Source organism: Streptomyces sp. NPDC001843 (assembly GCF_042891955.1).
In the GTDB taxonomy this organism is placed as follows: domain Bacteria; phylum Actinomycetota; class Actinomycetes; order Streptomycetales; family Streptomycetaceae; genus Streptomyces.
Genome location: NZ_JBIATQ010000003.1, coordinates 1 through 55177 on the forward strand (window position 1 = coordinate 1; position 55177 = coordinate 55177).

At 71.8% G+C, this 55177-nt stretch carries 54 protein-coding genes and 1 pseudogene (1 of these 55 cut by a window edge); 23 read left to right on the plus strand and 32 right to left on the minus strand.

The features are described from left to right. Nucleotides 1–91 precede the first annotated feature (91 nt). The 5 genes and pseudogenes from ACFYZQ_RS08435 to ACFYZQ_RS08455 all read right to left on the minus strand — a co-directional run. A pseudogene (locus tag ACFYZQ_RS08435) lies at nt 92–259 on the minus strand (ABC transporter permease); the annotation flags it as partial. Then, nucleotides 256–1044 (minus strand): ABC transporter ATP-binding protein, encoded by a 789-nt coding sequence (locus ACFYZQ_RS08440; protein ID WP_389143268.1) that lies wholly within the window; start codon nt 1042–1044, stop codon nt 256–258. The gene ACFYZQ_RS08440 and the pseudogene ACFYZQ_RS08435, both read right to left, overlap by 4 nt. Before the next feature lie 32 nt (nt 1045–1076). After that, complete coding sequence (locus ACFYZQ_RS08445; RefSeq protein ID WP_389143271.1) at nt 1077–1853, minus strand: class I SAM-dependent methyltransferase; 777 nt, start codon at nt 1851–1853, stop codon at nt 1077–1079. 126 nt (nt 1854–1979) lie between these two features. Further along, entirely contained in the window at nt 1980–2504 is a 525-nt protein-coding gene (locus tag ACFYZQ_RS08450; RefSeq protein ID WP_389143274.1) for an EamA/RhaT family transporter, read from the minus strand. Between the two features lie 42 nt (nt 2505–2546). Beyond that, nucleotides 2547–2879 carry an SH3 domain-containing protein gene (locus tag ACFYZQ_RS08455; RefSeq protein WP_389143277.1) on the minus strand — a complete coding sequence of 111 codons (333 nt, stop codon included), beginning with the start codon at nt 2877–2879 and terminating at the stop codon, nt 2547–2549. Nucleotides 2880–3060: 181 nt separating this feature from the next. Here ACFYZQ_RS08455 and ACFYZQ_RS08460 point away from each other — a divergent pair, with 181 nt between their 5' ends. Further along, entirely contained in the window at nt 3061–5307 is a 2247-nt protein-coding gene (locus tag ACFYZQ_RS08460; RefSeq protein ID WP_389143280.1) for a PQQ-binding-like beta-propeller repeat protein, read from the plus strand. Nucleotides 5308–5366: 59 nt separating this feature from the next. On the opposite strand, the gene ilvD is transcribed toward ACFYZQ_RS08460, so the two are convergent. The 4 genes from ilvD to ACFYZQ_RS08480 form a co-directional block, all read right to left on the minus strand. Beyond that, nucleotides 5367–7220, minus strand: coding sequence for a dihydroxy-acid dehydratase (ilvD, locus tag ACFYZQ_RS08465; protein WP_389143283.1), 1854 nt, complete (start codon nt 7218–7220; stop codon nt 5367–5369). A gap of 160 nt (nt 7221–7380) precedes the next feature. Continuing rightward, entirely contained in the window at nt 7381–7989 is a 609-nt protein-coding gene (locus ACFYZQ_RS08470; RefSeq protein ID WP_389143286.1) for a TetR family transcriptional regulator, read from the minus strand. Then, complete coding sequence (locus ACFYZQ_RS08475; RefSeq protein WP_389143289.1) at nt 7986–8807, minus strand: sugar phosphate isomerase/epimerase family protein; 822 nt, start codon at nt 8805–8807, stop codon at nt 7986–7988. The genes ACFYZQ_RS08470 and ACFYZQ_RS08475 overlap by 4 nt, the downstream gene beginning before the upstream one ends. A gap of 142 nt (nt 8808–8949) precedes the next feature. Next, complete coding sequence (locus tag ACFYZQ_RS08480; RefSeq protein ID WP_389143292.1) at nt 8950–9897, minus strand: Ppx/GppA family phosphatase; 948 nt, start codon at nt 9895–9897, stop codon at nt 8950–8952. 71 nt (nt 9898–9968) lie between these two features. Between ACFYZQ_RS08480 and ACFYZQ_RS08485 the strand changes: the two genes are divergently transcribed. Beyond that, entirely contained in the window at nt 9969–10835 is an 867-nt protein-coding gene (locus tag ACFYZQ_RS08485; protein WP_389143295.1) for a hypothetical protein, read from the plus strand. A gap of 49 nt (nt 10836–10884) precedes the next feature. On the opposite strand, the gene ACFYZQ_RS08490 is transcribed toward ACFYZQ_RS08485, so the two are convergent. Continuing rightward, nucleotides 10885–12594, minus strand: coding sequence for a hypothetical protein (locus tag ACFYZQ_RS08490; protein ID WP_389143298.1), 1710 nt, complete (start codon nt 12592–12594; stop codon nt 10885–10887). A 251-nt stretch (nt 12595–12845) separates the two neighbouring features. Here ACFYZQ_RS08490 and radA point away from each other — a divergent pair, with 251 nt between their 5' ends. Both radA and disA read left to right on the plus strand, forming a co-directional pair. Beyond that, entirely contained in the window at nt 12846–14255 is a 1410-nt protein-coding gene (gene radA, locus ACFYZQ_RS08495; RefSeq protein WP_389143301.1) for a DNA repair protein RadA, read from the plus strand. A gap of 81 nt (nt 14256–14336) precedes the next feature. Beyond that, the gene (gene disA / locus ACFYZQ_RS08500; protein WP_389143304.1) at nt 14337–15461 is read left to right on the plus strand and encodes a DNA integrity scanning diadenylate cyclase DisA; all 1125 of its coding nucleotides are present in this window, start codon (nt 14337–14339) and stop codon (nt 15459–15461) included. Between the two features lie 141 nt (nt 15462–15602). Here the strand turns inward: disA and ACFYZQ_RS08505 are convergent, their stop codons facing one another. Continuing rightward, entirely contained in the window at nt 15603–16442 is an 840-nt protein-coding gene (locus ACFYZQ_RS08505) for a hypothetical protein (protein WP_389143307.1), read from the minus strand. Nucleotides 16443–16663: 221 nt separating this feature from the next. Between ACFYZQ_RS08505 and ACFYZQ_RS08510 the strand changes: the two genes are divergently transcribed. The 5 genes from ACFYZQ_RS08510 to cseC all read left to right on the plus strand — a co-directional run bounded on the left by ACFYZQ_RS08510 (nt 16664) and on the right by cseC (nt 21147). After that, nucleotides 16664–17539, plus strand: a complete 876-nt coding sequence (locus ACFYZQ_RS08510) for an A/G-specific adenine glycosylase (protein WP_389143310.1) — start codon at nt 16664–16666, stop codon at nt 17537–17539. Nucleotides 17540–17838: 299 nt separating this feature from the next. After that, nucleotides 17839–18378: a SigE family RNA polymerase sigma factor gene (locus ACFYZQ_RS08515; RefSeq protein ID WP_361620673.1), complete on the plus strand. Its 540-nt coding sequence runs from the start codon at nt 17839–17841 to the stop codon at nt 18376–18378. After that, nucleotides 18366–19019 carry a hypothetical protein gene (locus ACFYZQ_RS08520; protein WP_389143313.1) on the plus strand — a complete coding sequence of 218 codons (654 nt, stop codon included), beginning with the start codon at nt 18366–18368 and terminating at the stop codon, nt 19017–19019. The genes ACFYZQ_RS08515 and ACFYZQ_RS08520 overlap by 13 nt, the downstream gene beginning before the upstream one ends. Nucleotides 19020–19088: 69 nt before the next feature. Beyond that, nucleotides 19089–19793, plus strand: a complete 705-nt coding sequence (gene cseB / locus ACFYZQ_RS08525; RefSeq protein ID WP_389143316.1) for a two-component system response regulator CseB — start codon at nt 19089–19091, stop codon at nt 19791–19793. A 10-nt stretch (nt 19794–19803) separates the two neighbouring features. Beyond that, the gene (cseC, locus tag ACFYZQ_RS08530; protein ID WP_389143319.1) at nt 19804–21147 is read left to right on the plus strand and encodes a two-component system sensor histidine kinase CseC; all 1344 of its coding nucleotides are present in this window, start codon (nt 19804–19806) and stop codon (nt 21145–21147) included. Between the two features lie 478 nt (nt 21148–21625). Here the strand turns inward: cseC and ACFYZQ_RS08535 are convergent, their stop codons facing one another. After that, nucleotides 21626–22213, minus strand: a complete 588-nt coding sequence (locus ACFYZQ_RS08535; protein WP_389143322.1) for a TetR/AcrR family transcriptional regulator — start codon at nt 22211–22213, stop codon at nt 21626–21628. Nucleotides 22214–22340: 127 nt separating this feature from the next. Between ACFYZQ_RS08535 and ACFYZQ_RS08540 the strand changes: the two genes are divergently transcribed. Next, entirely contained in the window at nt 22341–23096 is a 756-nt protein-coding gene (locus ACFYZQ_RS08540; RefSeq protein WP_389143325.1) for an SDR family oxidoreductase, read from the plus strand. Nucleotides 23097–23118: 22 nt separating this feature from the next. Here ACFYZQ_RS08540 and ACFYZQ_RS08545 read toward each other — a convergent pair whose 3' ends face one another. The 3 genes from ACFYZQ_RS08545 to ACFYZQ_RS08555 all read right to left on the minus strand — a co-directional run bounded on the left by ACFYZQ_RS08545 (nt 23119) and on the right by ACFYZQ_RS08555 (nt 25736). After that, nucleotides 23119–23565 carry a VOC family protein gene (locus ACFYZQ_RS08545; protein ID WP_389143328.1) on the minus strand — a complete coding sequence of 149 codons (447 nt, stop codon included), beginning with the start codon at nt 23563–23565 and terminating at the stop codon, nt 23119–23121. A 58-nt stretch (nt 23566–23623) separates the two neighbouring features. Beyond that, entirely contained in the window at nt 23624–24055 is a 432-nt protein-coding gene (locus tag ACFYZQ_RS08550; protein ID WP_389143331.1) for a helix-turn-helix transcriptional regulator, read from the minus strand. A 106-nt stretch (nt 24056–24161) separates the two neighbouring features. Next, on the minus strand, nt 24162–25736 hold the full coding sequence (locus ACFYZQ_RS08555; protein WP_389143334.1) for an MDR family MFS transporter: 1575 nt from the start codon (nt 25734–25736) through the stop codon (nt 24162–24164). A gap of 121 nt (nt 25737–25857) precedes the next feature. Between ACFYZQ_RS08555 and ACFYZQ_RS08560 the strand changes: the two genes are divergently transcribed. From ACFYZQ_RS08560 to ACFYZQ_RS08570, 3 genes are all read left to right on the plus strand, one after another. Next, the gene (locus ACFYZQ_RS08560) at nt 25858–26460 is read left to right on the plus strand and encodes a TetR/AcrR family transcriptional regulator (RefSeq protein ID WP_389143337.1); all 603 of its coding nucleotides are present in this window, start codon (nt 25858–25860) and stop codon (nt 26458–26460) included. 112 nt (nt 26461–26572) lie between these two features. Next, nucleotides 26573–27259: an HdeD family acid-resistance protein gene (locus tag ACFYZQ_RS08565; RefSeq protein ID WP_389143340.1), complete on the plus strand. Its 687-nt coding sequence runs from the start codon at nt 26573–26575 to the stop codon at nt 27257–27259. Nucleotides 27260–27277: 18 nt separating this feature from the next. Beyond that, on the plus strand, nt 27278–28267 hold the full coding sequence (locus tag ACFYZQ_RS08570) for a diacylglycerol/lipid kinase family protein (RefSeq protein ID WP_389143343.1): 990 nt from the start codon (nt 27278–27280) through the stop codon (nt 28265–28267). On the opposite strand, the gene ACFYZQ_RS08575 is transcribed toward ACFYZQ_RS08570, so the two are convergent. Beyond that, a complete protein-coding gene (locus ACFYZQ_RS08575; RefSeq protein WP_389143346.1) occupies nt 28210–28836 on the minus strand; it encodes a M23 family metallopeptidase in 627 nt (208 codons plus the stop codon). The two genes, ACFYZQ_RS08570 and ACFYZQ_RS08575, sit on opposite strands and share 58 nt — an antisense overlap. Nucleotides 28837–29180: 344 nt before the next feature. Here ACFYZQ_RS08575 and ACFYZQ_RS08580 point away from each other — a divergent pair, with 344 nt between their 5' ends. Further along, nucleotides 29181–29690, plus strand: a complete 510-nt coding sequence (locus tag ACFYZQ_RS08580) for a DinB family protein (protein ID WP_389143349.1) — start codon at nt 29181–29183, stop codon at nt 29688–29690. A 214-nt stretch (nt 29691–29904) separates the two neighbouring features. Here ACFYZQ_RS08580 and ACFYZQ_RS08585 read toward each other — a convergent pair whose 3' ends face one another. After that, nucleotides 29905–30486: a TetR family transcriptional regulator gene (locus ACFYZQ_RS08585; RefSeq protein WP_389143352.1), complete on the minus strand. Its 582-nt coding sequence runs from the start codon at nt 30484–30486 to the stop codon at nt 29905–29907. Nucleotides 30487–30647: 161 nt separating this feature from the next. Between ACFYZQ_RS08585 and ACFYZQ_RS08590 the strand changes: the two genes are divergently transcribed. The 4 genes from ACFYZQ_RS08590 (at nt 30648) to ACFYZQ_RS08605 (ending at nt 35727) form a co-directional block, all read left to right on the plus strand. Next, entirely contained in the window at nt 30648–30998 is a 351-nt protein-coding gene (locus ACFYZQ_RS08590) for an antibiotic biosynthesis monooxygenase family protein (protein ID WP_389143355.1), read from the plus strand. Nucleotides 30999–31178: 180 nt separating this feature from the next. Beyond that, entirely contained in the window at nt 31179–31607 is a 429-nt protein-coding gene (locus ACFYZQ_RS08595) for a DUF4267 domain-containing protein (RefSeq protein ID WP_389143358.1), read from the plus strand. A gap of 356 nt (nt 31608–31963) precedes the next feature. After that, a complete protein-coding gene (locus ACFYZQ_RS08600) occupies nt 31964–32572 on the plus strand; it encodes an HAD family acid phosphatase (protein ID WP_389143361.1) in 609 nt (202 codons plus the stop codon). 68 nt (nt 32573–32640) lie between these two features. Further along, nucleotides 32641–35727 (plus strand): NACHT domain-containing protein, encoded by a 3087-nt coding sequence (locus ACFYZQ_RS08605; RefSeq protein WP_389143364.1) that lies wholly within the window; start codon nt 32641–32643, stop codon nt 35725–35727. A gap of 94 nt (nt 35728–35821) precedes the next feature. On the opposite strand, the gene ACFYZQ_RS08610 is transcribed toward ACFYZQ_RS08605, so the two are convergent. Then, nucleotides 35822–38344, minus strand: coding sequence for an ATP-dependent Clp protease ATP-binding subunit (locus ACFYZQ_RS08610; RefSeq protein ID WP_388805277.1), 2523 nt, complete (start codon nt 38342–38344; stop codon nt 35822–35824). Between the two features lie 458 nt (nt 38345–38802). Here ACFYZQ_RS08610 and ACFYZQ_RS08615 point away from each other — a divergent pair, with 458 nt between their 5' ends. Continuing rightward, the gene (locus tag ACFYZQ_RS08615; RefSeq protein ID WP_389143367.1) at nt 38803–39420 is read left to right on the plus strand and encodes an SCO3374 family protein; all 618 of its coding nucleotides are present in this window, start codon (nt 38803–38805) and stop codon (nt 39418–39420) included. Here ACFYZQ_RS08615 and ACFYZQ_RS08620 read toward each other — a convergent pair. The 10 genes from ACFYZQ_RS08620 to ACFYZQ_RS08665 all read right to left on the minus strand — a co-directional run bounded on the left by ACFYZQ_RS08620 (nt 39399) and on the right by ACFYZQ_RS08665 (nt 48222). After that, on the minus strand, nt 39399–39734 hold the full coding sequence (locus ACFYZQ_RS08620; RefSeq protein ID WP_389143369.1) for an Lsr2 family protein: 336 nt from the start codon (nt 39732–39734) through the stop codon (nt 39399–39401). The two genes, ACFYZQ_RS08615 and ACFYZQ_RS08620, sit on opposite strands and share 22 nt — an antisense overlap. 206 nt (nt 39735–39940) lie before the next feature. Further along, nucleotides 39941–40474, minus strand: a complete 534-nt coding sequence (locus ACFYZQ_RS08625) for an amino-acid N-acetyltransferase (RefSeq protein ID WP_388805269.1) — start codon at nt 40472–40474, stop codon at nt 39941–39943. A 9-nt stretch (nt 40475–40483) separates the two neighbouring features. After that, nucleotides 40484–40927: a BlaI/MecI/CopY family transcriptional regulator gene (locus tag ACFYZQ_RS08630; RefSeq protein ID WP_389144698.1), complete on the minus strand. Its 444-nt coding sequence runs from the start codon at nt 40925–40927 to the stop codon at nt 40484–40486. Nucleotides 40928–41084: 157 nt separating this feature from the next. Beyond that, nucleotides 41085–41264, minus strand: coding sequence for a hypothetical protein (locus ACFYZQ_RS08635; protein WP_389143371.1), 180 nt, complete (start codon nt 41262–41264; stop codon nt 41085–41087). Nucleotides 41265–41311: 47 nt separating this feature from the next. Continuing rightward, entirely contained in the window at nt 41312–41938 is a 627-nt protein-coding gene (locus tag ACFYZQ_RS08640; protein WP_389143373.1) for a hypothetical protein, read from the minus strand. Nucleotides 41939–42672: 734 nt separating this feature from the next. Next, nucleotides 42673–43470: a type III pantothenate kinase gene (locus tag ACFYZQ_RS08645; protein WP_388805261.1), complete on the minus strand. Its 798-nt coding sequence runs from the start codon at nt 43468–43470 to the stop codon at nt 42673–42675. Between the two features lie 4 nt (nt 43471–43474). Beyond that, entirely contained in the window at nt 43475–44461 is a 987-nt protein-coding gene (gene nadC, locus ACFYZQ_RS08650; protein ID WP_389143376.1) for a carboxylating nicotinate-nucleotide diphosphorylase, read from the minus strand. Between the two features lie 5 nt (nt 44462–44466). Beyond that, entirely contained in the window at nt 44467–46197 is a 1731-nt protein-coding gene (locus tag ACFYZQ_RS08655) for an L-aspartate oxidase (RefSeq protein WP_389143379.1), read from the minus strand. Beyond that, a complete protein-coding gene (gene panC, locus ACFYZQ_RS08660) occupies nt 46194–47195 on the minus strand; it encodes a pantoate--beta-alanine ligase (RefSeq protein ID WP_389143381.1) in 1002 nt (333 codons plus the stop codon). Before panC ends, ACFYZQ_RS08655 begins: the two co-directional genes overlap by 4 nt. 70 nt (nt 47196–47265) lie before the next feature. Then, complete coding sequence (locus ACFYZQ_RS08665) at nt 47266–48222, minus strand: Rossmann-like and DUF2520 domain-containing protein (RefSeq protein ID WP_389143384.1); 957 nt, start codon at nt 48220–48222, stop codon at nt 47266–47268. 173 nt (nt 48223–48395) lie between these two features. On the opposite strand from ACFYZQ_RS08665, the gene ACFYZQ_RS08670 reads away from it, so the two are divergent. After that, entirely contained in the window at nt 48396–49598 is a 1203-nt protein-coding gene (locus tag ACFYZQ_RS08670) for a threonine aldolase family protein (protein ID WP_389143386.1), read from the plus strand. 38 nt (nt 49599–49636) lie between these two features. Here ACFYZQ_RS08670 and ACFYZQ_RS08675 read toward each other — a convergent pair whose 3' ends face one another. From ACFYZQ_RS08675 to ACFYZQ_RS08685, 3 genes are all read right to left on the minus strand, one after another. Beyond that, nucleotides 49637–50269: an AAA family ATPase gene (locus ACFYZQ_RS08675; RefSeq protein ID WP_389143389.1), complete on the minus strand. Its 633-nt coding sequence runs from the start codon at nt 50267–50269 to the stop codon at nt 49637–49639. A gap of 40 nt (nt 50270–50309) precedes the next feature. Next, nucleotides 50310–50981 carry a response regulator gene (locus ACFYZQ_RS08680; protein WP_389143392.1) on the minus strand — a complete coding sequence of 224 codons (672 nt, stop codon included), beginning with the start codon at nt 50979–50981 and terminating at the stop codon, nt 50310–50312. A gap of 72 nt (nt 50982–51053) precedes the next feature. Beyond that, nucleotides 51054–52259, minus strand: a complete 1206-nt coding sequence (locus ACFYZQ_RS08685) for a sensor histidine kinase (protein ID WP_389143395.1) — start codon at nt 52257–52259, stop codon at nt 51054–51056. Between the two features lie 118 nt (nt 52260–52377). On the opposite strand from ACFYZQ_RS08685, the gene ACFYZQ_RS08690 reads away from it, so the two are divergent. Then, entirely contained in the window at nt 52378–53421 is a 1044-nt protein-coding gene (locus tag ACFYZQ_RS08690; protein WP_389143397.1) for an SAM-dependent methyltransferase, read from the plus strand. On the opposite strand, the gene ACFYZQ_RS08695 is transcribed toward ACFYZQ_RS08690, so the two are convergent. Further along, nucleotides 53386–54546, minus strand: a complete 1161-nt coding sequence (locus ACFYZQ_RS08695; protein WP_389143400.1) for an NADH-quinone oxidoreductase subunit D — start codon at nt 54544–54546, stop codon at nt 53386–53388. The genes ACFYZQ_RS08690 and ACFYZQ_RS08695 overlap by 36 nt on opposite strands. 31 nt (nt 54547–54577) lie before the next feature. On the opposite strand from ACFYZQ_RS08695, the gene ACFYZQ_RS08700 reads away from it, so the two are divergent. Together ACFYZQ_RS08700 and ACFYZQ_RS08705 are read left to right on the plus strand one after the other, a co-directional pair. Next, nucleotides 54578–55078: a PH domain-containing protein gene (locus ACFYZQ_RS08700; RefSeq protein WP_389143403.1), complete on the plus strand. Its 501-nt coding sequence runs from the start codon at nt 54578–54580 to the stop codon at nt 55076–55078. Then, nucleotides 55075–55177: the beginning of a PH domain-containing protein gene (locus tag ACFYZQ_RS08705; RefSeq protein WP_389143405.1), read on the plus strand. Its footprint extends 1226 nt past the window's final position; the window shows 103 of its 1329 coding nt (coding positions 1–103); it begins with the start codon at nt 55075–55077; the stop codon falls past the right edge of the window. Before ACFYZQ_RS08700 ends, ACFYZQ_RS08705 begins: the two co-directional genes overlap by 4 nt.

Consider the following 55177-nt stretch of genomic DNA (forward strand, 5'->3'; position numbering starts at 1 on the left):
AACTCACCCCGGAGCCGTTCCACCTCCCCCAACCTCATACCAGGACAATGCCCACCACCAGCCGAGATCACCCAACGTAACGAAGCACTACTAGGAGTGAGGCACCGATGTTGTCGAAGGTGCGCGGGCTGCCGTCGAAGACGTAGCGCAGCAGGAGCAGCATCAGGCAGGGGATCAGCAGCATCAGCGCGATCGTGCGCGGGTCGTGGCGGAGCTGGCGCAGGACTCGGCCTGCGGTGGCGAGGGCCCTGCTTGTCATCGTGCCGTCTCCTTCGGGTGTCCCGTGGCGGCCGCCTCGTCCACCAGGTGCAGGAAGGCCGCCTCGACCGTGTCGGCGCCGGTGCGGGAGCGCAGGGCGTCGGGGGTGCCGTCGGCGAGGATCTCGCCCTCGCGCATGAGGAGGAGGCGGTGGCAGCGCTCGGCCTCGTCCATGACGTGGGAGGAGACGAGGAGGGTGGCGCCGCGGGTGGCGAGTTCGTGGAAGAGGTTCCACAGGTCGCGGCGCAGGACCGGGTCGAGGCCGACGGTGGGTTCGTCGAGGACCAGGAGTTCGGGGTGGCCGAGGAGGGCGACGGCGAGGGAGACGCGGCCGCGCTGGCCGCCGGAGAGGTTGCCGGCGAGCGTGTCGGCGTGGGTGGTCAGGTCGACGTCGGCGATGGCCCGGGTGACGGTCTCGTGGCGGCGTTCGGCTGCTGCGCGGCCGGGGTCGAGGATCGCGGCGAAGTAGTCGAGGTTCTGGCGGACGGTGAGGTCGTCGTAGACGGAGGGGGCCTGGGTGACGTAGCCGACGCGGGTGCGGAGGGTGGAGTGGCCGGCGGGGTGGCCGAGGACCTGGAGGGTGCCGGTGACCTTGGCCTGGGTGCCGACGACGGCTCGCATGAGGGTCGACTTGCCGCATCCGGAGGGCCCCAGCAGGCCGGTGATCTGGCCGCGGGGGACGGTGAAGTCGAGGGCGTGCAGGACGGTGCGGGGGCCTCGTACGACGGTGAGGCCCGCGGCCTGGACGGCGGGGGCCCCGGGAGGGTCGGAGGCGTAATTCATCATGTGATGAATAATCCTCCCGGGGCGGGGTGCCGTCAAGCGAAGGCCACGAGCAGCTCCACGTCGTAGACCTCCTCCACCGTGCCGTCGGGGAAGGCGGCGAGGAGGTGGGCGCGCTCCTCGGCGAGGAGGGCGTCGGTGGTCGCCGGATCCTGGACCAGGAAGAGCGACTGGCTGCCGAGGTTGGCGAGATGGGTGTCGACCGAGACGCGGCGGCTCCAGCGGACCGTGCGGCCGGCGAAGTCCAGGCGGCCGGTGGGGTCGGCGACGGCGGACCGTGAACTGTTGGCCACCTCCTTACGGCGGTCGACGTTGAAGTGGCGCTCCAGACGGTCGTTCTGCGCGTCGATCCACGGGACGTCGGCGGCGCTCTTGTTCCACCACAGCGCGAGCGCGCCGCCGGGACGCAGCACGCGCAGCGCCTCCGGGACCGAGCGGGCCGGGTCGGTCCAGTGCCATGCCTGGGCGTAGGTGAGGAGGTCGGCGCAGGCGTCGGCCAGGGGGAGGGCGTCGCCGTTGCCGCGGACCAGGGGGACCTCGGGGAGGGCGCGGCGGAACTGGGCCGCCATGCCGTCGCCGGGTTCGACGGCGAGTACGTCGGCGCCGCGGGCGCGAAGGAGCGCGGTGGCTATGCCGGTGCCGGCGCCGACGTCCACGACGCGGGCACCGGCCAGGGGGCGGCCGGCGAGTTCCTCGAGGGCGTCGAAGAGGGCGGGCGGGTAGGAGGGGCGGTTCGCGGCGTACTGGGCGGCGGCGCTGTTGAAGGAGTGGGCACGGGAGGGGGGCGGCGACGCCGAGGGAGTCGTGGTCATACGGCCATGCTGGCCGGGCCCGCGGATAGGGGCGCCTTCTTTTCTTGATCCTTACGACGCGCAGGTGTGCAGCCGGAGCAGGCGACCGGGATCATGCGTCGCCGGTGATGCTGACGGCGCTCCCCGTCACCCCTGACGGCGGCGCTTCTTGGAGGGGTTTCCCGTGCGGCGCGCGGAGCGGCGGGCGTGCTGGGTGCGGGCCTCTTCGTACTCGGCGCGGTGCAGTTTCTCGCCCGGGGCCTCGATGAGGGAGCGGAAGAAGTAGGCGGCGAGCGAGCCGACGAATCCGATGGCCAGCAGGCCGCGCAGGGAGGCCTGGCGGGCCGGGTCGTGGCGCTTGTCGAAGCCGGCCCAGGTGTTGCCGAAGGCCAGCGCGCTGCAGATCGCGAACATCGCGATGACCAGGACGGTGACGAAGGTGCCGCTGCCCGCGATCTGCAGGCCCTGGTAGGCGAAGCGCAGGACGAGGCAGGAGGCGACGGCCGCCGCGAGCGAGCCCACGGCGGCGGCCGCGCGGCGGGCCGCGTAGCCGTTGTCGTGGTTCACCCAGGTCGTTCCGAAGAAACGCAGGGGCTCGGGGCGGGGGCCGTCACCCGGGGTGCCGCCCGGGGAGCCCGCCGGAGTGTCCGGGGTGCCGGTTTCGTCGCTCACGGGACGATTATCTCCGGACGGCTGGGCGGGCTCCGTGGCGGGTCAGGAGCAGCGGGACGTGACGTAGCCGTCGACGCCGGTGTGGACGTAGGCGTCGGACACGTACTGGCCGTCGCCGATGTTGTCCCAGATCTTGCTGGTGCCGTACGGCCCGGTGACGGTCTGGCCCGGCGTCTGGCAGTAGATCGGCACCTTGGCGCCCTCGGCCAGGGTGCGGACGAGGCTGTAGTTGGTGCCGGGGCCGCTGCGGACGTGGAGCTGGACGCCCGGGGCGACCGAGTAGTAGTGCACGGTGGTGGCCGTGGCGGTCTGGGACCCGTCCCCGCCCTCGACGCCCTCGACGTCCTCGACTTCGCCGATGCCGACAACAGACATGTGAATTCCCCCCGTTCGACCCCATGACTGCCATGGGGCCCCGTTGATTCCCCTGAATCGCAAGATGAAACATCTGTACGTGAATCGCACGGGAACGCTAGCAAGCCGCCTCTGTCTCGTACGAGTCATCGACTAGGCTCCGTGCGTCGCGCGCGCCGACGAAGAGCACGGGGGTGGTCCCATGGCGCCACAGCGGAACGCCGGAGCGGGCGCGGAAGCGGAACTTCCCGAGTACGCCGGTCACTACCTCCTGGAGTCGCGCCTGGGCGCGGGCGGGATGGGCGTGGTGCACCTGGCCCGCAGCACCTCCGGCATGAAGGTCGCGGTGAAGGTCGTACACGCGCAGTTCGCCAGGGATCCCGAGTTCCGTGGCCGGTTCCGGCAGGAGGTGGCCGCCGCCCGGCGGGTGAGCGGCGCGTTCACCGCGCCGGTCGTGGACGCCGATCCGGAGGCCGAACGGCCCTGGATGGCAACGCTGTTCATCCCGGGACAGACCCTGGCCGAGCATGTGAAGGAGCACGGGGCCATGGCCCCGGACCGGTTGCGCCGGCTGATGGCCGGGCTGGCCGAGGCGCTGCGCGACATCCACCGGGTGGGGGTCGTGCACCGCGACATGAAGCCGAGCAACGTGCTGCTCGCCGATGATGGGCCGAAGGTCATCGACTTCGGGATCTCCCGTCCGAAGGACAGCGAACTGCGGACCGAGACCGGGAAGTTGATAGGGACTCCGCCGTTCATGGCGCCGGAGCAGTTCCGGCGCCCGCGGGAGGTCGGCCCGGCCGCCGACGTCTTCGCCCTGGGGTCGGTCATGGTGCACGCGGCGACGGGGCGCGGGCCGTTCGACTCCGACAGTCCCTATGTCGTGGCGTACCAGGTCGTGCACGACGAGCCGGACCTGACCGACGTGCCGGAGAACCTCGCGCCGCTGGTGCGGCGTTGCCTCGCCAAGGAGCCGGAGCAACGGCCCACGCCCGACGAACTGATGCGGGAACTGCGGTCGGTGGCGGCCTCGTACGACACGCAGACCTTCATACCGGCGCAGCGCACGGCCGACACGCCCACGGACGAGGCATGGACCGGCGGGGAGACGGGCGGGGAGCCCGAGGTCTCGGAGTCCGCGGCGACCGGTCCCGAGGCCGCTGTACCTGAGGCCGCCGAGCCCCAGGCCGCCGAGCCCCAGGCCGCCGAGCCCGAGGTCGTGGCGTCCGAGTCCGCGGCGCCCGAAGGGCTGCGCAAGGGGCGCCGGGGCCGGTGGTGGGGTGTCGCGGCAGGGGTGCTGGCTCTCGTCGTCGGCGGTGCGGTCGCCTCGGTGCGGTTGATCGACGATCCCGCGCCCCAGTCGGCCGCGGGCGGCTCGCGGACCGTGTCGGCCGGTGCGCCCGCCGACAGGTTCGAGCCGTGGAAGGCCGAGTCGGGGTCCGCCGACGCCGGTACGGCCCGGTGCTCGTCCATCGCCGACGTGTTGGTCTGCGCGCAGTCGGGGCGGGTCTACGCCCTGTCTCCGTCCGACGGGAGCCTGCTCTGGCGGCACTCGGCCACCACGCCCCCCGGCGGCGATCCGCCCGTGCTGTCGGGCGGGCTCGTGCAGATCGTGACGGACGGGGGGCGGCACTTGCAGGCGCTCGACCCCGCGTCCGGCAAGGTCCGCCGGCAGCAGGACCTGCCCACACCCGGCGGAGGGCTGCGGTTCGCCGGTGACACCCTCCTGCTCACCGCGACCGACGGGACGGTCACGGGCGTGGACGGCACCTCGGGCCGGACGAAATGGCACCGCCGGGTGCCGGGGCAGACGATGCCGCTGTTCCAGTGGTTCGCCGGGGACCGGGTGGCGTACACGGCGAGCACCTCCGACGACGGGTCGAGCACACGGGTCACGGCGGTGGACCCGGACACGGGTGACGTGCGGTGGGAGAGGCGGTTCGAGGGATCACTGGAGCCCGTCGGCAGCAGTGACGGGTCCCTCTACTTCCTCTCCGTCGACCCGGTCTACGGAGAGGCGCGGGCGGTGGTCCGCTACACCCCGGGGTCCGGGGCGACGCGTCGGGTGCCCCTGCCCGCCGCGGGCGAGGACGTCCACGCCACGGTACGCGGGGACGTGATCTATCTGATGGCGACCGGGGGCTCCCTGTCGGCCGTGGACACGGGCGCGCGCCGGCAGCTGTGGCAGCTGCAGACCTCGGTGATCCGCGGCTCGGCACCGGTCGTCGACGGCGGCCATGTGTACGTCAGCATCCCCGACGGGCGACTGCTCGCCGTCGACGCCCAGCGCGGCCGGCTCCTCGGGCAGACGCCGACCCGGCTCGGCGCGCACGCGGACCGGGTGGCCGCCACGCTGTCCGAGCCGGTGGTCGTCGACGGCCACGTCTACGCCTCCGCCCCCGACGGGACCGTCTTCGCCGTCGACGGGCGCGACCCGGCAGCCTGGTGACACGAAGGGCCGCCCCCGTCGGAGGCGGCCCTGTCCCTGACGCGGTGGTGTACGGGGGCTCAGCCCAGCCTGGTCACGTCCCGCACCGCGCCCTTGTCCGCGCTGGTCGCCATGGCCGCGTACGCCCGCAGCGCGGCCGAGACCTTGCGCTCGCGGTTCTTCGGGGCGTACACGCCGTTCAGGGCCTGCTCGCGGCGGGAGAGTTCCGCCTCGTCGACGAGGAGGTCGATCGTGCGGTTCGGGATGTCGATGCGGATGCGGTCGCCGTCCTCAACGAGGGCGATGGTGCCGCCGGAGGCGGCCTCGGGGGAGGCGTGGCCGATGGAGAGGCCCGAGGTGCCGCCGGAGAAGCGGCCGTCGGTGATCAGGGCGCAGGTCTTGCCCAGGCCGCGGCCCTTCAGGTAGGAGGTCGGGTAGAGCATCTCCTGCATGCCGGGGCCGCCCTTGGGGCCCTCGTAGCGGATGACGACGACGTCGCCGTCCTTGACCTCCTGGGTGAGGATCCGCTGGACGGCCTCCTCCTGGGACTCGCAGACGACCGCCGGGCCCTCGAAGGTCCAGATCGACTCGTCGACGCCGGCCGTCTTCACCACACAGCCGTCGACCGCCAGGTTGCCCTTGAGGACCGCCAGGCCGCCGTCCTTGGAGTACGCGTGCTCGACCGAGCGGATGCAGCCCTCCGCCGCGTCGTCGTCCAGGGCCTCCCAGCGCTCGGACTGGGAGAAGGCCTCGGCGGAGCGCTTGCAGCCGGGCGCCGCGTGCCACAGTTCCACCGCCTCGGGGGACGGGGAGCCGCCGCGCACGTCCCAGGTCTTCAGCCAGTCCGACAGGGACGGACTGTGGACGGCGTGCACGTCCTCGTTCAGCAGGCCCGCGCGGTGCAGTTCGCCGAGGAGGGCGGGGATGCCGCCGGCGCGGTGCACGTCCTCCATGTAGTACGTGCGGTTCTTCGCGACGTTCGGGGCGACCTTCGCCAGGCAGGGGACGCGGCGGGAGACCGCGTCGATCTGCTCCAGGCCGAAGGGGACGCCCGCCTCCTGGGCGGCGGCCAGCAGGTGCAGGATCGTGTTGGTCGAGCCGCCCATCGCGATGTCCAGGGCCATGGCGTTCTCGAAGGCCTGGAAGGTGGCGATGTTGAGCGGCAGGACCGTGTCGTCGTCCTGCTCGTAGTAACGGCGGGTGAGGTCCATGACCGTGCGGGCCGCGTCGACGTAGAGCTGCTTGCGGGCCGTGTGGGTGGCGAGGACCGAGCCGTTGCCGGGGAGGGAGAGGCCGATCGCCTCGGTGAGGCAGTTCATCGAGTTGGCGGTGAACATGCCGGAACAGCTGCCGCAGGTCGGGCAGGCGTTCTCCTCGATACGGAGGATGTCCTCGTCCGAGATCTTGTCGTTCACGGCGTCGGAGATCGCGTCGACCAGGTCGAGCGTGCGGACCGTGCCGTCGACCAGGGTGGCGCGGCCGGATTCCATCGGGCCGCCGGAGACGAAGACCGTCGGGATGTTCAGCCGCAGGGCGGCCATCAGCATGCCCGGGGTGATCTTGTCGCAGTTGGAGATGCAGACCAGGGCGTCCGCGCAGTGCGCCTCGACCATGTACTCCACGCTGTCCGCGATCAGGTCGCGGGAGGGCAGGGAGTAGAGCATGCCGCCGTGGCCCATCGCGATGCCGTCGTCGACGGCGATGGTGTTGAACTCGCGGGGGATGCCGCCGGCCTCGACGATCGCCTCGCTGACGATCCGGCCGACCGGCTGCAGGTGCGTGTGGCCCGGCACGAACTCGGTGAAGGAGTTGGCCACCGCGACGATCGGCTTCCGGCCGATGTCCGCACCTGGTACACCGGAGGCGCGCATAAGGGCGCGGGCGCCCGCCATGTTGCGGCCGTGGGTGACTGTGCGGGACCTCAGCTCGGGCATCGTCGCTCGCTCCTTCGAAGACCGTCCGGCAGAGACGTCTGCCGGACCTCTGCCAGAGAGTTCTGACTCCCTACGAGCCTACGCCGCCCCTCCAAGGGATGGACACGAGTGTCCGGAATGCGGGACAGGTGTTTCATGAGCGCGGCAGAAAGGGCCTGGCTCAGGGATTCGTCAGGTGCCCCTGCACCACCGGCGCCACCCGCGCGATGATCTGCTCCAGGTCCGCCGAGGCCAGCGGCTCCAGCTTGATCACGTAGCGCATCATCGCCGTGCCCACCAACTGCGCGGCCGCCAGCTCGGCCCGCAGCTCGGCGTCCGGCTGGGCGAGCTGGGCGGCGATCCGGCGCAGGAGTTGGGCGGCGACGAGCCGGCGGAAGACGGCGGCGGCGGTCTCGTTGGTCACGGCGGACCGGAGGATCGCGAGCAGGGGCGTACGGGTCGTGGGGTTCTCCCAGACGCCGAAGACGAAGCGGGTGAACCGCTCCCCCACCTCGTCCGTCGGGCCGGCGGCCACCGCGTCGGGGGCGTTCAGGGCGGGCGCGAAGGCGACCTCGATGGCCGCCTCGAAGACCTGCTCCTTGGTGCCGAAGTAGTGGTGGACCAGCGCCGAGTCGACACCGGCGGCCTTGGCGATGCCGCGCACCGAGGTCTTCTCGTAGCCGCGCGCGGAGAACTCCTCGCGGGCCGCGGCCAGGATGCGGTCGCGGGTGTCCGCGGACTCGGTGCGCGGGGGGCGCCCTCGGCGGCGGGCGCCGGTCGCCTCGGTCACCGCCGGGGCACCTTCAACGCGGACGCCATGTGCAGGCGGGTGAAGGCCAGGGCCTCCGCGAGGTCGGCCTCGCGTTCGGCGCCGGACATCGCCCGGCGGGTGTTGACCTCGATGACGACGTGGCCGTCGAAGCCGGTCAGCGCGAGGCGCTCCAGCACCTCGGCGCAGGGCTGGGTGCCGCGGCCGGGGACCAGGTGCTCGTCCTTCGCGGAGCCCCTGCCGTCGGCGAGGTGGACGTGGCCGAGGCGGTCGCCCATCCGGTCGAGCATGTCGAGGGCGTCCGTGCGGGCGGTCGCGGCGTGGCTGAGGTCGATCGTGAAGTGCCGGTAGTCGTCCTGGGTGACGTCCCAGTCGGGGGCGTAGGCGAGCATCTCGCGGTCGCGGTAGCGCCAGGGGTACATGTTCTCCACCGCGAACCGTACGTCCGTCTCGTTCGCCATGCGCCAGATCCCGGTGACGAAGTCCCGGGCGTACTGCCGCTGCCAGCGGAACGGCGGGTGCACGACGACGGTGCCCGCGCCGAGCTTCTCGGCGGCCGCCCGGGCGCGCTGCAGCTTCACCCAGGGGTCGGTGGACCACACGCGCTGGGTGATCAGCAGGCAGGGCGCGTGCACGGCCAGGATCGGTATCCCGTGGTAGTCGGAAAGCCGGCGCAGCGCCTCGATGTCCTGGCTGACCGGGTCGGTCCACACCATGACCTCGACGCCGTCGTAACCGAGACGCGCGGCCATCTCGAAGGCCGTCGCCGTGGACTCCGGGTACACCGAGGCCGTGGAGAGGGCGACCTTCGCATCTGGGATGCGGACGGGATCTGCCATGAGGGACAGGTTACGGTGTGCGGTCGCCGGAGTGCGGGGTGCCCATGAGCCGTTGTGGGGTTTCCCACGGGGCGGTGCGGACGGTGCCGTGACCTGACACGGGCACCGGTCCCGCCCCTTCTCTCCCGGGTCTTCCGGGTCGCTACACCGACTCCATGTGAACCGACCCCATGTGATCGAGTCGCCGCAGGATCACGCCCTCCCTGAGCGCCCACGGGCAGATCTCCAGGTTCTCCACGCCGAACAGGTCCATCGCGGCCTCGGCCACGAGGGCACCCGCGACGAGCTGGCCGGCGCGGCCGTCGGAGACGCCGGGGAGTTCGGCGCGCTCGGCGGTGGTCATGCAGGCCAGGCGGGGCACCCAGGCCTCCAGGGACTCGCGCCTGAGCTCGCGCTGGACGTACAGGCCCTCCGCGGAGCGGGCCGCGCCGGCTATGCGGGCCAGCTGCTTGAAGGTCTTGGAGGTGGCGACCACGTGGTCGGGGGCGCCGAAGCGGGTGAACTCACCGACCGTGCGGGCGATCTCGGTGCGCACATGGCGGCGCAGTGTCCTGATCGCCTCGGGGCTGGGCGGGTCGCCGGGCAGCCGGCCGGCGGTGAGCCGACCCGCGCCGAGCGGGAGGGAGACCGCGGCGTCCGGCTCCTCGTCGATGCCGTAGGCGATCTCCAGCGAGCCGCCGCCGATGTCCAGCACCAGGAGTTTCCCGGCCGACCAGCCGAACCAGCGGCGGGCGGCGAGGAAGGTGAGGCGGGCCTCCTCCGCGCCGGAGAGGACCTGGAGCTCGACGCCGGTGGTGTCCCGGACCCGGGCCAGTACCTCGTCGGCGTTGCTCGCCTCACGGACGGCGGAGGTGGCGAACGGCAGCAGGTCCTCGACGCCCTTGTCCTCCGCGGCCTGGAGCGCGTCCCGGACGACGCCGATCAGTTTGTCGACGCCCTCGGCGCCTATGGCGCCGCTGCCGTCGAGGAGCTGGGCGAGCCGCAGCTCGGCCTTGTGCGAATGCGCGGGCAGGGGGCGCGCGCCGGGGTGTGCGTCAACCACCAGCAGATGCACCGTGTTCGAACCCACGTCCAGGACACCGAGTCTCATGTACGGAACGCTACCCACCGCGGGGCCGTTCTCAGGTCCCGGAGCGGCCGCTTGCCGCTTACCCTGGACGGGTGCCAAAGACGAAAAAGGCGAAGACCGACAAATCCTCCAAGGCTCAGAAGGATTCTGCGGACTCTTCGCAGGTGAAGGCGCCCAAGTCCGGAAAGGTCCCCACGGTGAGCTCCAGGGTGAGCGACGAGAAGGGGCTCGACTTCGCGCGCGCGTGGGTGGAGTTCCCTGATCCGGCGGACGACGAGCAGGTCTTCCGGTGCGATCTGACATGGCTGACCTCCCGGTGGAACTGCATCTTCGGCAGCGGCTGCCAGGGCATCCAGGCGGGCCGCGCGGACGACGGGTGCTGCACGCTGGGTGCCCACTTCTCCGACGAGGACGACGAGAAGCGGGTCGCCGAGCATGTGGCGAGGCTCACCCCGGACATCTGGCAGCACCACGACGAGGGCCGGGCGGGCGGCTGGGTCTCCGAGGACGAGGACGGCTCCCGGCAGACCCGGCCCTTCCAGGGCTCCTGCATCTTCCAGAACCGGCCCGGCTTCGCGGGCGGCATGGGCTGCTCGCTGCACATCCTGGCGCTGCGTGAGGGCCGCGAGCCGCTGGAGACCAAGCCCGACGTGTGCTGGCAGCTGCCGATCCGGCGGACCTACGACTGGATCGACCGGCCCGACGACACGCGCGTGCTGCAGGTGTCCATCGGCGAGTACGACCGCCGCGGCTGGGGTCCGGGCGGCCACGACCTGCACTGGTGGTGCACGTCGGCGACCTCCGCCCATGGGGCGGGCGAGCCGGTCTACGTCTCCTACCGGGCCGAACTGACCGAGCTGATGGGCAAGGCCGGTTACGACCGTCTGGTCGAGCTGTGCGAGCAGCGCCTGGCGTCCCAGCTGCCGCTGGTGGCGCCGCATCCGGCGGATCCGGTCTGAGCGTGCCGGCGCGGGACGTGCTGTCGCGGGACATGCTGTCGCGGGACGTCTAGGGCCCGGCCGGAGGAGTCTGTGTGTCGTCGTCGCTCGGTGGGGTCGTAGGGCTGCCGGGGTTGTCCGGTGGGGACGACGGGGCGGTCGGTGTCGGGGTCGGGTCGGTCGGCGGGGGCGGGTCGGCGGGTGCCGGGTCGGAGGGGGCCGGGGTCGTGGGGGTCGGGTCCGGGCCCGTGGTGGGGGGCGGGTCCGCCGGTCTCGAGGGGCCGGTGGGAGCGGTGCCGTAGCCCTCGATCGAGACGACGGCGCCCGCCGGGGCGATCCTGAGCCGTGCGGTCCAGTGGCCGGCGGGCTCCCGCAGCTGGTCGACGTACACCCTGACCGTGAGCGACTCGCCGGGCCGGAGGGTTCCCGAGGACCGGCTGAGGTAGAGCCAGTCGGCCGAGGTGGTCGCCGACCAGCGGACCGGGGAGGGGCCCGACGCGGTGAGCGTGACGAGCGTGGTGTCGCCGCGGGTGGCGGCCGTGACTGCGAGGTGTCCCGCTCCCTTGTGCCCGGCCCCGGGGGCGCTGATCACCTCCACGGACACGTCGGAGGAGCCGTCCTTGGCGAGGCGCTTGCCGGGGACGCTGGCGTTGCCGGCGTTCTCGTAGCCGCCGGCCGGGGCGCCGTCGAGACCGTCGAACATGTGCGCCTCGCGCGCGGTGGCGGCGGGGCCGTCCTGGCCCTCCCCGACCGGGGTGCCCCGGTAGGCGGCCCACAGGGCCAGCACGGGGGCGGCGACCACGGTGGCGACGACGGTCGTGGTGACGGCACGCGCGCGGATGCGGTCCCGGCGGGCGGCGCGGTCCTTGGGGTCCATGGGAAAGCCGCGCCGGTCGAAGCGGGGCACGGCGGTGCCCCGCGCGCGTGGGTGATGGCCGAGGGCGACGTGCAGGGCCGCGCGGGGCGCCTCCACTACGGGCAGTTCGGCAGGGGTGATGGTGGCGCCGGGCCAGTGTCCCGGGGCCGCGCGCCCCGCGGTGCGCCGGCAGCGCGGACAGTCGTCGACATGCCGCACCAGCTCGCGCCGCAGGGCGCTGCTGAGCACCAGCTGCCGGTCGCCGGTGAGCCGGTCGACGCCGGGGCAACCGCCGGCCTCGACGACGGCGAGGGCGGCGCGGGTGCGCTCGACCTCGCAGGCGGCGGACGCCAGCAGTTCGCGGGCGGCGGCGAGACTCATGCCGAGGACGGCGGCGACCTCGTGGGCGGCGAGGTGGTGGCGCACGGCGAGTTCGAGTGCCTCGCGCTGCTCCGGGCTGGTCCCGGCGGCCTCCGGCCAGGCCAGCAGCGCCAGTTCGCGGCGCCGCTCCTCCTGGGCCTCCTCGGACACGGGCACGCCGGCGGGCTGTTTCGCGGGCTGTTTTCCGGGCGCCGTGCGGCCCGCCGCGTGCGTGACCTGACGTTTCTGCTTGGCCTCGGCCAGCTTGCGCAGGCACGCCCAGCGGGCCAGCGCGTACAGCCAGGCCCTGCGGTCGCCCGCCGCGTCCGGCATCCGCTGCCCGCGCCGCTCGGCGAGCGCGAGGACGTCGCCCAGCGCGGCGGTCGCGGCGTCGTGGTCGCACAGCACGGACAGGCAGTAGGTGAACAGGCCGTCCAGGTAGGGGTCGTAGCGCGCGGGCGGCTGCTGCGCCAGGGTGCGCGCCGCAGCACGATCGCGAGCCTCCCGGTGCGCTCGATGTGCGCCGGTGGTGCGGGTCGATGTCTCCGGACTGCTGCTCATCACCCGTGCGACCGTAGGCGGCTGTGGATGCACCATTCCGGCGCCTTGAGCACATTTAATCCGTACGGGTGAAACGATCCCTCATAAGGGGACAGGAATTCAGGATTCCGCGTCTCGTCCGCCGCGGGGGCGACTCCGATCGGCGGCGTCGACGGTTCCGACCGGCTGCGGCGGTGGTTCCGACCGGCTGTGGCGGCGGCTCCGATGGCCGGTCGGGGCCCGCGTTGTCAGTGGCTGCGGTTACGGTTTCGTCCATGGCTGCCCGTACCAAGACCACCAAGGACCGCCCGTCCTACCGCTGCACCGAGTGCGGCTGGCAGACGGCCAAGTGGCTCGGCCGCTGCCCCGAGTGCCAGGCGTGGGGGACGGTCGAGGAGTACGGGGCGCCCGCGGTCCGTACGACGGCGCCGGGGCGGGTCACCAGCTCGGCGTTGCCCATCGGGCAGGTCGACGGGCGGCAGGCCACCGCGCGCTCGACCGGGGTGCCCGAGCTGGACCGGGTGCTCGGCGGCGGGCTGGTGCCGGGAGCGGTGGTGCTGCTGGCGGGCGAGCCCGGGGTGGGCAAGTCCACGCTGCTGCTGGACGTGGCGGCCAAGTCGGCCAGTGACGAGCATCGCACCCTCTATGTGACGGGCGAGGAGTCGGCGAGCCAGGTACGGCTGCGGGCCGACCGGATCGGCGCCCTCGACGACCATCTGTACCTCGCCGCCGAGACCGATCTCGCGGCCGTGCTCGGGCACTTGGACGCGGTCAAGCCGTCCCTGCTGATCCTCGACTCGGTGCAGACGGTCGCCTCCCCGGAGATCGACGGGGCGCCCGGCGGCATGGCCCAGGTGCGGGAGGTGGCCGGCGCCCTCATCCGCGCCTCCAAGGAGCGCGGCATGTCCACGCTGCTGGTGGGCCATGTCACCAAGGACGGGGCCATCGCCGGGCCCCGGCTGCTGGAGCACCTCGTGGACGTGGTGCTCAGCTTCGAGGGCGACCGCCACGCACGGCTCCGCCTGGTGCGGGGCGTGAAGAACCGGTACGGGGCCACGGACGAGGTCGGCTGCTTCGAACTGCACGACGAGGGCATCACCGGACTCGCCGACCCGAGCGGGCTCTTCCTGACCCGCCGCGCCGAACCGGTGCCGGGCACCTGTCTGACGGTGACCCTCGAGGGCCGCCGTCCGCTGGTCGCGGAGGTGCAGGCCCTGACCGTCGACTCGCAGATCCCCTCCCCCCGGCGGACCACCTCCGGCCTGGAGACCTCCCGCGTCTCGATGATGCTCGCGGTGCTGGAGCAGCGCGGCCGGATCAGCGCCCTCGGCAAGCGGGACATCTACTCCGCGACGGTCGGCGGTGTGAAGCTGTCGGAACCGGCCGCGGACCTCGCCGTCGCCCTCGCCCTGGCGTCGGCCGCCAGCGACACCCCGCTGCCGAAGAACCTCGTCGCCATCGGCGAGGTCGGCCTCGCGGGCGAGGTCAGACGGGTCACGGGCGTGCAGCGCAGGCTCGCCGAGGCCCACCGGCTCGGCTTCACGCACGCGCTCGTACCGAGCGATCCGGGCAAGGTCCCGGCCGGGATGAAGGTGCTGGAAGTCGCCGACATAGGGGACGCGCTGCGGGTCCTTCCCCGGTCCCGTCGCCGAGAGGCCCCACGGGACGCGGAGGACCGCCGGTAGACTTTGCCCTGGTCTCGCCCGTCCGTACGAACCGAGTGCGCGAAACGGGAGCGCCTCAGATCCTGCGACCGGAGGAGTGCAGTGGCAGCCAACGACCGGGCGGCAGCTCCCGGAAAGTCCGGCGGAAGTTCCCGTGCCGACGGCCTGATGCGTGCCGCGCTGAGCGCCGTGGCTCCCGGCACGTCCCTGCGCGACGGCCTCGAGCGAGTGCTGCGCGGCAACACCGGCGGTCTGATCGTGCTCGGTTCCGACAAGTCCGTCGAGACGATGTGCACGGGCGGCTTCGTCCTGGACGTCGAGTTCACGGCCACGCGCCTGCGGGAGCTGTGCAAGCTCGACGGCGGCATCGTGGTCTCCTCCGACCTGTCGAAGATCCTGCGGGCGGGCGTGCAGTTCGTGCCCGACGCGACGATCCCCACGGAGGAGACGGGCACCCGGCACCGCACGGCGGACCGGGTCAGCAAGCAGGTCGGCTTCCCGGTCGTCTCGGTCTCGCAGTCGATGCGACTGATCGCCCTGTACGTGGACGGGCAGCGCCGCGTCCTGGAGGACTCCGCGGCGATCCTGTCCCGCGCCAACCAGGCCCTGGCCACGCTGGAGCGGTACAAGCTCCGCCTGGACGAGGTCGCGGGCACCCTGTCGGCGCTGGAGATCGAGGACCTGGTGACGGTCCGGGACGTCTCCGCCGTCGCGCAGCGCCTGGAGATGGTGCGTCGCATCGCCACCGAAATCGCCGAATACGTGGTCGAACTGGGCACCGACGGGCGGCTGCTCGCCCTCCAGCTCGACGAGTTGATCGCGGGCGTGGAGCCGGAACGCGAACTGGTCGTCCGTGACTACGTCCCGGCCCCCACCGCCAAGCGCTCCCGCACGGTCGACGAGGCCCTGTACGAACTGGACGCCCTGTCCCACGCCGAGCTGCTGGAGATGCCCACGGTCGCCCGCGCGCTCGGCTACACCGGCTCCCCCGAGAACCTCGACACCGCGGTGTCCCCGCGCGGCTTCCGGCTGCTGGCCAAGGTGCCGCGCCTGCCCGGCGCGATCATCGACCGGCTCGTGGAGCACTTCGGCGGCCTGCAGAAGCTGCTCGCGGCGAGCGTGGACGACCTCCAGACCGTGGACGGCGTGGGCGAGGCGCGGGCCCGAAGCGTGCGCGAGGGCCTGTCGCGACTGGCGGAGTCGTCGATCCTGGAGCGGTACGTCTGAGGGCGGTCGCCCTGATTGAGCGCCGGCCCGCATTGTTCAGCCCGTCTGGGGGTGCCCCCTCTGGGGGAGTTCGAGGACGGGGCCGTTCAGGCCGACCGGGAGTCCGGGGGGCGAAGCCCCCTGGCGGCGAGGCGTGATCGGCTAGTCCGCCGACAACACGAACGACGTCTGCGCCGTGGCGAACCCCGTGGCCTTCGCCTCCACCAGATACGTCCCCGCCTTCGCCGACCCCGCCGGAGGCGTCGCGCACTCGGGTGCGCTCGGCTTGCGGTCCCACTTCACGGTGTAGGTGATGGTGCTGCCCGCGGAGACCCGGAACACCAGGCTCGCCGCCCCCTTGGGGCAGTCGGCCGACGACCAGTAGTGGTCACTGCCGTTGGCCTGCGTGATGGTCAACACAGCCTTCTTCGGGCCGAGATCGATCTTGCAGTCGTTCGCGGACGAGTTCTTCGCGGTGAGTTCGAAGGCGGGCGTCTGGTCCGGCGAGTAGGAGTTGTGGACGCTGCGCAGGTGCAACGTGACGGTGCCGGCAGTGCAGTCGGGCAGTGTGGACGACGCCGGAAGCGCGTCCCCCGCGACGACGCTGCCGCCGCCGGACCCCGCCCCGGTTCCGGATCCTGACCCGGAACCCGAAGCACCGCTGCCGCTCGCGCCGTCGCCGGATCCCCCGGAGCCCGAGCCGTCGCCCGAGCCGGTGGATCCGCCCGACCCGCTGCCAGCGGTGTCCGAGCTCCCCGACCCGTCGCGCCCGCCCGGGTGTTGGCTGATGGCGGGCCCCGAGTCGGACGGCCCCGGTGTGATCGAGGGGGCGGGGTTCTTGCCGCCCGGCCCTTCGGCACCGTTCTTCCCGCCGGAGCCGCCCGAGGTGACTATCCAGGTGATCAGCAGCGCCAACAGGGCGACCACCGACACAAGTACGACCCTCCGTCGCCAGTAGATGGAGGAGGGAAGCGGCCCGACCGGATTGCGCAGAGATCCCACGGCGCAAACTGTACGAGAGTTCGCGGCTCTTGCCCGCGTCACCCGCCGCCCGGAACACAACTTTTCCCGATCATCATCCCGGTAACTGCACGCGCGGCGGCTCACGTTCCGTCGGCACCCCGCGCACCGGCTCACCACGTGCCACACGTCAACCCGGCACACCCCGCCCGGGGCAAGCCGCAAACCGTACGCAACCAACCCGTGGCAGGATCGGAGGTGCCATGACTGAGAAGCTCCACGCCCCCGTGATCGCCTGGTTCCACGCCCACGCCCGCGACCTCCCCTGGCGCCGCCCCGAAGCGGGCCCCTGGGGCGTGATGGTCAGCGAGTTCATGCTCCAGCAGACGCCGGTCAGCCGCGTGCTGCCGGTGTACGAGGAGTGGCTGTCCCGCTGGCCCCGCCCGGCGGACCTCGCCAAGGAGGCCCCCGGCGAGGCGGTCCGCGCCTGGGGCCGGCTCGGCTACCCGCGCCGCGCCCTGAGGCTGCACGGCGCCGCGGTCGCCATAGCGGAGCGGCACGGCGGGGACGTACCGACGGACCACGCCCAACTGCTCGCGCTGCCCGGTATCGGCGAGTACACGGCGGCGGCGGTGGCCTCGTTCGCGTACGGGCAGCGGCACGCGGTGCTGGACACCAACGTCCGCCGGGTGTTCGCCCGGGCGGTCACGGGCGTGCAGTACCCGCCGAACGCGACCACGGCCGCCGAACGCAAGCTCGCCCGCTCCCTGCTGCCCGAGGACGAGGGGACCGCCGCCCGCTGGGCCGCCGCCTCCATGGAGCTGGGCGCGCTGGTGTGCACGGCGAAGAACGAGGGCTGTCCGCGCTGCCCGATCGCCGCACAGTGCGCCTGGCGGCTGGCGGGCAAGCCGGAGCACGCGGGGCCGCCGCGCCGGGGTCAGACGTACGCCGGTACCGACCGCCAGGTGCGGGGCAAGCTGCTGGCCGTGCTGCGCGAGGCGCACGCCCCCGTGCCGCAGGCGGTGCTGGACCGGGTGTGGCACGAGCCGGTGCAGCGGGCCCGCGCCCTGGACGGGCTCGTCGCGGACGGTCTGGTGGAGCCGCTGCCGGGTGGTCTGTATCGGCTGCCGACGAGCTGACACACAGGCGCATCAAGCAGGCACATCGCACCGACACATCACACAGGCGCATCACAGAGCCGGGGGCTTCGTGACGACCGCTCCCGGCCGTCAAATCGCCCTATAGCAGGGCCATTCAGCCCGCCTCTTTACCCCGAACTCATTTCCGTTACACAACCGACGGACAGCCGAGTGCTACCCGCAGGCTGCCGAGCACAGCCTCGTGACAACAGCTCCGTAGCTTCATTGCTGTGCCCGGCACGACCGACCGGGGGCGACTGGCACGAGCCGAGTAAACGGGGAACGGGAGGCGGTTGATCATGGCGCAGGGCGAGGTGCTCGAGTTCGAGGAGTACGTCCGCACCCGGCAGGACGCGCTGCTGCGCAGCGCCCGCCGGCTGGTGCCGGACCCGGTCGACGCCCAGGACCTGCTGCAGACCGCGCTGGTACGGACGTACGGCCGCTGGGAGGGCATCGCGGACAAGCGGCTCGCGGACGCCTATCTGCGCCGGGTGATGATCAACACACGGACCGAGTGGTGGCGGGCGCGGAAGCTGGAGGAGGTGCCCACCGAGCAGCTGCCGGACGCGTGTGTGGAGGACGCCACCGAGCAGCACGCCGACCGGGCCCTGCTGATGGACATCATGAAGGTGCTCGCTCCGAAGCAGCGCAGCGTCGTCGTGCTGCGACACTGGGAGCAGATGTCCACGGAGGAGACCGCCGCGGCCCTCGGCATGTCGGCCGGAACGGTCAAGAGCACGCTGCACCGGGCGCTCGCCCGGCTCCGCGAGGAGCTGGAGGCCCGCGATCTGGACGCACGCGCGCTGGAGCGTGAGGAGCGGGAGCGTTGCGCGGCCTGACCGGGGCCGGGTCCAGTCGGGCCCGACTGAGCTTGCAGGCGGTGATCACGGCGGCGGCCGTGATCACCGCCCTCGGCCTTTTCGCCGCCGGCTGCGCCACCGGTGGTACCGGCGCCCGGGACGAGGGCCCGGCGCACACCGACTCGGTGACGGGTCTCGCCGCCTCCCCCGCACCCAGCCCCTCGGACACCTACCGCCGGGTGGACGCGGTCGCGCTCGTCAAGGACGATCCGAAGGTCTCGGCCACCGTCAAACGGGACCTCAAGCCGTGCTCCGGCGGCCACTACCCGGTCGACGTGACCTATGGCAACGTGACCGGCGGCAGTGTCGACGACGTCGTCGTCAACGTGCTGACCTGCGGGGACGCCGTGGGGGTGGGGGCTTATGTGTACCGCGCGCACGGCGGCCGGTACGAGAACGTGTTCAAGGCCGAGGAGTCCCCGGTGTACGCGGAGATCGACCGCGGCGACCTGATGGTGACGAAGCAGGTGTACGAGAAGGGCGACCCGGTCTCGAACCCGTCCGGCGAGACCGTGATCACCTACGGCTGGACCGCGGGACGCTTCGTGCAGGAGGACTTCCACCACACCGACTACGGCAACGCGGTCGGGGGCGACGCGACGCCGGTGCCAACTGAGTGAACCGGTCCGCCGCGCCATGCGTCACCTGTTCGAGAGAACGACATTCACACGAGGACTGAGAGCACCGGGATGGCAGACCAGACCCACGTCCTGTTCGTCGAGGACGACGACGTCATCCGCGAGGCCACGCAGCTCGCCCTGGAGCGGGACGGCTTCGCGGTGACCGCCATGCCGGACGGGCTGTCGGGCCTGGAGTCGTTCCGGGCGAACCGGCCCGACATCGCGCTTCTGGACGTGATGGTCCCGGGCCTGGACGGGGTGAGCCTGTGCCGGCGCATCCGGGACGAGTCGACCGTTCCGGTGATCATGCTGTCGGCGCGCGCCGACTCCATCGACGTGGTGCTGGGTCTGGAGGCGGGTGCCGACGACTACGTGACCAAGCCGTTCGACGGTGCCGTCCTCGTCGCCCGGATCCGCGCGGTGCTGCGCCGCTTCGGGCACGCGACCAGCGGGGACCGGGGGGACGGCACCGGTTCCTCGGTGGACGGCGGGGTGCTGACCTTCGGCGAGCTGGAGGTGGACACCGAGGGCATGGAGGTGCGCCGGGCCGGGCAGCCGGTGGCGCTCACGCCGACCGAGATGCGGCTGCTGCTCGAGTTCTCCTCCGCGCCGGGGACCGTGCTCTCGCGGGACAAGCTGCTGGAACGGGTGTGGGACTACGGCTGGGGCGGGGACACCCGGGTCGTCGACGTCCATGTGCAGCGGCTGCGGACGAAGATCGGCCAGGACCGGATCGAGACGGTCCGTGGTTTCGGCTACAAGTTGAAGGCCTGAGCGGGGCAGCATGCGGGGGTACATCGAGCGCCGGGTCAAGGGGCGCGTGGGACGTGCGGATCTGCGCACGGGGCTCAGATGGAAGCTCAGCGCGGCGATCGCGCTGGTCGGCGCGCTGGTGGCGATCGCGCTCAGCCTGGTCGTGCACAACGCGGCCCGGGTCTCGATGCTGGACAACGCGCGCGACCTGGCCCTGGACCGGCTGCAGATCCCCGAGCGGAACTACGTCCTGAACCGGCACACGAACTTCCCCGGCGCCCTGATCGACGACCCGAAGCTGCCGTCGGCGCTGCGGGAGAAGGTCGAAGAGGGCCGCCGGGCCACGTATGTGACGGAGCGCGGCGGCAGCGCGCCGGACATCTGGGCGGCCGTGCCGATGAAGGACGGGCACGTGCTGTCCCTGCACACCCACTTCACCGACCGCAGCACCGACGTGATGAAGGACCTCGACCAGGCCCTGGTCATCGGCTCCATCGCGGTGGTGCTCGGCGGCAGCGCGCTCGGCGTGCTCATCGGCGGGCAGCTCTCGGGACGGCTGCGCAAGGCGGCCGCCGCGGCGAACCAGGTCGCCCAGGGCGAGCCGGACGTACGGGTGCGGGACGCCATCGGCGGGGTCGTACGGGACGAGACCGACGACCTCGCGCGGGCGGTGGACGCCATGGCGGACGCGCTGCAGCAGCGGCTGGAGGCCGAGCGCCGGGTCACCGCCGACATCGCGCACGAGCTGCGCACCCCGGTGACCGGGCTGCTGACGGCGGCGGAACTGCTGCCCCCGGGCCGGCCCACCGAACTGGTCCTGGACCGCGCCAAGGCCATGCGCACGCTCGTCGAGGACGTGCTGGAGGTCGCCCGGCTCGACAGTGCCTCGGAGCGGGCCGAGCTGCAGGACATCGTGCTGGGCGAGTTCGTGACCCGGCGGGTGGCGGCCAAGGACCCGAACGTCGCCGTGCGCGTGGTGCACGAGTCGGAGGTCACCACCGACCCCCGGCGCCTGGAGCGGGTGCTGATCAACCTGCTCGCCAACGCCGCCCGGCACGGCAGGCCGCCCATCGAGGTGACCGTGGAGGGCCGGGTCATCCGGGTCCGCGACCACGGGCCCGGCTTCCCCGAGGAACTGCTCGCCGAGGGGCCAAGCCGGTTCCGCACCGGCAGCAAGGACCGCGCCGGGAAGGGCCACGGGCTCGGCCTGACCATCGCGGCCGGACAGGCCCGGGTACTGGGCGCCCGGCTGACCTTCCGCAACATCCGTCCCGCGGGCGCCCCGGACCACGTCCCGGCGGAGGGGGCGGTGGCCGTCCTGTGGCTCCCGGAACACGCGCCGACGGCCACCGGAAGCTACCCGATGCTGCCGTAGACCGCCGGCCGTGGCGCGGGCGCTCACCGCACGGGGCCGCTGGTGCGGGCCCCGATACGACTGCTCGCCGGGCGGGCATGCCCGGGCGGCCACGGCCGAGCGCCTTGCCCGCGCGGTCCGCCGCCGCGCCGGTGGGTCGCGGCCCCCACGAGACGCGGCACGGTGCACCGCCGCAGGCCGTCACCCCACGGGAAGTCGGTGATCCGCGCCCAGCCACGGCATCGCTGCGACCGGGCGGGACCGGGCGGCGTCACGGAACCGTCCCGGCGGGACAACCGGCCGGCAGCCCGGGGAAGTGCCCCGGCAAAGAGTCGGTGGCCCACCGGGACGGCAAGGCCGCGCACGCGGCCGGGCACGACCGCACACCGGCGGGGACGACCGCACGCCGACCGGGCACGACCGCACACCGGCCGGGCATGCCTGGTCGCGCTCACGGCCTCGCTCTACGGGACTGAGCCCGGCCCGCCGCCGCGGGCGTTCACCGCAGCAGGGAGTCGGTGATCCGCTCTGCGGTGGCCGCGTCCAGGGGGGCGTGGCCGAGGAGGAAGCGGTACCAGAAGAAGCCGTAGAACTGGTCGACCAGGAGGTCGACGTCCCGGTCGGCGGGCAGCTCGCCGCGTTCGTGCCCGCGCCGGAGGATCTCGTGGAGCACGGCCCGGCGGGCCTCGGTGAAGTCCCGCATCAGCTGGGCCAGGTGCGCGTCACGGGCGGCCTCGGTGACGAGGGTGCGCAGGGCCGGCGCCGAAGGGGCGCGCTGGGAGGCCTCGAAGGTCGCCGTCGCCAGGGCCCGCAGGTCCTCACGCAGGCTGCCGGTGTCCGGTGTGGGCAGTTCCTGGGCGGCGTAGTCGGTGAGCGCGTCCAGCAGGACGGCGCCTTTGGAGGGCCACCAGCGGTAGAGCGTCTGCTTTCCGACCCCGGCCGCCCGGGCGATGGTCTCCACCGTCACCGGGGCACCGTCGGCGTCGGAGAGCAGGTCCAGGGCGGCGTCGAGGATCGCCCGGCGGACGGCTTCGTTGCGGCGGCGCCCGGTGTGCGGGCGGGTTTCTCTGGTGTCCACGGGACTCATCCTCTCCGACGGCTCCTCGGGGCCCCGAAATCGCTTGACGAGACTAACGGTCTCGGCAACACTTTGACGAGACCGACGTTCTCGGCAAGAGGTCGAGGCCCGGTGAATCACAGGAGAGAAGCCACTCATGAGCACTCCGAACCACGTCAACTCCCCCGCCCTGGCCGGTCAGCGCGTCGCCGTCATGGGCGGCAGCTCGGGCATCGGCGAGGCGACGGCCGCGGCCTTCGCGGCGGACGGCGCGGAGGTGGTCATCACCGGCCGCGACCGGCAACGGCTCGACGCGGCCGCGTCCCGCATCGGCGGCAAGACATCGGCGTACCGCCTGGACGCGGCCGACCGGACCGCCGTGGACGCCTTCTTCGCCCAGTCCGGACCCGTCGACCACCTGGTCCTCGCCCTCAGCGGCGCCAAGGGCGGCGGCCCCTTCGCCGCACTCGACCTGGCGGACCTGGCGGCGGGCTTCGACGGCAAGTTCTGGCCGCACCTGCGGGTCCTGCAGGCGGCCCTGCCCCGGCTGCGCACCGACGGCTCGGTGACCCTGGTGACGGCCGCCTCCGCGCGTGCCGCGATGCCCGGCACCGCCGGCCTCGCCGCGATCAACGGCGCCCTGGAGGCGATGGTCCCGCCGCTCGCCGTGGAACTGGCCCCGCTCCGGGTCAACGCGGTCTCGCCGGGCGTCGTGGACACGCCCTGGTGGGACGCCGCACCGGCCGAACAGCGCAAGGCCGTCTTCGAGGGGCTCGCGGCCGCGTCCCCCGTGGGCCGGATCGGCCGCCCCGAGGACATCGCCCGGGCCATCCACCTGCTGGCCACGAACACCTTCGTGACCGGCGTGGTCCTGGACGTCACGGGCGGGGCGAACCTGGCGACGGGCCGCTGACGCCGCGCGCCGCGCCCCGGGCTCAGCCGGCCCAGTCCTGCGACACGTCGAGGTCGCCCTCACGGGGCTGGGTGAAGGAGAACCAGTTCCCCGAGTCGTCACGGAACAACGCCTCCGTGCCGTACGGGCGCTCCTGCGGCTCCTGCAGGAACTCCACACCCCGCTCCTTGAGCGTCTTGTAGTCGCCGTGGATGTCGTCGGTGGTCAGCACACCGGCGCCGAGCACTCCTTTGGCCACCAGCTTCCTGACCATCTCGGCGGACTCCGGGTCCATCGCGGGCGGACCCGGCACCATCAGGGTGAGCTCGACGTCGGGCTGGTCACCGGCGCCCACGGTCAGCCAGCGCATGCCGCCCTCGCCCATCGTGAGATCCGTGCGGACCTCGAGGCCCAGCTTCTCGGTGTAGAACTCCTTGGCCCGGTCCTGGTCCAGTACCCAGACGGTCGAGATCTTGAGTCCCTTGATCATGGCGTGCTCCTGTCCGCGGCGATCGGCTGCTGCCCGATCACCGTAGGCAGCCACGGCCTCAGCCCGCTTCTCCGGAATTGCGCCGTGCGCCACCGGGCCCCTCCCGGAACCCTCCCGCCCACAGCATCGCGTAGCACCCGGGTATGAGCGCGGCTCCGCGCCCCACGTGCTTCCTCCGGTACTCGCTGGGTGTCAGCCCGGTCCAGGCCTTGAACCGGGTGGAGAAGGTGCCCAGGCTGCTGAAGCCGACCAGGAGGCAGATCTCGGTCACCGACAGATTGGCGGTGCGCAGCATCTCCTCCGCCCGCTCGATACGGCGGTGCGTCAGGTACTGGCCGGGCGTCTCGCCGTACGTCTCCTTGAAGGCCCGTATGAAGTGGTAGCGCGAGTACCCGGCGTGCGCGGCCACCGCGTCCAGGTCGAGCCCGGGATCGGCCCAGTCGCGGTCCATGGCGTCCTTGGCCAGGCGCAACTGGCGCAGCTTGTCCATACGGTGATGGTGGCACGGAGCACTGACAGCGGGCCCGGGCCCGTACCGCACACGGCGAAGGCCCCCGGGGCGGACACCATCCGGGGGCCTTCGGTTCACGGCCGGATCAGACGGCCGAATCGACTTCCGGCTTCTGCGGGCCGCCCTTGAGCGGGACCTCCTTGACGAAGACGGCTCCGACCAGCACGACCACCGCGACGATCGCGCCCAGCAGGAACGCCGAGTGCGTACCGGAGGACACCGCGTGCTGGTACGCCTCCCGCGCCGCGGCCGGCAGCTTCGCCAGGCTGGCCGCGTCGAGCTGGGCGGACTGCTCGGTCACCTTGGAGCCCAGCGCGCCGGCCCGCTCGGACATGACGTCCTGGACCCGGTTGTTGAACAGCGCGCCCATGATGGCGACACCGAAGGAGGAACCGAGCGTACGGAACAGGGTGGTGGACGAGGACGCCACGCCCATGTCCTTCATCTCCACGCTGTTCTGCGCGACCAGCATGGTGATCTGCATCAGGCAGCCCATGCCGAGGCCGAGGACGGCCATGAACACCCCGGAGGTCAGCCGGGAGGTGCCCGTGTCCATCGTCGACAGCAGGTACAGGCCGACGATCATCAGCACGCCGCCGGCGATCGGGAAGACCTTGTAGCGCCCGGTGTTGGTGGTGACCCGGCCGGCGACCATCGAGGTCACCAGCATCGCGCCGAGCATCGGCAGGAGCAGCAGCCCGGAGTTGGTCGCGGACGCGCCCTGCACGGACTGCTGGTACAGCGGCAGGAAGAGCGTGGCGCCGAACATCACGAAGCCGGTGATGAAGCCGATGACCGACATCAGGGTGAAGTTGCGGCTGCGGAAGATGTGCAGCGGTACGACCGGCTCGGTGGCCCGGGTCTGCCAGAACACGAACCCGACCAGCGCGGCGACACCGATGCCGATCAGCTCCATGATCCTGGCGGACGTCCACGCGTACTCCGTGCCGCCCCAGGTGGTGACCAGCACGATCGAGGTGATGCCGATGGTCAGCAGCGCGACACCCAGGTAGTCGATGCGCGCCTTCGCCCGCTTCTTCGGCAGGTGCAGCACGGCGCTGACCAGCGCCAGCGCGACCACGCCGAGCGGCAGGTTGATGTAGAAGGACCAGCGCCAGCCCCAGTTGTCGGTGATGGTGCCGCCGACCAGCGGACCGCCGATCATCGCGAGCGCCATGACACCGGCCATCATGCCCGTGTACTTGCCGCGCTCCCGGGGCGGGATCAGGTCGCCGATGATCGCCATGACACCGACCATCAGACCGCCGGCCCCGAGCCCCTGAACGGCCCGGAACCCGATGAGCTCACCCATGTTCTGCGCCATGCCGCTGAGCGCGGACCCGATCAGGAAGATCACGATCGAGGTCAGGAAGGTGGCCTTGCGGCCGAACATGTCGCCGAGCTTGCCCCAGATCGGGGTCGCCGCGGCGGTCGCCAGTGTGTAACCGGTCACCACCCAGGACAGGTGCTCCAGACCGCCCAGTTCGCCCACGATCGTCGGCATCGCCGTGCCCACGATCATGTTGTCGAGCATCGCGAGCATCATCGCGATCATCAGGGCGAGCAGGACGACCCGCACGCTCCTGGGTTTCTTGCCCTCTGTCTCGTTGCTCCGCGCTTCGACGCTCTCCGCGACTGGCGCGCTCTGCGTGTCCGCCATCGTCCCCACTCCCCGCGAGCCGCTTACTTGTCGCCCGGCTAGTTTTCACTACACTGGCAAGGTAGCGATTTCACTAGCCGGGCGTCAAGTAAGTTTCCGAGGGAGCGCGAGGAGTACGAGGATGGGCGTCACGATGGACGGCACCAAGCAACCGCGCCGCGGCAACACCCGCCAGCGCATCCAGGACGTGGCCCTAGAACTCTTCGCCGAGCAGGGCTACGAGAAGACATCCCTGCGCGAGATCGCCGAGCACCTGGACGTCACGAAGGCAGCGCTCTATTACCACTTCAAGACCAAGGAAGAGATCATCGTCAGCCTCTTCGAGGATCTGACGCAACCGATCCTGGAACTGATCGAGTGGGGCGCCGAGCAGCCGCACACACTGGAGACCAAGCAGGAGATCGTACGGCGCTACAGCCAGGCCCTGACCGGCGCCGAACCGCTCTTCCGCTTCATGCAGGAGAACCAGGCGACGGTGCGTGAACTGCGCATCGGCGACACCTTCAAGGACCGCATGCGCGGCCTGCGCGACATCATCATCGACCCCGACGCGCCCCTCGTCGACCAGGTCCGCTGCGTCAGCGCCCTCTTCACGCTGCACGCGGGCATGTTCATCATGCAGGACGTCGAGGGCGACCCCGACAAGAGGCGCGAGGCGGTTCTCGAGGTCGCCGTGGACCTGGTCACCCAGGCGCACAAGGGAGCCCGGGAGACGGGCGCCTAGCCGGTTCCGCCCCCGGCCCGGGCTCCGTGCTCGCCGGGCGGGACGGGGCCTGGCGGGGTCAAGATGGAGGGGAACCGATTCGCCCACCTCGTTACCGGAAGGGTGAGCTGGTATGACATCTCCCTCCGATTCCCCGTCAGGGACCGGCGCCGCACCCCCGCCCCGTACCGAGGCACAGGACAACCCCCTCGGCGGGAGCATGACGGCCCTGGCGAACATGAGCTGGCAGCTCGTGCTCACCGCGGGGCTGGCCGCCATCGCCCTCGGCATCGTGATCCTTGCCTGGCCGGCGGAGACGCTCCGGGTCGTCGGCGTGCTCTTCGGCATCTACCTGCTGCTCATCGGCGTCTTCCAGCTGGCCGCCGCGTTCGGCACGCACGTACCCGGACATCTTCGCGCCCTGCACTTCGTCACGGGCGCGCTCTGCGTCCTGCTCGGGCTGGTCTGCTTCCGCGGCACCCTGCAGTCGATCCTGCTGCTCGCCCTGTGGATCGGCTTCAGCTGGCTCCTGCGCGGCACGATGGTGACGGCCACGGCGGCCTCCGCTCCGGACACGCCGGGTCGGGGCTGGATGCTGTTCAGCGGGATCATCGGGATGCTGGCGGGCATCGTGCTGATCGTCTCGCCGTTCACCTCGATCGGTGCGCTGACCCTGGTGGCGGGCATCATGGCCATCGTCCTCGGCGTGACCGAGGTGTTCCACGCCATCAGGATGCGCGTCGACGTCGGCCGCCTCACCCCGGGCAAGGCCCCCGAGCGGCGGCCTCTGTTCCGCCATCAACCGCACCCGCAGCACTGATCACCGGGGACACTCCGGATGGCCGGCGTTCCGACGCGTGCCCGGGCCGTGATCGTGGCGAACCCTCGCTCGGGCGGCGGCAAGACCGCTCGGTACGGCCTGCCACAGCGGGCCGAGGACATGGGGGCCCAGGTCCGGACGACCACCGCGGAACTGGACGCGGCGTCGCTCGCGAGGAGCGCCGTCCAGGAGGGAACACAGGTGCTGGGGGTCGCCGGCGGCGACGGCACCGTGTCGGCGGTCGCCGCCGTGGCCGCCGACACGGGCGTGCCGCTGGTCGTGGTCCCGGCGGGCACCCGCAACCACTTCGCCCGGGACCTGGGCCTCGACCTCCGCGACCCGGGACAGGCGCTGGACGCCCTGGTCGACGGTGAGCCCGCGCAGGTGGACCTGGGGACGCTCGGCTCGCGCGTCTTCGTCAACAACGTCTCGTTCGGCATGTACGCCGACGCCCTGCTGGAGCCCGGTTACCGGGAGGACAAGCCGCGCGCGTTCGCCGCGGTGGCGCCCGGCTACGTCAAGGGCGAGCAGTGGGTCGAGGCCCGCGTGGACACCCCATGGGGGACCGTCGAGTTCCCGCAGGTGCTGCTGATCTCCAACAACCCCTACCACCTGACCACTCCCCGCCGGCTCGGGCGCCGCTTCTCGCTCAGCACGGGGCGACTGGGTGCCATCCTCCTCAAGCGCCCGGCGGAGGCGCCCCCGGATCTCCTGCGGCACCTGCGCGACGAACTGCGCCGGCACCAACAGGGCTCCGGCCCGGCGGGGCAGGGGGTCGTCGTCTGGTCGGCTCCCGGCATCACGCTGCACGGCGACGTGCCGCACCTGGACGCGGGCATCGACGGCGAGGCCGTGCGGCTTCCGCTCCCCGTCCTGTGCGGGATCCGGCCGGGCGCTCTGCGCGTGCTGCTGCCGAAGGACCGGCCGGGGATTCCGCGGGAGCCCGCGGCTCAGACCTTCACGCCCTTGGCCCGCAGGAAGGCGACCGGGTCGATCGCGGAGCCGTAGTTCGGGGTCGTACGGATCTCGAAGTGCAGGTGCGGGCCGGTGGTGTTGCCGGTGTTGCCGGACTCGGCTATGTGCTGGCCGGTGGTGACGACCTGGCCGATCCTGACGTCGATCCGCGACAGGTGGGCGTACTGCGAGTACTGCCCGTCGGCGTGCTTGATGACGATGGCGTTGCCGTAGGCGGGCCCGTCGCCGGCACCCCAGCCACCGGCCTTGACCACGGTGCCGCCGTGCGCGGCGACGACCTCGGTACCGATCGGCACGGCGAAGTCCTGCCCGCTGTGCCGGTGCATCCAGTGGGAGCCGGCCTGGTCGAAGCCCGCGGTCAGCGTGTAGTTCTTCACGGGGTCGACCCAGGCGGGGGCCTTGGCGGCGGGTTTGGCGGCGGCGGGCTTGGCGGCAGGCTTCACGGCGGCGGCCGTCGCGGCATGGGAGGCGGCGTGCGGGACGGCGGCGCTCGCGACTCCGACCCCCAGCACGGCCGAGGCGCCCACACCGGCGGCCAGGGCGGCGGCACGGGTGCGCAGCAGGGAGGTACGGGGGAAGCGGAACGGGACGCGCTGAAACATCGAAACCTCGGGGAGTCGGGTACGGAAATCCACCCGACGCGACTGGCGTCCGCCGGGTGGGCCGTCCCTTGCTAACCCGAGTTCCTATTCATCCCAAAACAGGCGAATTACTGCCGCCGGTAGTACTGAGCTGCGAAATTTTCCCGCCTCTTGACAGGTCGGAGGCGTGACGAGAGCGCACTTTCCCCCTGAGCGCATGTCCGACTATCTACCCTAGTAACGGACATATCACCTGTGCGGCATGTCACTGACTCCCGAGATCGCCGAGCGAGCGGAAGTGAGCGGGGTCACCCGCCCCGGCACGCCCCCGATGAGTTTTCGGAGCACAGGCAGTCACAGCGAGCATGAGCGAGACAACTCCCAGCAGCGAGATCACGGACCTCCTCAGGGTCTTGGACGGACAGCGGCGCCACGTTCTCGGCATCCTCGACGGACTCGCCCCGGAGGCGCTGCGGCAACCCGTACTGCCCTCCGGATGGCACTGCCTGGGCCTGGTCCAGCACCTCGCCCTGGACGTCGAGCGCTTCTGGTTCCGTGCGGTCGTCGCCGGGGACAAGGACACGATCCGCGGCCTCACGAGCGGCGCCGAAGCTTGGCAGGTGTCCCCGGAAGTGCAGGCCACCGACGTGCTTGACCGGTACCGGCAGGAGACGGAGCTCGCCGACGCCGTCATCGCGACGACGCCCGCTGACGCCCCCCTGGCCTGGTGGCCGCACGACCTGTTCGGCGAACCGCACCTGCACACGCTGCGAGACGTCCTGCTGCACGTCATCACCGAGACCGCGTGTCACGCCGGTCACCTGGACGTGGCCCGGGAGCTCCTCGACGGGCGCCGCCGGCTGGTCCTGACGTAGGGGACACAGACGCCCCCACCGGTCCCATCCACCTCCGCGAGAGCGACCACCCCGACACCAGCGTCGCCGCCCAGCTCGGCTCGCTCCGCGGTACGGGGATCTCCTGGGCGAGGTGAAGGGAACGGTCGTCGGCGCACGCCTGCGCGCCCAGCGTGCCGTCAACACCGAACCGGTCCGGTGACCGAGGGCGCGATGGGTGCTCGCGGGGCGCTCTTCAGGGCGTGGGTGCGGTGAGATACCGCTGGACCGTGGGTCCGAGCCAGTCCACGATCTCGTCGCGGTCGAGCGCCACGCTCGCCGGGAACCGCAGCACGTAGCGCGTCAGCGCGAGCCCCAGCACGGTCGAGGCGCACAGCGCCGCCCGCGTCGGCGCCTGCTCCGGATCGGGGCCCACCTGGCGGGCCAACGGGATCAACTGCTCGCGCAGCACACTCTGCATGCGATCGGCGGCGGCCGGATCGGTGGCTCCGACCCGCATCAGTGCGGTGAGCTCCCCGTTCTCCTCCCACAGGGTGAGGAAGCGGCTGACCAGCGTGCGGCCGATCGCCTCGCGCGGTTCGACGGGCAGGTCGGGCAGTCCGGGGTCGATCGCGACGGCAGCCGCGAACAGGCCCGCCTTGCTGTCGTAGTAGCGCATCACCATCGACGGATCGATCTTCGCGTCGCGTGCGATGGCCCGGATGGTCGCCTTCTCGTAGCCGTCCGCCGCGAACCGCTGGCGGGCCGCGGTGAGGATCGCGGCGCGGGTCGCGTCGGAACGCCGTACGGCCTGCTGGTTCTCCGTGGTGCCGGTCATGCCTGCGAATGTATGCCAACGGCTGTTGACAGTCCAGGGTCACACCCCTACGTTTACCAACACGCGTTGCCAACACATGTTGCCAACATACGTTGCCTACATGTGTTGGCTAAATCGCGATGCCTCTGAGCGGACAACCGACAGTGAGAGGACGTACCGAAATGGCCAAGCTCCAGAGTCTCGACCCGCGCACGCCGATGTTCGCGCAGTTCCAGGAGAAGACCGGGCCCATCGTCCTGGCCAACACCTTCGTCGTCCCGAAGGAGAGGTACGCGTCGTTCCTGCCTCTCTTCCGGCGGCAGGCCGAGTTCATGAAGGCTCAGCCGGGATTCGTCTCCCTGCGGATGCACAAGGGGACGGCGGACAGCCAGTTGCTGATGAACGTCGCGGTCTGGGAGTCGACCGAGGCGCTCGCCACGGCGTTCGGCAGCCCGGAGTTCCAGCGCATGGCGGCCGAGTTCCCCGACGACATCGTGTCGTACCCGCACATCTTCGAGCAGATCGACGTATGACAAGGCAGCTGCAGCCAGGGGAGGCGGCCGCAGAAGCCGTGCCCTCCCCTGGGCATCCACTCATCCGCACCGGGTCGTGAGGCCGACGCGGCCCGTCATCTTGCACGTCGTCGGCCGCCCCGGCTACGCACGCCGCTGGGCCCTGACCCGTCCCAGGCCGAAGATCGAAGGAGAAGCACCATGTCGCTGAAGAACGTCAACACCGTCCTTGCCACCGCCTGCGCCCTGTTCGTCCTCTACCTCGGGCTGTCCTTCATCCTGGCCCCGGAGGCGTCCACTCACGGCGTTGGCCTACCGACCTGGCCCGCCGGCAACGGCGACGGCTTCCTCATCATGAAGGGCACCCGCGAATTGTCGATGGGTCTGGTCATCGGCATCCTGCTGGTGACAGGCCACCGCCGCGCCCTGGGCTGGGTTCTCCTGATGGAGGCCGTCGCCCCGTTCGGCGACATGATCAACGTCTTGGCCCATCACGGCTCCATCGCCGCCGCGTTCGGCATCCACGGCCTGACCTCTGCGCTGATCGCGGTCACCGGCCTGCTGACTCTCCGCGAGACCAGCAAGGTCCATCAGGCCCCCGCCTTAGCGCCCGCCGCGCAGCCCTCCTGACAGCTGCAAGCCCCGGAGGGGTCGTACCGGCCACGGAGCCGGGCCACCCCTTCGGGGTCGTACCGGCGCAGCCGGAACCACCCGCTGCGCTGTTCCGTTGCTCCCCGGGGCCGAGCAACAACCCGCTGGCCGTGACCGATTACTCGACACTTTCACCAACAGATCTCGAACTCCTCCCGAGTGAAGAGGACTTGCCCCAGGTGGCCCAGCAGTCCATCGACGGAATTCATAGCCAGGTGTGACGCACACCTCTGTACGCCTACCCTCCAGTAACCCTACGGTTCCCCTCGCGCCACCCTCACGCACGATCATGCCCACGACATCGGCAGCGTATGGAGTGAGAGGACCCCCCACCGATGAGCACAAGACGCCCCTGGGCGCTGCGCGTTTCCGCGACCGCCGTAACCGCGGCCGCCTTTGTCGCCATGGCCGCACCGGCGGACGCCGCGACGGCGGGCACCACCGCCGCCAAGGTGGACTATGCGACCTGGCAGAAGGACTGCCAGGCGGTGATGGACCAGGCGCTGCCGTACCTGCAGCAGCGCATCGCCGCCGCCAAGCCGGGTGAGAAGCAGGCGATCGTCTTCGACATCGACAACACCACGCTGGAGAGCGACTTCGGCTTCAGCTTTCCGTCCCCGGCCAACAAGCCCGTGCTGAACGTCGCCGAGTACGCCCAGGAGCACGGCGTCTCCCTCTTCTTCGTCACCGCCCGCCCGGGCATCATCAAGGCCCCCACCGAGTACAACCTCGAGCACGACGGCTACGACGTCTCCGGGCTCTACGTCCGTGGCCTGTTCGACCTGTTCAAGGACGTCGCCGCCTACAAGACGGCCCAGCGGGTCGACATCGAGAACAAGGGCTACACGATCATCGCGAACATCGGCAACAGCGCCACCGACCTCTCGGGCGGCCACGCCGAGAAGACGTTCAAACTGCCGGACTACGACGGGCAGTTGTCCTGACGCGGGACTGAACCTTCCGGCTAGGCTCCATCCGTACTTCTGCCGTTGTACGACCACGGGGGTGGCGGATGGAGCCGACGGTACTGGGCAGCAAGCTGGCCTCCAGCCTGATCGGGCCGTTGGTGAAGAAGCTGTTCGTGCAGGACGGGCCCGGCGCCGGACTGGTCGACAAACCGGTGCGGCTGTCCGCGCTGGTGTCCTTCCGGGGTGAGAAGCGCACCCTGGGCGAGAAGGATGTCCAGCGGCTGGCCGAGCGGATCGTGGCGCAGGCGGTGCGGTCCCCGGGGGAGCTTCCGTTCCCCGCCGACGAACAGACGGCCGTGGCAGACGCGTTGGCCCGACGCCTGCTCGCGCTCGGCGATCTGGACATGGACGACGTGCAGGCCGTACGGCTGGGTGACCACGCGTTGGCCCAGCATCTGAAGCAGCACGCCCCGAAAGCCGACGGGCTGTCCGGTGACGCGAGCCGGTTCCTGGACGGCGCCACCGAGGGGGCATGCGGCCAGATCCTGGAATTCTTCACCCGCAGGTCCACGTTCGTAGCCCGCACCCTGGTGGAGCAGAGCCACACGCAGGCCGAGACGGCGTCCGGTGTGGGGGAATTGCTCGACCGGGTTCCCAGTCCGCAGGCGCAGGACATCGGATTCGAGATCCGGTATCTGGAATACGTCGCGAAGAAGCACAGCAAGCTCACCATCTACGGCATCGACCTCAGCAATTCACCGGGGCGTTGGCCGTTGGGGGCCGCCTATCTGAGCCTGGAGGCGGTCAGGCGCGGCGACGAACCACTCACCCCGGCCATGGGAATCGCACCTGCCTCCCCGGTCACGGCCCCTGCCGACGAGGCACTGGCCCGCCATGAGCAAGTACTGCTCCGCGGGGTCGCGGGTTCGGGAAAGACCACACTGATCCAGTGGCTCGCCGTGTCGGCCGCGACCGAGCCGACCGGCCGCATGGCCTACCTCGCCGGCCGCGTACCGTTCGTCCTCCCCCTGCGCACCCTCACCCGGCACGGCGAACGCCTCCCGGCGCCGGAGCGCTTCCTCGCTGCCGCCGGCTGCCCGCTGAGCGGCGCGGAGCCCGACGGCTGGGAGTACCGGGTTCTGGCGGCCGGACGCGGGCTCGTACTGGTCGACGGGCTCGACGAGGTCCCGGAGCCGGAGCGCAAGCGGGCCCGCGCATGGCTGCGCGGCCTCGTGGAGGCGTTCCCCGGCAACCGCTGGCTCGTCACCTCCCGTCCGTCGGCCGTCGGCGACGACTGGCTCGCCGACGACGGGTTCACGGAGCTGGTCCTCTCCGCGATGAGCCCGGCGGGCGTCGGCTCGTTCATCAGGCGCTGGCACCGTGCGGCGGCCACCGGCGTCCCGGACGAGGACGCGCTGCTCGGCGCCTACGAGACTCAGCTCCTCGACGCCGTCCGCACCAAACCGGACCTGGGCCGACTGGCCACCAACCCGCTGATGTGCGGCCTGATCTGCGCCCTGCACCGTGACCGGCGCGGTTACCTGCCGCACGGCCGCAAGGAGTTGTACGAGTCCGCCCTCTCCATGCTGCTGACCCGCCGGGACCGCGAGCGCGACATGGCTGTGCCGGATCTGAGCGAGGAGCCCCAGCTCCAGCTCCTCCAGCGCCTCGCCTACTGGCTCATCCGCAACGGTCGTACGGAAATGGACCGGGGCCGGGCGGAGAGCATCATCGCGGAGATCCTCCCGGCCGTGCCCGCGGCGTCGGCACTGGGGGACGCGGCGGCGGTGCTGGACCATTTCCTGATACGCACAGGCCTGCTGCTCACGCCCACCCCGGACACCCTCCACTTCGTCCACCGCACCTTCCAGGACTACCTCGGCGCCCGGGCGGCCGTGGAGGCGGGCGACCTCGGTCTGCTCGCCGAGCATGCCGACGACGACCAGTGGGCGGACGTGATCCGGATGGCGGTGGCCCAGGCCCGGCCCCGGGAACGGGCCGAGCTGCTGGGACTGCTGACCTCGCTCCCCGACAAGCGGGCCCATCTGCTGGCGATGGCCTGTCTGGAGCATGCGACCGAGCTGGATCCGGTGGTGCGTCGGCGGGTCGAGGACCTGGCCCGCGCCCTGCTGCCGCCCCGGACGGCGGAGGAAGCCAAGGAACTGGCCGAAGCCGGCCCGCTGGTGCTGGAGCTGCTGCCGGGACCGGAGGGTCTGACGGCCGAGGAGGCCGAGGCGGTGACGGCCACCGCCGCGCTGGTGGGGACGGACGGGGCCGTTCCGCTGCTGGCACGCTATGCCGGACATCCCGAGCTGCGGGTACGGATCACGCTGACGCGGGCCTGGGACCGTTTCGACCAGGGCGTGTACGCCGACGAGGTCCTGGCCCATGTCGACTCCCACGACCTCTTCGTCACCGTGTCCTCTCCCGAGGCCCTGCGCGCCCTGCCCCGGCTCGGACGCCGGCCCCGGCTGACGATCGTGGGGGCGCACGAGCTGACGGACATCATGGGGATGCTGCCGGAAGGTGTGCGCAGGATCGGCCTCACGGACAACCCGCTGCTCACCGACCTACGGCCGCTCACCGCGCTCCGCTCCCTCGAGCGCGTCAGCCTGATGTACTGCTCGGAGGTGGGGGACCTCTCCCCCCTGGCCGATCTCGGTCTGCACGAGTTGTACCTGTACAGCGTCGGTCGGATCTCCGGTCTCGGCCGGCTCAGCACTCTGCGGACTCTCAGGGTGGTGAGCGAGCTGCCCGGCGGTCTGTCACAACTGCCCCACACCGCACCGCTGACCGAGCTGGGCCTGGATGTCGGAGACCTCGCGGCGGGTCTGCGAGGTCTGAGCCGCTGGCCGGGACTGGAGCATCTGGACCTGCGCGGCGGAATCGAGCTGCTCGGAGCGGAGGACTGGTCCGAACTCGCCGCACACCCCTCGCTCAACCGCCTGAGCGTCCCCGCGTATGCGGCGGCCTGCTGTGCCGTGGCTCCTGAGCTGCCCGGCGTCGAGAGCCTGTGGGTGTCCGGCGTACAGGGGGACGAGGACCTCGCCCCGTTGGCCCGCCTGTGCCCGAACCTGCGCACCGTCCAGCTCGCCACGCACCCCGGCGTGGCCCTGGACCTGACCGCGTACGAGGCGGATTTCCCCGACATCGAGGTGCGTGCTCCACGTAGCCGTCCCTACGCCCTCTGACGAAGTACGCCCTCTGACGAAGCGGCCGGACACACCGAGAGGGGCCGGTGCCCGAAAGCACCGGCCCCTCGCGTTCAGGCGATCCGCCCGAGGACTACTCCTTGCTCAGGTTGGGCCCAGCCCCACCCGCGGCCTGCTCGATCGGCGGGACGTCCGGGAGGGCCGACTTCTCCTCGCCGCGGAAGGTGAAGGTCTTGGTCTCGCCCTCGCCCTCGGTGTCCACGACCACGATGTGGCCGGGGCGCAGCTCGCCGAAGAGGATCTTCTCGGACAGGGAGTCCTCGATCTCGCGCTGGATGGTGCGGCGCAGCGGCCGGGCGCCCAGCACGGGGTCGTAGCCCTTCTTGGACAGCAGTTCCTTGGCGGACTGGGAGAGCTCGATGCCCATGTCCCGGTCCTTGAGGCGCTCGTCCACCTTGCCGATCATCAGGTCGACGATCCGGAGGATGTCGGTCTGGGTCAGCTGCGGGAAGACCACCACGTCGTCGACGCGGTTGAGGAACTCGGGGCGGAAGTGCTGCTTGAGCTCGTCCGAGACCTTGTTCTTCATGCGCTCGTAGTTGGTCTTCGTGTCACCCGAGGCCGCGAAGCCCAGGTTGAAGCCCTTGGAGATGTCCCGGGTGCCGAGGTTGGTCGTCATGATGATGACCGTGTTCTTGAAGTCCACGACCCGGCCCTGGGAGTCGGTCAGACGACCGTCCTCCAGGATCTGCAGAAGGCTGTTGAAGATGTCCGGGTGGGCCTTTTCGACCTCGTCGAAGAGGACCACGGAGAACGGCTTGCGGCGGACCTTCTCGGTCAGCTGGCCGCCCTCTTCGTAGCCCACGTAGCCGGGGGGCGAACCGAAGAGCCGGGACACCGTGTGCTTCTCGCTGAACTCCGACATGTCGAGGGAGATCAGCGCGTCCTCGTCGCCGAAGAGGAACTCCGCGAGGGCCTTGGACAGCTCGGTCTTACCGACACCGGACGGGCCGGCGAAGATGAACGAGCCACCCGGGCGCTTGGGGTCCTTCAGGCCGGCACGGGTACGACGGATCGCCTTGGACAGCGCCTTGACGGCGTCGTCCTGGCCGATGACCCGCTTGTGGAGCTCCTCCTCCATGCGCAGCAGGCGGGAGGACTCCTCCTCCGTGAGCTTGAAGACCGGGATGCCGGTGGCCGTGGCGAGGACCTCGGCAATCAGCTCGCCGTCGACCTCGGCGACGACGTCCATGTCGCCGGCCTTCCACTCCTTCTCCCGCTTGGCCTTCGCGGCCAGGAGCTGCTTCTCCTTGTCGCGGAGGGAGGCGGCCTTCTCGAAGTCCTGCGAGTCGATCGCGGACTCCTTGTCCCGGCGGACGGCGGCGATCTTCTCGTCGAACTCGCGCAGGTCCGGCGGCGCGGTCATCCGGCGGATGCGCATCCGGGAGCCGGCCTCGTCGATCAGGTCGATCGCCTTGTCGGGCAGGAAGCGGTCCGAGATGTAGCGGTCGGCCAGGGTGGCGGCCTGGACCAGCGCCTCGTCCGTGATGGAGACCCGGTGGTGGGCCTCGTACCGGTCGCGCAGACCCTTGAGGATCTCGATCGTGTGCGGCAGGGACGGCTCGGCGACCTGGATGGGCTGGAAGCGGCGCTCGAGGGCCGCGTCCTTCTCCAGGTGCTTGCGGTACTCGTCCAGCGTGGTCGCACCGATGGTCTGGAGCTCACCGCGGGCCAGCATCGGCTTCAGGATCGAGGCGGCGTCGATCGCGCCCTCGGCGGCGCCCGCACCGACCAGCGTGTGCAGCTCGTCGATGAACAGGATGATGTCGCCGCGGGTGCGGATCTCCTTCAGCACCTTCTTCAGGCGCTCCTCGAAGTCACCGCGGTAGCGGGAGCCGGCGACCAGCGCGCCGAGGTCCAGGGTGTAGAGGTGCTTGTCCTTGAGGGTCTCGGGCACCTCGCCCTTGACGATGGCCTGGGCGAGGCCCTCGACGACGGCGGTCTTGCCGACGCCGGGCTCACCGATCAGGACCGGGTTGTTCTTGGTACGGCGGGACAGCACCTGCATGACCCGCTCGATCTCCTTCTCGCGCCCGATGACCGGGTCGAGCTTGGACTCACGAGCGGCCTGGGTGAGGTTCCGGCCGAACTGGTCGAGGACCAGGGACGTCGAGGGCGTGCCCTCGGCAGGGCCGCCGGCGGTGGCGGTCTCCTTGCCCTGGTAGCCGGAGAGCAGCTGGATGACCTGCTGCCGCACCCGGTTGAGATCTGCGCCCAGCTTGACGAGGACCTGGGCGGCGACGCCCTCACCCTCGCGGATCAGGCCGAGCAGGATGTGCTCCGTGCCGATGTAGTTGTGGCCCAGCTGAAGGGCCTCGCGGAGCGACAGCTCCAGGACCTTCTTGGCACGGGGGGTGAAGGGGATGTGCCCGGACGGGGCCTGCTGGCCCTGCCCGATGATCTCCTCCACCTGCTGGCGGACCGCCTCGAGCGAAATCCCGAGGCTCTCAAGGGCCTTGGCGGCGACACCCTCACCCTCATGGATCAGGCCCAGGAGGATGTGCTCGGTGCCGATGTAGTTGTGGTTGAGCATCCGGGCTTCTTCCTGAGCCAGGACGACAACCCGCCGCGCGCGGTCGGTGAACCTCTCGAACATCGTTAATCGCTCCTCAGAGCGGTCAGGCAGTGGGGGGAACTTCCCCTCCCTGTCCTTCCGCAGCTTAGTCCCGCAAGCGGGGACCGCTCATTCCAACTGCCGACACCGTCGATGGCCTCCTGACCCCGAACGCCGACATCTGCTCCAACCTGATGGTGCGAGACGATGTTCCCGCAGGCCAGGCAGTTACCCCTGTCGCCAGTACGCCGATGGCGAACGTGAGACAGCCCCGTCCTGCGCGTCGCCCCCTCCCACTAGGGATGTCTTACCCGCAGCCACTGACAGTCCATGCCGCGCGCACCGGTTCGCTCCGCTATGGGCGAACAACCTCGCGTTCCCCCGCACCTCCCGCGCGCCCCCTTTCCGGGCACGGCGCGCAGTCGCCTTGACACCGGGCGTAACTTGGAGCCGTTTCGGCTGTTGCTCTTGTCATGGTTGGCACTGCCCCCGTGGTCCCCATGATCCCCCTCCCCCGTCGACCGCTCGACCCGGAGGCCGGGATCCGGCACTGGTACGAGAAGGAACTGGGGTGGCCTACGGCGCCCGGCTCGCCGGTACGGCTTGTCACCGGCCTGCGCTTCGACGTTCTGGACGTGCCGGTCGAGGCGGGCGTGGCCGCGCTCGGGCGCCTGGCGCCGGACTCTCCGGTGGCCGTGCGGGGCGACCGGATGCGGCTGCTGGTGGCCGCGGGCAGCGCGGAGGAGCTACCGGGGCTGCTGGAGTGGCTGGAGTGGGGGGCGCTGGACCTGGATCTGGTGGCGCTCGGCGCGGACGGGAGCATCGAGGCGCCCGCGCCCCTCGAGCCGGCCTCCACCGGGGCTCGGCCGCTTCCCACGGCCCGCTCCGGCGCCCCTGCCGTCCGGGCGGGATCGCAGGAGGCTGCTTTGCGGGGGGCCGCCGTGTGGTTGCGGCCCCCCGAGCCGGGACGCGAGGTCGAGTCGTCCCTGCCGACGCTCGCGGCCCTGGGGCGCGGTGTGGACGCCCCCGATCTCGTACGACTGGTGGACACGGTGGCGACGCACTGTCACCGGGTCCGGCTGCGGCGCGCGGGCGCTCAGCGGTTGGCTTCCTCGTAGGCCTCGCGGATGGTCGCGGGAACACGGCCGCGGTCGTTGACCTCGTAGCCGTTCTCCTTCGCCCAGGCGCGGATCTGCGCGGTGTCCTGGCTGCCGCCGGATGCGGCACGGGTCTTTCCGCGGCCACCCGCGGAACGGCCTCCGGTACGACGACCGCCCTTCACATAGGGCTCGAGAAGTCCACGCAGCTTGTCCGCATTGGAAGTGGTGAGATCGATCTCGTACGTCTTGCCGTCCAGCGCGAACGTCACCGTCTCGTCCGCCTCGCCGCCGTCGAGGTCGTCGACAAGAAGGACCTGAACCTTCTGTGCCACCGGATTTCCTTTCATCGATAACGTTAGGGCCGGGGTGTGCGGCGTCCGCCGTTTCGCCGCCCCCTGTTATATGCAGTACTGCAGTACGTCGGAAAGCAAACCGCTTTTGCCGGAAAAACACAAACCCCTGTCGGAGACTCAGGGGTCCCGCCCGGACGGGAAACATGCGCGTTTCGGACATAGGGCGCGCGGGCAATGGCCGATGATCACAGATGCAGAAGCATCCTGCTGTTGCCCAAGGTGTTCGGTTTCACTCGTTCGAGACCCAGGAACTCCGCGACGCCCTCGTCATAGGAACGCAACAGCTCCGCGTAGACATCGGTGTCGACGGGCGTCTCCCCGATCTCCACGAAGCCGTGCTTCCCGAAGAAGTCGACTTCGAAGGTCAGACAGAAAACGCGGCGAACGCCGAGCCAGCGGGCGGTGTGAAGCAACTTCTCCAGCAACTGGTGGCCGACGCCGGCGCCCTTCAGACCGGGCTTCACGGCGAGAGTGCGCACTTCCGCGAGGTCTTCCCACATCACGTGCAGTGCGCCGCAGCCGACGACCTCGGCGTTGTCGTCGCGTTCCGCGACCCAGAACTCCTGGATGTCCTCGTAAAGCGTCACGGTCGCTTTGTCGAGCAGGATGCGGTCACGGACGTACGCGTCGAGGAGGCGGCGCACGACCGGGACATCGCTGGTCCTCGCCCGCCGGACGGTGATGGCTTTTGCGGTGACTTCAGGGCGCTCTGCTGACATGAGCGGACGCTATCGCCCGCCGCGCTCCTGTGCCGAGCCGGGGTTCTCGCCGTCGGTATCGGGGGCGGTATGAGGGGCGGCGGTATGAGGTCCGGTATGGGGGCCGGTATCCCCCGGGGCGCTATCCGCGGGTCCCTGGACGATGCGCACGGCGTCACTGAGGGCCTGGCGCTGTTCGTCGCTCATCATCCCGAAGAACGCCACGAGAGCCGCGGCCGGGTTGTCGCTCTGCGACCAGGCGTCGTTCATCAGGGCGGCGGCGTACGCGGCCCGTGTGGAGACGGCCTCATATCGATAGGCCCGGCCTTCCGCCTCGCGGCGTACCCAGCCCTTCTGATGGAGATTGTCCAAAACGGTCATGACCGTGGTGTACGCGATGGACCGTTCCTGCTGAAGGTCTTGCAGGACTTCTCGAACGGTCACCGGGCGGTTCCACTTCCACACCCGCGTCATGACCGCGTCTTCGAGTTCTCCCAATGGGCGAGGCACAGCTCAGACAATAGTGGGAGATCCCGCCGACGGCGTGCCCAACGTGCACTTTCTGTGATGAACATGGGCAAAAAGGGCGCGTACCCCTTGCCGGGGTCGCCGCGCCGCTCGAGGGGCTCGCTCAGGCGTCGGTGCCCGCGGAGGTCGGCCGGGCCCCCTCGGCGGACGCGAGTGCGGCGTCGACGGCCGCGTCCTCCTTGGCCTTGGCGGCGCCGCCCTGGGTCTTCACGATCACCCTGACCACACCGATGAAGAAGATGGCCATGACGACCGGGGGTACGAGCGCGGAGACGTAGTCCATGCCCCCAGAGTAGCCACGGCCCTTCGCCCGGAGCGGCAGGGGTGCGCTCAGACGGCGGCGAGCCGCTGGGAGGGCTCTTCGGACGGCGGGGCCGGCTTGCGGCGCGGGAAGACCTCGCCCGGGGTCGGGATGGGCCGGGACGGCCGGGGCTCGGCGGGTTCTCCGGCCGGTCGCTCCGCGGGTCTGCGGGTGGGCCTTTCCCCGGGCTTCCGGGCAGGCTCCTCGGCGGGTTTCTCACTGCCGTCGCCGCCGTCCGACGCGGACCGGCCGCCGGGGAGCGCCTGCAGTGGCGTACGGCAGGCCGGGACGACCGTCGAGATCCGCTCCAGCAGAGCGGCCGCCACCGGGTTCCCGCGCAGCGCCCCCAGCGCGGCCAGGTCGTCGGGCAGCGGGCGGTGTCCGGCGTCCAGCGCCTCCCGCAGGAGCGCGAGGTAGCCGGCGGCCGTGCCGGGCAGCGCGGCGCGGTACCGGGCCAGGTCGGCCACGAGGAAGGCGCGCAGCCGGGCGCCCTCGCGCATCGCCTCGTCGAACTGCTCGGCAAGGCCGAGGCAGTCCTGGACGTCCTCGGCCGAGGCGGGGCCGGGGTGGAGGGCAAGGGCGAGAGCGCGGCGGAGCACACGCAGCTCCTCCACACCGAACGCCATGCCGCCGCGGGATCCGTATGGCGTGGGCATACGCCGACGATACGCGCTAATCAGACAAACCCGGCAGAAGAGGCTGGTGTGGCGCGACCGAGCCACCCACGCGGGGGCCCTGACCGGGCTTCAGCGCCGGGCCCACCCGGCCGGGGTTCAGGGGCCAGCCCCGTCCGGGCCCGGGGCGCGGCCTCCTCCGACCACGACGCCGGGGCGCCCGTCCCGAGCCCGGTGAGACGCAGCCCACTGGGGGACGCGGGCACAGCCCGCGGGGACCCGGGGCGCAGCCCCCAGGATGGCGGTCTGGGGATACAGCCCGCGGGGGCCCGAGCGAAGCCCCAGATGAGGCCTGGCGCGCAGACCACACGAAGCCTGCAGGCGCGCCCCGAAGGGGACCGGGGCACAGCCCGCGGGGACCCGGGGCAGAGCCCCCGATGGGGGCGTAGGACGCAGCCCACGCGAAACCTGTCGGCGCAGCCCCCGCAGGGAGCTGGGACGGACTCCAAGCCCCCAGGAGCCCTGGGAGCGCAGCCCACGCGGAGCCTCGGGGCGCAGCCCCGCTGGGGCCTGGGACGGACTCCAAGCCCCCAGGAGCCCTGGGAGCGCAGCCCACGCGGAGCCTCGGGGCGCAGCCCCGCAGAGGGCTGGGACGGACTCCAAGCCCCAGGAGCTCTGGGGGACGCAGCCCCCGGGGAGGCCTTCGGGGGCGCAGCCCCGGGGGGTGGGAAAGCTACGGGCGGCGGGGGCGGGGAAGTAGGCCCCGCCGGGCCGGGTCAGAGGCGGGACACGTTGCGTTCGTACACCAGTCGCAGGCCCACCAGCGTCAGCCACGGCTCGTGTTCATCGATGACCGAGGACTCACCGAGGACCATGGGCGCCAGCCCACCCGTCGCGATCACGGTCACCTCGTCCGGGTCGTCGGCCAGTTCCCGGGCCATCCGGCTGACGACCCCGTCGACCTGGCCGGCGAACCCGTACACGATCCCCGCCTGCATCGCCTCGACGGTGTTCTTGCCGATGACGCTGCGCGGCCGGGCCACCTCGATCTTGCGGAGCTGGGCGCCCTTGACGCCGAGCGCCTCGACCGAGATCTCGATGCCGGGGGCGATGACCCCGCCGACGTACTCCCCGCGCGCGGACACCGCGTCGAACGTCGTCGCCGTACCGAAGTCCACGACGATCGCCGGCCCGCCGTACAGCTCGACGGCGGCCACCGCGTTGATGATGCGGTCGGCGCCGACCTCCTTGGGGTTGTCGGTGAGGATCGGCACCCCCGTCTTCACCCCGGGTTCCACCAGCACCGCGGGCACGTCGCCGTAGTAGCGCCGCGTCACCTCGCGCAGCTCGTGCAGGACCGAGGGCACGGTCGCGCAGATCGCGATCCCGTCGATGCCGTCACCCAGCTCGTCGCCGAGCAGCGGGTGCATGCCCATCAGGCCCTGCAGCAGCACCGCCAGCTCGTCCGCGGTGCGCCGCGCGTCCGTGGAGATCCGCCAGTGCTCGACGATGTCCTCGCCGTCGAACAGACCGAGAACCGTGTGCGTGTTGCCGACGTCGATCGTGAGGAGCATCGCCCTACTCCGCCTCGCGCAGGTCCAGGCCGATGTCCAGGATCGGCGAGGAGTGGGTCAGGGCCCCCACGGCGAGGAAGTCGACACCGGTGGCCGCGTACGCCCGCGCGTTGTCCAGGGTGAGCCGGCCCGACGCCTCCAGCAGTGCCCGCCCCTCGACGATCCCCACGGCCTCCGCGCACTCCATCGGCGTGAAGTTGTCCAGGAGGATGAGGTCGGCGCCCGCGTCGACGACCTCCCGGAGCTGGTGCAGGGTGTCGACCTCGACCTCGATCGCCAGGTCGGGGAACGCCTCCCGTACGGCCTTGAAGGCCTGCGCGATGCCGCCCGCGGCGACGACGTGGTTGTCCTTCACCAGCGCCGCGTCCGACAGCGACATGCGGTGGTTGACGCCCCCGCCGCACCGCACCGCGAACTTCTCCAGCGCCCTGAGGCCCGGCGTGGTCTTGCGGGTGTCCCGCACCTTCGCCTTGGTGCCCTCCAGCACGTCGGCCCACGCGCGCGTGGCGGTCGCGATGCCCGACAGGCGGCACAGGATGTTCAGCGCGCTGCGCTCGGCGGTCAGCAGGTCACGCGTGCGCGTGGTGACCGACAGCAGCTTCTGCCCGGCCTCGACCCGGTCGCCGTCCTCGACGTGCCGCTCGACCTCGAACTCGTCCGTGCAGACCACGGAGACCACGGCCTCGGCGACTCTGAGGCCCGCCACCACACCCGCCTCTCGGGCGGTGAAGTCGGCGGTTGCCACCGCGTCCTCGGGGATGGTCGCGACCGTCGTCACGTCGACGCCGTGCGCGAGGTCCTCCTGGATGGCCACGTTGGCGATGTCCTCGACCTCCACGGGGTCGAGTCCCGCGTCGGCCAGGAGCTGTGCGAGCGCGGGGTCGAGCCCGCACTCCGCGTATTCGTCGTATCCCTCGTCCGTGTCCGCGCCGCAGGCGCAGCCGTCGCCGCAGCCTCCGGACGGGGCGAGGGGAAGGTCGTCGGTACTCACTGCTGTCACTGCTCCTGGGAAGGGTGCTGCCGGGTCGGGGGGAAGTCTGCGGTGTCCGTGGTGCCCACGGCCAGCGTCCGGTCGGGATTCAGCCGTACGACGATGTGGCGGCGCCAGTTCGCGTCGTCGCGGTCGGCCCGGTCCTCGCGCCAGTGGCAGCCGCGGGTCTCCTCGCGCAGCAGCGCGGCGGCGACCAGGACACGGGCCACGCACAGGAGGTTGGTGGCCTCCCAGGTGTCGACGCCGGGCTCGGCGGTCTTGCCGTTCTCGTCGAGGGCCTCCCGGGCCTCGGAGTGCAGCCGCTGCAGCTGGTCGGCGGCCCTGGCGAGGGACTCCTCGGAGCGCAGTACGCCCGCGCCCTCGGTCATGATCCGCTGGATGGCGAAGCGGGCCTCGGCGGCGAGCAGCGGGTGAGCCGGCTTCCCGGGCTCCGGAACGGGCTCGGGCACGCGCGTGTGGAGGCCCTCCGCGCCGTGCCCGGCCGCGATGTCGGCGGCGATGCGCTCGGCGTAGACCAGGCCCTCCAGGAGGGAGTTGGAGGCGAGCCGGTTGGCGCCGTGCACACCGGTGCAGGCGACCTCGCCGCACGCGTACAGGCCGGGCACGGTGGTCCGGCCGTGGGAGTCGGTGCGCACGCCCCCGGAGGCGTAGTGGGCGGCCGGGGCGATCGGGATGGGCTCGGTGACCGGGTCGATGCCGTTCGCGCGGCAGGCGGCCAGGATCGTCGGGAAGCGGTGCTCCCACATGTCGGCACCGAAGTGCCGGGCGTCGAGGTACATGTGCTCGGCACCCAGCTCGATCATCCGCCGCAGGATGCCCTTGGCGACGATGTCCCGGGGCGCCAGCTCGGCCAGCTCGTGCTGCCCGACCATGAAGCGCACCCCGTCGCCGTCGACCAGGTGGGCGCCCTCGCCGCGCACCGCCTCGGAGACCAGCGGCTGCTGCCCCTCCGCCTCCGCGCCGAGGAACAGCACGGTCGGGTGGAACTGCACGAACTCCAGGTCGGAGACCTCCGCACCGGCGCGCAGCGCCAGCGCCACGCCGTCGCCGGTGGACACCGACGGGTTGGTGGTCGCCGAGAACACCTGGCCCATGCCACCGGTCGCCAGGACCACGGCGGGGGCGTGCACGGCGCCCACGCCGTCGTGCTGGCCCTCGCCCATCACGTGCAGGGTGACACCGGCCGTACGGCCCTCGGCGTCGGTCAGCAGGTCCAGCACGAGCGCGTTCTCGATCGTGCGCACCCCGCGCGCGTGCACGGCCTCCACGAGCGCCCGGGAGACCTCCGCGCCGGTGGCGTCGCCGCCCGCGTGCGCGATCCGGCGCCGGTGGTGGCCGCCCTCGCGGGTGAGGTGGATGTCGCCCTCGTCGTCGGTGTCGAAGTGGGCGCCGGTGGAGATCAGCCGCCGTACCGCGTCCGGGCCCTCGGTGACGAGGATCCGTACGGCCTCCTCGTCGCACAGGCCCGCGCCCGCCACCAGGGTGTCGTCCAGGTGCTGTTCCGGGGTGTCGCCCTCGCCGAGGGCCGCGGCGATGCCGCCCTGGGCCCAGCGGGTGGAGCCGTCGTCGAGGCGGGCCTTGGTGACAACGACCGTCGTCAGGCCCGCCGCCTCGCAACGCAGGGCCGCCGTGAGGCCGGCCACTCCGGAGCCGACGACCACGACGTCCGCGGAGATGGACCACCCGGGGGCGGGCGCGTGCAGTCGTATGCCTGTGCTGGTGCCTGTGCTGGTCACGAGGCGGCTCCGAGGGTTCCGAAGGTGAGCGGGATGTTGTCGATCAGCCGGGTCGTCCCGACCCGGGCGGCGACCGCGAGGACGGCCTCGCCGGTGAAGTCGTCGCCCACCTCGGTGAAGTCGGACGGGTCGACCAGCGCGAGGTAGTCCAGTTCGAGCGGCGGGTCGAGGCGGGCGGCCTCGTCGAGGACCAGCCGGGCCGCCGCGCGGACGGCCGCCGGACCGCCGGGGGCCGCCTTGGCGACGGCGTGCGCGTCGGCCGCCGCGCGGGACTCCCCTATGGCGCTGAGCGCCTCCGCGCGGGCGTGCGTGGCGGGCACCTCTATGGCACGCGCGCGCAGCGCCTCCTGTGCGGCGTGCCGGTCCCGGCCCGCGAACAGGGCCTGGGACAGGGCGAGGGCCGTGCGCCGTTCCTGGGGCGAGAGGTAGCGGTTGCGGCTGGACAGGGCCAGGCCGTCCTCCTCCCGCACCGTCGGTACGCCGACGATCTCCACACCGAAGTCGAGGTCCCGCACCATGCGGCGGATCAGGGCGAGCTGCTGGGCGTCCTTCTGGCCGTACAGGGCGACGTCGGGGCGGGTGAGGTGCAGCAGCTTGGCGACGACGGTGAGCATGCCGTCGAAGTGCCCGGGGCGGGAGCCGCCCTCCAGGCGCTCGCCCATGGGGCCCGCGCTGATACGCACCTGGGGTTCGCCGCCCGGGTAGACCTCGTCCACGGAGGGGGCGAACACGGCGTCCGCGCCGGACTGCTCGGCGAGTTTCAGGTCGGCGTCGAGGGTGCGCGGGTAGCGGTCGAGGTCCTCGCCGGCGCCGAACTGCAGCGGGTTGACGAAGACGGTGACGACGACCTCGCCGTCCGGCCCGGCGATGTCCCGCGCGGTGCGGATCAGCGTCGCGTGACCCTCGTGCAGGGCGCCCATGGTCATCACGACGGCACGGCGGCCCCGGCGCACACGCGCGTGCAGCTCGTCGGCGGTGCTCAGCAGGGCGGTGGTCATCGCGGCTCTCCGTTCCCGGGCGCGCACGTCGCCGGGCGGCCCTGCTTCGCGGTGTCGGTCCCGGACCGGGTCATCGGGCGTCTCCCTCGCTGCCGTCGGCTCCGCCGGACCCCGCGGCCCCGGCGGCTCCGTCCGCGAGTACCCCGAGGAGGTCCTCGGCGAGTTCCGGCTTCAGCAGGCCGTGGGCGAGCGCGCGGTCGGCGGTGGCGCGGGCCATCGCCAGGTAGCCGGCGACGGTCTGCGGGGCGTGCGCGCGCAGTTCCGCGACATGCGCGGCGACTGTGCCCGCGTCGCCGCGCGCGACCGGCCCGGTCAGCGCCGCGTCACCGGAGCGCAGGGCGTTGTCCAGGGCGGCGCCGAGCAGCGGGCCCAGCATCCGGTCGGGGGCCTCGACACCGGCCGTGCGCAGCAGCTCCATGGACTGGGCGACCAGGGTGACCAGGTGGTTGGCGCCCAGGGCGAGGGCGGTGTGGTAGAGCGCCCGGTTCTCCTCGGCGATCCACTCGGGTTCGCCGCCCATCTCGATGACGAGGGCCTCGGCGGCGAGGCGCAGCTCCTCGGGGGCGGTGACGCCGAAGGAGCAGCCGGCGAGCCGCTGGACGTCGACGGAGGTGCCGGTGAACGTCATCGCGGGGTGCAGGGCCAGCGGCAGGGCGCCCGCGCGCAGGGCGGGGTCCAGCACCTTGGCGCCGTACCGCCCGGAGGTGTGCACGAGCAGTTGTCCCGGGCGTACGGCGCCGGTCTCGGCGAGACCCGTGACGAGGCCCGGCAGGGTGTCGTCCGGGACGGTCAGCAGGACCAGGTCGGCGCGCTGGAGCACCTCGGCCGGCGGCACCACGGGCACGTCGGGCAGCAGTTGCGCGGCCCGCCGCCTGGAGGTGTCGGAGACGGCGGAGACGGCGACCGGGCGGTGCCCGGCGAGTTGGAGGGACGCGGCGAGCGCGGGACCCACGCGGCCGGCGCCGACGACACCGACGGTGAGCCGCGCGGGGCGGTCCTTGGAGTCTTGCTGGTGGACTGTACTCACGCGACGGCGGCCTTCCCGTTCCAGTCCGCTCTGGGTACCGGACGATTTCTCGTCATGTTAACGCTATCGGGTCTGGGGCCGGTCCGTTGTCCACAGGCTGTGGGCTTCCGCACGTTCCCCGGGACCGGTAAATCGGGTGCCCGGGCGGTTCGGGGCACGCCATGATCCGGGACATGAGCGATACGGCGGAGCAGGGCGCGCAGCAAGGCACGGAGACGGAGCAGGACGGCGCCGAGTCGGCGCAGGAGCGGTTGCGGGAGCGGCGCTCCGCCGTGTTCCGGCAGGACCCGCGCGTGCTGGCGCGCGGGGGCTTCCGGACCACGATCGGGGAGCGTCTGGCGCGGCTGCGGGAGGCCGCGCCCGAGGTGTACGACCTGGACGAGTGGCCCGACATGTACGGCGACGGGGTCGTGTCCGCCCTGGAGGACCGGGTCGCCGCGCTCCTGGGCACCGAGGCCGCCGCGTTCTTCCCCACCGGGACGATGGCCCAGCAGGTGGCCTTGCGCTGCTGGGCGGGCCGTACCGGCAACCCCACCGTCGCCCTGCACCCGCTGGCCCACCCCGAGGTGCACGAGCGGAACGCCTTCAGCGAGGTCAGCGGGTTGCGCACGGTCCGGGTGACCGACGAGCCCCGGCTTCCCACGGCCGCGGAGATTCGCGACTTCGAGGAGCCCTTCGGCGCCCTGATGCTGGAGCTGCCCCTCAGGGACGCCGGTTTCGTGCTGCCCACCTGGGAGGAGCTCACCGAGGTCGTGGCGGCGGCCCGGGAGCGTGACGCGGTGGTGCACTTCGACGGCGCGCGCCTGTGGGAGACCACCGTCCACTTCGGGCGTCCCCTGGACGAGATCGCGGGCCTGGCGGACAGCGTCTACGTGTCGTTCTACAAGTCGCTCGACGGGTTCGGCGGCGCCGCGCTGGCCGGGCCGAAGACGCTGGTGGAGGAGGCGAAGAGCTGGCGGCACCGGTACGGCGGCATGGTCTTCGAGCAGTTCCCCACGGCGCTGGCGGCACTGGTCGGGCTGGAGCGGGAGTTGCCCCGGCTGCCGGAGTACGTGCGGCACGCGCGCGTGGTGGCCGCCGCGATGCGCGAGGGGTTCGCCGCGGCCGGGGTGCCCTGGGTCCGGGTGCATCCCGAGGAGCCGCACACGCACCAGTTCCAGGTGTGGCTGCCGTACGACCCGGACGGGCCGGCGGAGGCGGCGGTGCGGCAGGCCGAGGAGACGGGGACGCTGCTGTTCCCCATCGGCTGGATGCGCGGCGGGCCGGGGCTGGGCTTCACCGAGGTCACCGTGGGCTCCGAGGGCCTGGAGTGGACGGCGGCCGATGTGAAGGCGGCGGTCGCGGACTTCGTGGCCCGACTGCCGGAGGGGAGGTAGCCAGGGGCAGCGGGGCGGAGGGCGGCCGCTCAGTCGAATCAGTCGAACCGGATGTGCCGCAGGCCCACGCCCACCTGCCTCATCCGGGTGCGCAGCGGGCCCTCGTGGTTGGGGCGCAGCCGGAGCCCGGCCAGGACGGCGATGCGGTCCGCCGTCCTCGGCACGGTGGTGTGGTCCGTCCACAGGTGCTCGGCGAACTCCGGCTCGCGCAGCCGCTCCAGGCAGTCGTCGAGTCGGCTCACCGCCCAGGTCTCCCTGCCCAGCCCGGCGTTCTTCCCGCCGGCGAGCCGCAGGAGATGGCCGAAACCGCGCTCCCGCAGCCGTTCGAGCACGGTCTCGCGTTCGGCGAGCAGCGTGAAGTGCCGGACGTCGTGGCCTAGTTCACGCAGGCGGCCGACGGTCTCGGCGAAGTGGCCGGAGTCGGTGACCGTCATGGGGGCGATGACCACGCCGTCGTGCCCGGTGAGGGCGAGATGGAGGACCTCGACGACGCCCCGCCGCCAGGAGGTCAGGTCCTGGAAGTCTCCACGCAGGTCCGGCGGCAGCATGCGGTGCAGGCCGAAGCCGACGTGCTCGGGGTCGCAGACGACGCTGCCGGGAAGGCGGCGCCGTATCTCGTGCGCGGTTTGCGTCTTGCCGCCGCCGAAGGGCCCGTTGATCCACAGGAGCATGCCGGGACCCTACCGACGCGGCCGCCGTCCGCGCGGGCGGTCAGCCGTGCCCGCCGGCCCGTACGAGCCCCGTCTCGTAGGCCAGGACCACGACCTGCACCCGGTCCCTGAGGCCCAGTTTGGTCAGGATGCGGCCCACGTGGGTCTTCACGGTCGCCTCGGACAGCACCAGACGGGCGGCGATCTCGCCGTTGGACAGGCCCTGGGCGACCAGCACCATGACCTCCCGCTCACGGTCGGTGAGCCGCTCCAGCTCCCGGTGCTGCGGCTCCTTGCCGGCGGAGGGCAGCATGGGCGCGAAGCGGTCCAGCAGCCGGCGGGTGGTCGACGGCGCCACGACGGCGTCGCCGCTGTGCACGGAGCGGATGGCGGCCAGCAGGTCACCGGGCGGCACGTCCTTGAGCATGAAGCCGGAGGCGCCCGCCTTCAGCCCGGAGAAGGCGTACTCGTCGAGGTCGAAGGTGGTCAGTATCAGCACCTTCGGCGGGTCGGGCTCGGAGCAGATCCGGCGCGTGGTCTCCACACCGTCCAGCTTCGGCATGCGTACGTCCATGAGGATCACGTCCACCGCGGTGGAGCGCAGCACCTGCAGGGCCTCGACGCCGTCACCCGCCTCCGCGACGACCTCCATGTCCGGCTGGGCGGCGAGCACCATCCGGAACCCGGTGCGCAGCAGCACCTGGTCGTCGACGAGCATCACGCGGATCGTCATCGGGGCCTCTTCCGTGAGTCAGCAGGGGCGTGCGGGGATGTGACAGGTGTCAACGAGGGGCGTGCGGCGGCGTCAGTGCGCCGGTTTGAGGGGCAGCAGGGCACTGATGCGGAAGCCTCCACCGGGACGCGGGCCCGCGTCCAGGGTGCCGCCGACCATACCGACCCGCTCCCGCATGCCGATCAGACCGTGGCCCTGGCCGTCGGCGCCGCCCTCCTCGTACAGCTCGTGCGGGGCGCCCTTGCCGTCGTCCTCGACGAGCAGGCCGAGCCCGTCGTCGAAGTAGACCAGCCGCACGCTCGCGCCCGCGTTGGGGCCGCCGTGCTTGCGGGTGTTGGTGAGCGCCTCCTGCACGATGCGGTACGCGGTGAGCTCGACGCCGCTGGGCAGCGGACGCGGGGTTCCCTCCACCTTGAAGTCGACGGGCAGACCGGAGCTGCGGCACTGTTCGACGAGGTCGTCGATCTGCTCGACGTCGGGCTGCGGGACGTACTCGCCGCTCTCCTTGTGCTCGCCGGTGCGCAGCACGCCCAGCAGGCGGCGCATCTCGGCGAGGGCCTGACGGCCGGTGGAGGAGATCGTCTCCAGGGCCTTCTTCGCCTGGTCGGGCGCGGCGTCGAGGACGTAGGCGGCGCCGTCGGCCTGCACCACCATCACCGACACGTTGTGCGCGACCACGTCGTGCAGCTCGCGCGCGATCCGGGCGCGCTCGGCGGCGACCGCGACCTTGGCCTGCGCCTCGCGTTCCTTCTCCAGGCGCGTGGCGCGCTCCTCGAGCTGCGCGAAGTAGGCGCGGCGGGTGCGCATGGAGTCACCGAGCACCCAGGCGAGGGCGAACGGCACCGTCTGGAACACCACGACCGCGATACGGCCGAGGGCGCCCGACTCCTCGGCCGGCCAGCGGATCTGCGCCAGGGTAGCCGCGCTCAGGCTGATCGCCAGGGCGAACCGGGAGGCCCAGCGGGCACCGACAGTGGCGACCGTGTAGGTGATCACCAGCATGGCGAAGTCGGCGGCGGTCATCTCGACGTCCAGGACGAGCTGGGCGAGGCCGCACGCGGCGGCCAGCAGCAGCATCGGCTCCGGGAAGCGACGGCGCAGCGCGACGACCACGCACAGGACGGCGGAGACGGCCAGCCCGGCGACGAGGGGCATGTGGTGGTCCGGCGCCCCGCTGACGTTGGTCACGCTCACGCACGAGAGCCCGAACAGGGCGACGGCCCAGAAGGTGTCGACCCACATCGGGTGCCTGCGGAGGAAGTCATAGAGGCGCTGCACGTAACCCAGAGTAGGGAAGCGTGATGTGTGCCGGGGTCAACCGGAGGGCCGATCCGTCCGCGGCCCGCGTACTCCGCAAGGTGGAGGACGTGATCACCTGTGTGCCTAGTCTGTTCCGGTGAGGGATGAGGACTGCGGCGAGTGGCGGGGCTGGCGGGCGGCCACCGAGGCGGCCCTGTACGGACCGGGCGGCTTCTACCGTCGGCCGGAGGGACCGGCGGGACACTTCCGTACCTCCGTGCACGCGTCGCCGCTGTACGCGCGTGCCGTGGCCCGGCTGCTGTGCCGGGTGGACGAGGCGCTGGGGCGGCCCGCGAGCCTGGACTTCGTCGACATGGGGGCCGGGCGGGGCGAGTTGGTCACGGGTGTGCTGGCCGAGCTGCCGGCGGGCATGGCCTCCCGCGTCCACCCGTACGCCGTAGAGCTGGCCGACCCGCCCGCGGGGCTCGACGACCGGATCACCTGGTCGGGTGAACCGCCGGAGGGGATCCGCGGGGTGCTGTTCGCCAACGAGTGGCTGGACAACGTGCCGGTGGAGGTCGTGGAGGCGGACCCGGAGGGCGTGCCCCGGCGGGTGCTCGTGCGCCGCGACGGGCGGGAGCGGCTCGGGGAGCCGGTGTCGGGGGCGGACGCCGAGTGGCTCGCGAGGTGGTGGCCGCTGCCGCCGGAGGAGGGGCTGCGGGCGGAGATCGGGCTGCCCAGGGACGACGCGTGGGCGTCCGCCGTCGCCCGCGTCGAGCGGGGGCTGGCGGTCGCCGTCGACTACGCGCACACGGTGGACACACGGCCGCTCTTCGGGACCCTCACCGGCTTCCGGGAAGGGCGCGAGACGACGCCCGTGCCGGACGGGACGTGCGACATCACGGCGCATGTCGCGCTGGACGCGTGCGCGGCGCATCCCACGGCGCGCGCCCTACCCGGCGCACGCCTGCTCACGCAGCGCGACGCCCTGCGCGCCCTCGGCGTCACGGGCGCACGCCCCCCTCTCACCCTGGCCTCCACGAACCCGTCGGAGTACGTACGCGCGCTCGCGAGCGCCGGTGAGGCCGCCGAGCTCACCGCGCCGGGCGGGCTCGGGGACTTCGGGTGGCTGCTGCAGCCGGTCGGACTCGCGGACGCGTCGGACCTATTTGTCGATGTCCCCGACCACGAAGAACATTGAGCCCAGGATCGCCACCATGTCCGCCACCAGCGTCCCGGGCAGCAGCTCGGTCAGCGCCTGGATGTTGTTGTACGAGGCCGAGCGCAGCTTCAGCCGGTACGGGGTCTTCTCGCCCTTGCTGACCAGGTAGTAGCCGTTGATGCCGAGCGGGTTCTCGGTCCACGCGTAGGTGTGGCCCTCGGGCGCCTTCAGTACCTTCGGCAGACGCTGGTTGACCGGGCCGGGCGGCAGCTCGGCGAGCCGGTCGAGGCAGGCGTCGGCCAGGTCCAGCGCGTTGTGCGTCTGGGCCAGGAGGCACTCGAAACGGGCGAGGCAGTCGCCTTCCTCCCGGGTGACGACCTCCAGGACGTCCCGCAGCTCCCCGTACGCCAGGTACGGCTCGTCGCGGCGCAGGTCGAAGTCGACGCCCGAGGCGCGCGCGAGGGGCCCGCTCACCCCGTACGCGTGCACGGTCTCCGGCGTGAGCGCGCCCACGCCCCGGGTGCGTCCGCGGAAGATCTCGTTGCCGAGGACCAGGTCGTCGAAGACGTCCATGCGCGAGCGGACGGCGGCGACGGCGGCACGCGCGCGTGCGGCCCAGCCGGCCGGCAGATCCTCCTTCAGGCCGCCGACGCGGTTGAACATGTAGTGCATGCGCCCGCCCGAGACCTCCTCCATGACGTTCTGCAGCACCTCGCGCTCCCGGAACGCGTAGAAGACCGGGGTGATGCCGCCCAGCTCCAGCGGATAGGAGCCCAGGAACATCAGGTGGTTCAGCACCCGGTTCAGCTCGGCCAGCAGCGTGCGCGTCCACACCGCGCGCTCGGGGACCTCCATGCCGAGCATCCGCTCCACGGCGAGCACCACGCCCAGCTCGTTGGAGAAGGCCGACAGCCAGTCGTGGCGGTTGGCGAGCATGATGATCTGGCGGTAGTCGCGCGCCTCGAAGAGTTTCTCCGCGCCCCGGTGCATATAGCCGATCACCGGTTCCGCGTGCACGATGCGTTCGCCGTCCAGCACGAGCCTGAGCCGCAGCACACCGTGGGTGGACGGGTGCTGGGGGCCGATGTTCAGCACCATGTCGGTGCTCTCGGCGGCACCGCCGATCCCGACCGTGGTGCGCGTCGTGGGAGTGGTGGACGTCATGCACACAGTCTCCCCTACGTAGGCTGGCCGCATGGAGACGGGGAGCGGGGAGGGCGGCCCGGCGGCGGCCGAGCCGGTGTGGCGGGGGCTGCCTCCGGGGCTGCTGCGGATGCGGCGGCTGCTGCTGGTCGTGTGGCTGGGAGTGGCGGCACTGGCCGTGGGCCTGCTGCTGGGACTGCTGGCCGGGCCCGTGTGGGCCGCCTTCGCGCTGCTGCCGCTGGCGGCGACGGCGTGGGGCTGGGTGCTGCTCGGCCGCAACTGGCGCTCCTGGCGCTATGCCGAGCGGGCCGACGACCTGCTGATCAGCCGTGGTGTGCTGTGGCGTGAGGAGACCGTCGTACCGTACGGGCGGATGCAGCTGGTCGAGGTGACCTCCGGGCCCGTGGAGCGGTACTTCGGGCTGGCGAGCGTGCAGCTGCACACGGCGGCGGCCGCGACCGACGCGGCCATCCCGGGTCTCGAACCGGCCGAGGCGGAGCGGCTGCGCGACCGGCTGACCGAGCTGGGCGAGGCCCGATCGGCGGGGCTGTGACAGCGCCGGAAGCCGCCGGCGGCATACCCGGGGCGCGGTCCGTGACCGAGCGGCGGCTGCACCCCGTGACGCCGTTCCGGCGGGCGTGGGCGCCGGTCG

Excerpts from the sequence above, each read along its gene's own strand:
- ACFYZQ_RS08440 (WP_389143268.1), bottom strand. The coding sequence starts at position 1,044 with ATGATGAATTACGCCTCCGACCCTCCCGGGGCCCCCGCCGTCCAGGCC.
- ACFYZQ_RS08445 (WP_389143271.1), bottom strand. The coding sequence starts at position 1,853 with ATGACCACGACTCCCTCGGCGTCGCCGCCCCCCTCCCGTGCCCACTCC.
- ACFYZQ_RS08455 (WP_389143277.1), bottom strand. The coding sequence starts at position 2,879 with ATGTCTGTTGTCGGCATCGGCGAAGTCGAGGACGTCGAGGGCGTCGAG.
- ACFYZQ_RS08460 (WP_389143280.1), top strand. The coding sequence starts at position 3,061 with ATGGCGCCACAGCGGAACGCCGGAGCGGGCGCGGAAGCGGAACTTCCC.
- ilvD (WP_389143283.1), bottom strand. The coding sequence starts at position 7,220 with ATGCCCGAGCTGAGGTCCCGCACAGTCACCCACGGCCGCAACATGGCG.
- ACFYZQ_RS08475 (WP_389143289.1), bottom strand. The coding sequence starts at position 8,807 with ATGGCAGATCCCGTCCGCATCCCAGATGCGAAGGTCGCCCTCTCCACG.
- ACFYZQ_RS08480 (WP_389143292.1), bottom strand. The coding sequence starts at position 9,897 with ATGAGACTCGGTGTCCTGGACGTGGGTTCGAACACGGTGCATCTGCTG.
- radA (WP_389143301.1), top strand. The coding sequence starts at position 12,846 with ATGGCTGCCCGTACCAAGACCACCAAGGACCGCCCGTCCTACCGCTGC.
- ACFYZQ_RS08510 (WP_389143310.1), top strand. The coding sequence starts at position 16,664 with ATGACTGAGAAGCTCCACGCCCCCGTGATCGCCTGGTTCCACGCCCAC.
- ACFYZQ_RS08515 (WP_361620673.1), top strand. The coding sequence starts at position 17,839 with ATGGCGCAGGGCGAGGTGCTCGAGTTCGAGGAGTACGTCCGCACCCGG.
- cseB (WP_389143316.1), top strand. The coding sequence starts at position 19,089 with ATGGCAGACCAGACCCACGTCCTGTTCGTCGAGGACGACGACGTCATC.
- cseC (WP_389143319.1), top strand. The coding sequence starts at position 19,804 with ATGCGGGGGTACATCGAGCGCCGGGTCAAGGGGCGCGTGGGACGTGCG.
- ACFYZQ_RS08535 (WP_389143322.1), bottom strand. The coding sequence starts at position 22,213 with ATGAGTCCCGTGGACACCAGAGAAACCCGCCCGCACACCGGGCGCCGC.
- ACFYZQ_RS08540 (WP_389143325.1), top strand. The coding sequence starts at position 22,341 with ATGAGCACTCCGAACCACGTCAACTCCCCCGCCCTGGCCGGTCAGCGC.
- ACFYZQ_RS08545 (WP_389143328.1), bottom strand. The coding sequence starts at position 23,565 with ATGATCAAGGGACTCAAGATCTCGACCGTCTGGGTACTGGACCAGGAC.
- ACFYZQ_RS08550 (WP_389143331.1), bottom strand. The coding sequence starts at position 24,055 with ATGGACAAGCTGCGCCAGTTGCGCCTGGCCAAGGACGCCATGGACCGC.
- ACFYZQ_RS08555 (WP_389143334.1), bottom strand. The coding sequence starts at position 25,736 with ATGGCGGACACGCAGAGCGCGCCAGTCGCGGAGAGCGTCGAAGCGCGG.
- ACFYZQ_RS08560 (WP_389143337.1), top strand. The coding sequence starts at position 25,858 with ATGGGCGTCACGATGGACGGCACCAAGCAACCGCGCCGCGGCAACACC.
- ACFYZQ_RS08565 (WP_389143340.1), top strand. The coding sequence starts at position 26,573 with ATGACATCTCCCTCCGATTCCCCGTCAGGGACCGGCGCCGCACCCCCG.
- ACFYZQ_RS08570 (WP_389143343.1), top strand. The coding sequence starts at position 27,278 with ATGGCCGGCGTTCCGACGCGTGCCCGGGCCGTGATCGTGGCGAACCCT.
- ACFYZQ_RS08575 (WP_389143346.1), bottom strand. The coding sequence starts at position 28,836 with ATGTTTCAGCGCGTCCCGTTCCGCTTCCCCCGTACCTCCCTGCTGCGC.
- ACFYZQ_RS08580 (WP_389143349.1), top strand. The coding sequence starts at position 29,181 with ATGAGCGAGACAACTCCCAGCAGCGAGATCACGGACCTCCTCAGGGTC.
- ACFYZQ_RS08585 (WP_389143352.1), bottom strand. The coding sequence starts at position 30,486 with ATGACCGGCACCACGGAGAACCAGCAGGCCGTACGGCGTTCCGACGCG.
- ACFYZQ_RS08590 (WP_389143355.1), top strand. The coding sequence starts at position 30,648 with ATGGCCAAGCTCCAGAGTCTCGACCCGCGCACGCCGATGTTCGCGCAG.
- ACFYZQ_RS08595 (WP_389143358.1), top strand. The coding sequence starts at position 31,179 with ATGTCGCTGAAGAACGTCAACACCGTCCTTGCCACCGCCTGCGCCCTG.
- ACFYZQ_RS08600 (WP_389143361.1), top strand. The coding sequence starts at position 31,964 with ATGAGCACAAGACGCCCCTGGGCGCTGCGCGTTTCCGCGACCGCCGTA.
- ACFYZQ_RS08605 (WP_389143364.1), top strand. The coding sequence starts at position 32,641 with ATGGAGCCGACGGTACTGGGCAGCAAGCTGGCCTCCAGCCTGATCGGG.
- ACFYZQ_RS08610 (WP_388805277.1), bottom strand. The coding sequence starts at position 38,344 with ATGTTCGAGAGGTTCACCGACCGCGCGCGGCGGGTTGTCGTCCTGGCT.
- ACFYZQ_RS08615 (WP_389143367.1), top strand. The coding sequence starts at position 38,803 with ATGATCCCCCTCCCCCGTCGACCGCTCGACCCGGAGGCCGGGATCCGG.
- ACFYZQ_RS08625 (WP_388805269.1), bottom strand. The coding sequence starts at position 40,474 with ATGTCAGCAGAGCGCCCTGAAGTCACCGCAAAAGCCATCACCGTCCGG.
- ACFYZQ_RS08630 (WP_389144698.1), bottom strand. The coding sequence starts at position 40,927 with ATGACGCGGGTGTGGAAGTGGAACCGCCCGGTGACCGTTCGAGAAGTC.
- ACFYZQ_RS08635 (WP_389143371.1), bottom strand. The coding sequence starts at position 41,264 with ATGGACTACGTCTCCGCGCTCGTACCCCCGGTCGTCATGGCCATCTTC.
- ACFYZQ_RS08640 (WP_389143373.1), bottom strand. The coding sequence starts at position 41,938 with ATGCCCACGCCATACGGATCCCGCGGCGGCATGGCGTTCGGTGTGGAG.
- ACFYZQ_RS08645 (WP_388805261.1), bottom strand. The coding sequence starts at position 43,470 with ATGCTCCTCACGATCGACGTCGGCAACACGCACACGGTTCTCGGTCTG.
- panC (WP_389143381.1), bottom strand. The coding sequence starts at position 47,195 with ATGACCACCGCCCTGCTGAGCACCGCCGACGAGCTGCACGCGCGTGTG.
- ACFYZQ_RS08670 (WP_389143386.1), top strand. The coding sequence starts at position 48,396 with ATGAGCGATACGGCGGAGCAGGGCGCGCAGCAAGGCACGGAGACGGAG.
- ACFYZQ_RS08675 (WP_389143389.1), bottom strand. The coding sequence starts at position 50,269 with ATGCTCCTGTGGATCAACGGGCCCTTCGGCGGCGGCAAGACGCAAACC.
- ACFYZQ_RS08680 (WP_389143392.1), bottom strand. The coding sequence starts at position 50,981 with ATGACGATCCGCGTGATGCTCGTCGACGACCAGGTGCTGCTGCGCACC.
- ACFYZQ_RS08695 (WP_389143400.1), bottom strand. The coding sequence starts at position 54,546 with ATGACGTCCACCACTCCCACGACGCGCACCACGGTCGGGATCGGCGGT.
- ACFYZQ_RS08700 (WP_389143403.1), top strand. The coding sequence starts at position 54,578 with ATGGAGACGGGGAGCGGGGAGGGCGGCCCGGCGGCGGCCGAGCCGGTG.